51 protein-coding genes and 1 pseudogene (2 of these 52 only partly in view) are annotated in these 57,671 nt (G+C 47.5%); 24 read left to right on the top strand and 28 right to left on the bottom strand.

From position 1 onward, the window contains the following. Positions 1 to 1,560: the 5' portion of an ATP-binding protein gene (locus ACZ45G_RS25270; RefSeq protein WP_464173338.1), read on the bottom strand. The gene continues 171 nt to the left of window position 1, outside the view; the window shows 1,560 of its 1,731 coding nt (coding positions 1–1,560); its start codon is at positions 1,558 to 1,560; its stop codon lies beyond the left edge, outside the window. Between the two features lie 224 nt (positions 1,561 to 1,784). Here ACZ45G_RS25270 and ACZ45G_RS25265 point away from each other — a divergent pair, with 224 nt between their 5' ends. Next, the gene (locus ACZ45G_RS25265; RefSeq protein WP_464173337.1) at positions 1,785 to 1,937 is read left to right on the top strand and encodes a hypothetical protein; all 153 of its coding nucleotides are present in this window, start codon (positions 1,785 to 1,787) and stop codon (positions 1,935 to 1,937) included. An 11-nt stretch (positions 1,938 to 1,948) separates the two neighbouring features. Here ACZ45G_RS25265 and ACZ45G_RS25260 read toward each other — a convergent pair whose 3' ends face one another. From ACZ45G_RS25260 to ACZ45G_RS25245, 4 genes are all read right to left on the bottom strand, one after another. Continuing rightward, positions 1,949 to 2,836: a YitT family protein gene (locus tag ACZ45G_RS25260; protein ID WP_464173336.1), complete on the bottom strand. Its 888-nt coding sequence runs from the start codon at positions 2,834 to 2,836 to the stop codon at positions 1,949 to 1,951. A gap of 153 nt (positions 2,837 to 2,989) precedes the next feature. Then, positions 2,990 to 4,006 (bottom strand): glycosyltransferase family 4 protein, encoded by a 1,017-nt coding sequence (locus ACZ45G_RS25255; RefSeq protein ID WP_464173334.1) that lies wholly within the window; start codon positions 4,004 to 4,006, stop codon positions 2,990 to 2,992. Between the two features lies 1 nt (position 4,007). Beyond that, positions 4,008 to 4,937: a glycoside hydrolase family 130 protein gene (locus tag ACZ45G_RS25250; protein ID WP_464173333.1), complete on the bottom strand. Its 930-nt coding sequence runs from the start codon at positions 4,935 to 4,937 to the stop codon at positions 4,008 to 4,010. Positions 4,938 to 4,977: 40 nt separating this feature from the next. After that, complete coding sequence (locus tag ACZ45G_RS25245) at positions 4,978 to 7,209, bottom strand: glycosyltransferase (RefSeq protein ID WP_464173332.1); 2,232 nt, start codon at positions 7,207 to 7,209, stop codon at positions 4,978 to 4,980. A 578-nt stretch (positions 7,210 to 7,787) separates the two neighbouring features. Here ACZ45G_RS25245 and ACZ45G_RS25240 point away from each other — a divergent pair. The 3 genes from ACZ45G_RS25240 to ACZ45G_RS25230 all read left to right on the top strand — a co-directional run bounded on the left by ACZ45G_RS25240 (position 7,788) and on the right by ACZ45G_RS25230 (position 10,217). After that, positions 7,788 to 9,140 (top strand): phosphomannomutase/phosphoglucomutase, encoded by a 1,353-nt coding sequence (locus ACZ45G_RS25240; protein ID WP_464173330.1) that lies wholly within the window; start codon positions 7,788 to 7,790, stop codon positions 9,138 to 9,140. A 34-nt stretch (positions 9,141 to 9,174) separates the two neighbouring features. Beyond that, the gene (locus tag ACZ45G_RS25235; protein WP_464173329.1) at positions 9,175 to 9,474 is read left to right on the top strand and encodes an Hsp20/alpha crystallin family protein; all 300 of its coding nucleotides are present in this window, start codon (positions 9,175 to 9,177) and stop codon (positions 9,472 to 9,474) included. A 272-nt stretch (positions 9,475 to 9,746) separates the two neighbouring features. Beyond that, a complete protein-coding gene (locus tag ACZ45G_RS25230) occupies positions 9,747 to 10,217 on the top strand; it encodes an endonuclease/exonuclease/phosphatase family protein (RefSeq protein ID WP_464173328.1) in 471 nt (156 codons plus the stop codon). Between the two features lie 2 nt (positions 10,218 to 10,219). Here the strand turns inward: ACZ45G_RS25230 and ACZ45G_RS25225 are convergent, their stop codons facing one another. The 13 genes from ACZ45G_RS25225 to ACZ45G_RS25165 all read right to left on the bottom strand — a co-directional run bounded on the left by ACZ45G_RS25225 (position 10,220) and on the right by ACZ45G_RS25165 (position 23,939). Further along, the gene (locus tag ACZ45G_RS25225) at positions 10,220 to 10,423 is read right to left on the bottom strand and encodes a hypothetical protein (protein WP_464173327.1); all 204 of its coding nucleotides are present in this window, start codon (positions 10,421 to 10,423) and stop codon (positions 10,220 to 10,222) included. A 208-nt stretch (positions 10,424 to 10,631) separates the two neighbouring features. After that, positions 10,632 to 11,960, bottom strand: a complete 1,329-nt coding sequence (locus ACZ45G_RS25220; protein WP_464173326.1) for an MFS transporter — start codon at positions 11,958 to 11,960, stop codon at positions 10,632 to 10,634. A 143-nt stretch (positions 11,961 to 12,103) separates the two neighbouring features. After that, complete coding sequence (locus ACZ45G_RS25215) at positions 12,104 to 13,063, bottom strand: bile acid:sodium symporter (protein ID WP_464173325.1); 960 nt, start codon at positions 13,061 to 13,063, stop codon at positions 12,104 to 12,106. A 35-nt stretch (positions 13,064 to 13,098) separates the two neighbouring features. Further along, positions 13,099 to 14,511 carry a M20 family metallopeptidase gene (locus ACZ45G_RS25210; RefSeq protein ID WP_464173324.1) on the bottom strand — a complete coding sequence of 471 codons (1,413 nt, stop codon included), beginning with the start codon at positions 14,509 to 14,511 and terminating at the stop codon, positions 13,099 to 13,101. A gap of 36 nt (positions 14,512 to 14,547) precedes the next feature. Next, positions 14,548 to 15,510 carry an ABC transporter ATP-binding protein gene (locus tag ACZ45G_RS25205; RefSeq protein ID WP_464173323.1) on the bottom strand — a complete coding sequence of 321 codons (963 nt, stop codon included), beginning with the start codon at positions 15,508 to 15,510 and terminating at the stop codon, positions 14,548 to 14,550. Beyond that, positions 15,510 to 16,586 carry an ABC transporter ATP-binding protein gene (locus tag ACZ45G_RS25200; RefSeq protein ID WP_464173322.1) on the bottom strand — a complete coding sequence of 359 codons (1,077 nt, stop codon included), beginning with the start codon at positions 16,584 to 16,586 and terminating at the stop codon, positions 15,510 to 15,512. The genes ACZ45G_RS25205 and ACZ45G_RS25200 overlap by 1 nt, the downstream gene beginning before the upstream one ends. Further along, complete coding sequence (locus ACZ45G_RS25195; RefSeq protein ID WP_464173321.1) at positions 16,583 to 17,497, bottom strand: ABC transporter permease; 915 nt, start codon at positions 17,495 to 17,497, stop codon at positions 16,583 to 16,585. Before ACZ45G_RS25195 ends, ACZ45G_RS25200 begins: the two co-directional genes overlap by 4 nt. Before the next feature lie 3 nt (positions 17,498 to 17,500). Beyond that, the gene (locus ACZ45G_RS25190) at positions 17,501 to 18,418 is read right to left on the bottom strand and encodes an ABC transporter permease (RefSeq protein ID WP_464173320.1); all 918 of its coding nucleotides are present in this window, start codon (positions 18,416 to 18,418) and stop codon (positions 17,501 to 17,503) included. A 12-nt stretch (positions 18,419 to 18,430) separates the two neighbouring features. Then, positions 18,431 to 19,975, bottom strand: a complete 1,545-nt coding sequence (locus tag ACZ45G_RS25185) for an ABC transporter substrate-binding protein (protein WP_464173319.1) — start codon at positions 19,973 to 19,975, stop codon at positions 18,431 to 18,433. Positions 19,976 to 20,064: 89 nt separating this feature from the next. After that, positions 20,065 to 21,249 (bottom strand): M20 metallopeptidase family protein, encoded by a 1,185-nt coding sequence (locus tag ACZ45G_RS25180; RefSeq protein ID WP_464173318.1) that lies wholly within the window; start codon positions 21,247 to 21,249, stop codon positions 20,065 to 20,067. A 29-nt stretch (positions 21,250 to 21,278) separates the two neighbouring features. Beyond that, positions 21,279 to 22,088 carry an IclR family transcriptional regulator gene (locus ACZ45G_RS25175; protein WP_464173317.1) on the bottom strand — a complete coding sequence of 270 codons (810 nt, stop codon included), beginning with the start codon at positions 22,086 to 22,088 and terminating at the stop codon, positions 21,279 to 21,281. A gap of 194 nt (positions 22,089 to 22,282) precedes the next feature. After that, complete coding sequence (locus ACZ45G_RS25170; protein WP_464173316.1) at positions 22,283 to 23,137, bottom strand: universal stress protein; 855 nt, start codon at positions 23,135 to 23,137, stop codon at positions 22,283 to 22,285. Positions 23,138 to 23,423: 286 nt separating this feature from the next. Next, positions 23,424 to 23,939 (bottom strand): P-loop nucleotide/nucleoside kinase family protein, encoded by a 516-nt coding sequence (locus ACZ45G_RS25165; RefSeq protein ID WP_464173315.1) that lies wholly within the window; start codon positions 23,937 to 23,939, stop codon positions 23,424 to 23,426. A 470-nt stretch (positions 23,940 to 24,409) separates the two neighbouring features. Here ACZ45G_RS25165 and ACZ45G_RS25160 point away from each other — a divergent pair, with 470 nt between their 5' ends. Genes ACZ45G_RS25160 through ACZ45G_RS25150 form a run of 3 tightly spaced genes read left to right on the top strand, consistent with a single transcriptional unit; the run spans position 24,410 to position 26,617 of the window. Further along, on the top strand, positions 24,410 to 25,417 hold the full coding sequence (locus tag ACZ45G_RS25160) for a magnesium transporter CorA family protein (RefSeq protein WP_464173314.1): 1,008 nt from the start codon (positions 24,410 to 24,412) through the stop codon (positions 25,415 to 25,417). A gap of 48 nt (positions 25,418 to 25,465) precedes the next feature. After that, positions 25,466 to 25,630, top strand: coding sequence for a hypothetical protein (locus tag ACZ45G_RS25155; RefSeq protein ID WP_464173313.1), 165 nt, complete (start codon positions 25,466 to 25,468; stop codon positions 25,628 to 25,630). Between the two features lie 24 nt (positions 25,631 to 25,654). Beyond that, positions 25,655 to 26,617 carry an MBL fold metallo-hydrolase gene (locus tag ACZ45G_RS25150; protein ID WP_464173312.1) on the top strand — a complete coding sequence of 321 codons (963 nt, stop codon included), beginning with the start codon at positions 25,655 to 25,657 and terminating at the stop codon, positions 26,615 to 26,617. Here ACZ45G_RS25150 and ACZ45G_RS25145 read toward each other — a convergent pair whose 3' ends face one another. Next, complete coding sequence (locus ACZ45G_RS25145) at positions 26,618 to 26,809, bottom strand: hypothetical protein (RefSeq protein ID WP_464173311.1); 192 nt, start codon at positions 26,807 to 26,809, stop codon at positions 26,618 to 26,620. 144 nt (positions 26,810 to 26,953) lie between these two features. Here ACZ45G_RS25145 and ACZ45G_RS25140 point away from each other — a divergent pair, with 144 nt between their 5' ends. The 10 genes from ACZ45G_RS25140 to ACZ45G_RS25095 all read left to right on the top strand — a co-directional run bounded on the left by ACZ45G_RS25140 (position 26,954) and on the right by ACZ45G_RS25095 (position 38,162). Continuing rightward, positions 26,954 to 27,913: a LysR family transcriptional regulator gene (locus ACZ45G_RS25140; RefSeq protein WP_464173310.1), complete on the top strand. Its 960-nt coding sequence runs from the start codon at positions 26,954 to 26,956 to the stop codon at positions 27,911 to 27,913. 211 nt (positions 27,914 to 28,124) lie between these two features. Next, the gene (locus tag ACZ45G_RS25135; RefSeq protein WP_464173309.1) at positions 28,125 to 29,153 is read left to right on the top strand and encodes a hypothetical protein; all 1,029 of its coding nucleotides are present in this window, start codon (positions 28,125 to 28,127) and stop codon (positions 29,151 to 29,153) included. A gap of 229 nt (positions 29,154 to 29,382) precedes the next feature. After that, the gene (locus ACZ45G_RS25130) at positions 29,383 to 30,381 is read left to right on the top strand and encodes an ABC transporter ATP-binding protein (RefSeq protein ID WP_464173308.1); all 999 of its coding nucleotides are present in this window, start codon (positions 29,383 to 29,385) and stop codon (positions 30,379 to 30,381) included. Between the two features lie 19 nt (positions 30,382 to 30,400). Beyond that, entirely contained in the window at positions 30,401 to 31,372 is a 972-nt protein-coding gene (locus tag ACZ45G_RS25125; RefSeq protein WP_464173307.1) for an ABC transporter ATP-binding protein, read from the top strand. 56 nt (positions 31,373 to 31,428) lie between these two features. Continuing rightward, positions 31,429 to 32,949 (top strand): ABC transporter substrate-binding protein, encoded by a 1,521-nt coding sequence (locus ACZ45G_RS25120; protein WP_464173305.1) that lies wholly within the window; start codon positions 31,429 to 31,431, stop codon positions 32,947 to 32,949. A gap of 59 nt (positions 32,950 to 33,008) precedes the next feature. Beyond that, positions 33,009 to 33,974, top strand: coding sequence for an ABC transporter permease (locus ACZ45G_RS25115; RefSeq protein WP_464173304.1), 966 nt, complete (start codon positions 33,009 to 33,011; stop codon positions 33,972 to 33,974). Positions 33,975 to 33,984: 10 nt separating this feature from the next. Next, a complete protein-coding gene (locus tag ACZ45G_RS25110) occupies positions 33,985 to 34,869 on the top strand; it encodes an ABC transporter permease (RefSeq protein WP_464173302.1) in 885 nt (294 codons plus the stop codon). Between the two features lie 108 nt (positions 34,870 to 34,977). Continuing rightward, positions 34,978 to 36,111 (top strand): M20 family metallopeptidase, encoded by a 1,134-nt coding sequence (locus ACZ45G_RS25105; protein ID WP_464173301.1) that lies wholly within the window; start codon positions 34,978 to 34,980, stop codon positions 36,109 to 36,111. Positions 36,112 to 36,144: 33 nt separating this feature from the next. Continuing rightward, on the top strand, positions 36,145 to 37,317 hold the full coding sequence (gene iadA, locus ACZ45G_RS25100; protein ID WP_464173300.1) for a beta-aspartyl-peptidase: 1,173 nt from the start codon (positions 36,145 to 36,147) through the stop codon (positions 37,315 to 37,317). Further along, positions 37,317 to 38,162: an aminotransferase class IV gene (locus tag ACZ45G_RS25095; protein ID WP_464173298.1), complete on the top strand. Its 846-nt coding sequence runs from the start codon at positions 37,317 to 37,319 to the stop codon at positions 38,160 to 38,162. Before iadA ends, ACZ45G_RS25095 begins: the two co-directional genes overlap by 1 nt. Positions 38,163 to 38,347: 185 nt before the next feature. Here ACZ45G_RS25095 and cooS read toward each other — a convergent pair whose 3' ends face one another. Next, positions 38,348 to 40,354: an anaerobic carbon-monoxide dehydrogenase catalytic subunit gene (gene cooS, locus ACZ45G_RS25090; protein WP_464173297.1), complete on the bottom strand. Its 2,007-nt coding sequence runs from the start codon at positions 40,352 to 40,354 to the stop codon at positions 38,348 to 38,350. Between the two features lie 251 nt (positions 40,355 to 40,605). On the opposite strand from cooS, the gene ACZ45G_RS25085 reads away from it, so the two are divergent. Beyond that, on the top strand, positions 40,606 to 41,556 hold the full coding sequence (locus ACZ45G_RS25085; protein WP_464173295.1) for an AEC family transporter: 951 nt from the start codon (positions 40,606 to 40,608) through the stop codon (positions 41,554 to 41,556). A 273-nt stretch (positions 41,557 to 41,829) separates the two neighbouring features. Here the strand turns inward: ACZ45G_RS25085 and ACZ45G_RS25080 are convergent, their stop codons facing one another. From ACZ45G_RS25080 to ACZ45G_RS25060, 5 genes and pseudogenes are all read right to left on the bottom strand, one after another. Further along, positions 41,830 to 43,083, bottom strand: coding sequence for a DUF362 domain-containing protein (locus ACZ45G_RS25080; RefSeq protein WP_464173294.1), 1,254 nt, complete (start codon positions 43,081 to 43,083; stop codon positions 41,830 to 41,832). A gap of 512 nt (positions 43,084 to 43,595) precedes the next feature. Then, a complete protein-coding gene (locus ACZ45G_RS25075) occupies positions 43,596 to 45,134 on the bottom strand; it encodes a Fic family protein (protein ID WP_464173293.1) in 1,539 nt (512 codons plus the stop codon). 877 nt (positions 45,135 to 46,011) lie between these two features. After that, a pseudogene (locus ACZ45G_RS25070) lies at positions 46,012 to 46,518 on the bottom strand (alpha/beta-hydrolase N-terminal domain-containing protein). A 277-nt stretch (positions 46,519 to 46,795) separates the two neighbouring features. Next, a complete protein-coding gene (locus ACZ45G_RS25065; RefSeq protein ID WP_464180013.1) occupies positions 46,796 to 47,053 on the bottom strand; it encodes a PAS domain-containing protein in 258 nt (85 codons plus the stop codon). 86 nt (positions 47,054 to 47,139) lie between these two features. Continuing rightward, the gene (locus ACZ45G_RS25060) at positions 47,140 to 48,264 is read right to left on the bottom strand and encodes an aminotransferase class V-fold PLP-dependent enzyme (RefSeq protein WP_464173291.1); all 1,125 of its coding nucleotides are present in this window, start codon (positions 48,262 to 48,264) and stop codon (positions 47,140 to 47,142) included. Positions 48,265 to 48,355: 91 nt separating this feature from the next. Between ACZ45G_RS25060 and ACZ45G_RS25055 the strand changes: the two genes are divergently transcribed. After that, positions 48,356 to 48,766 (top strand): sodium-independent anion transporter, encoded by a 411-nt coding sequence (locus ACZ45G_RS25055; RefSeq protein WP_464173290.1) that lies wholly within the window; start codon positions 48,356 to 48,358, stop codon positions 48,764 to 48,766. Positions 48,767 to 48,915: 149 nt separating this feature from the next. Here the strand turns inward: ACZ45G_RS25055 and ACZ45G_RS25050 are convergent, their stop codons facing one another. The 3 genes from ACZ45G_RS25050 to ACZ45G_RS25040 form a co-directional block, all read right to left on the bottom strand. Beyond that, entirely contained in the window at positions 48,916 to 50,049 is a 1,134-nt protein-coding gene (locus ACZ45G_RS25050; RefSeq protein ID WP_464173289.1) for an ATP-binding protein, read from the bottom strand. A gap of 464 nt (positions 50,050 to 50,513) precedes the next feature. Continuing rightward, entirely contained in the window at positions 50,514 to 50,663 is a 150-nt protein-coding gene (locus tag ACZ45G_RS25045) for a hypothetical protein (RefSeq protein ID WP_464173288.1), read from the bottom strand. A gap of 38 nt (positions 50,664 to 50,701) precedes the next feature. Next, positions 50,702 to 51,880: an MFS transporter gene (locus tag ACZ45G_RS25040; protein WP_464173286.1), complete on the bottom strand. Its 1,179-nt coding sequence runs from the start codon at positions 51,878 to 51,880 to the stop codon at positions 50,702 to 50,704. 256 nt (positions 51,881 to 52,136) lie between these two features. Between ACZ45G_RS25040 and ACZ45G_RS25035 the strand changes: the two genes are divergently transcribed. The 5 genes in view from ACZ45G_RS25035 to ACZ45G_RS25015 are tightly spaced (at most 50 nt apart) and all read left to right on the top strand, a layout consistent with a single transcriptional unit that may run on beyond the window. Beyond that, a complete protein-coding gene (locus ACZ45G_RS25035) occupies positions 52,137 to 52,817 on the top strand; it encodes a TetR/AcrR family transcriptional regulator (protein WP_464173285.1) in 681 nt (226 codons plus the stop codon). A 33-nt stretch (positions 52,818 to 52,850) separates the two neighbouring features. Continuing rightward, positions 52,851 to 53,603 (top strand): SDR family oxidoreductase, encoded by a 753-nt coding sequence (locus ACZ45G_RS25030; RefSeq protein WP_464173284.1) that lies wholly within the window; start codon positions 52,851 to 52,853, stop codon positions 53,601 to 53,603. A 50-nt stretch (positions 53,604 to 53,653) separates the two neighbouring features. Beyond that, positions 53,654 to 55,465 carry an acyl-CoA dehydrogenase gene (locus ACZ45G_RS25025; protein WP_464173282.1) on the top strand — a complete coding sequence of 604 codons (1,812 nt, stop codon included), beginning with the start codon at positions 53,654 to 53,656 and terminating at the stop codon, positions 55,463 to 55,465. A gap of 46 nt (positions 55,466 to 55,511) precedes the next feature. Then, positions 55,512 to 56,417, top strand: coding sequence for a 3-hydroxyacyl-CoA dehydrogenase (locus ACZ45G_RS25020; RefSeq protein WP_464173281.1), 906 nt, complete (start codon positions 55,512 to 55,514; stop codon positions 56,415 to 56,417). Between the two features lie 22 nt (positions 56,418 to 56,439). Further along, positions 56,440 to 57,671: the 5' portion of an acyl-CoA dehydrogenase gene (locus tag ACZ45G_RS25015; RefSeq protein ID WP_464173279.1), read on the top strand. It continues 583 nt past the right edge of the window; 1,232 of the gene's 1,815 nt are visible here — the first part of the coding sequence; it begins with the start codon at positions 56,440 to 56,442; the stop codon falls past the right edge of the window.

Raw genomic sequence — 57,671 nt, 5'->3', positions numbered from 1 at the left:
GATCGGGGTTCCGGGCCGAATATTTAAAATTTGTGTCGCCAGTTCGATGCCCTTCATCCGCGGCATCGTTTGATCCGTGATGATCAGATCGAATCCCATGGGCTCCTGGCTGAAAATGTCCAGGGCCTCGATACCGGTAGTTGCCGTTTGGACCGCATATCCCAGCGATTTGAGCATTTTTGCTGCAGCATAGCGAAGCTCGGGATTATCGTCAACGAACAGAATACGTTCAATGCCCCCTTTCACGGCCCGGTTTAGCGGTACGGCGGCAATTGCATCCACTGGATCGATCCGGGGTAAGAACACGTGGAAAGCCGTCCCGCTGCCCGGTGTGCTGTCAACGGTGATAGCGCCCCCGTTGCAGTTGACAATACCGTAGACCACCGAAAGTCCCAGACCGGTCCCCCCGTTTTTTCTCCGGGTTGTAAAAAATGGGTCGAAAATCTGTTCCTGGACATCCGGTGTCATACCGTGGCCGCTATCTTTAACCGTTAGTTTTAAATAGGACCCGCCGGGAAGATTCATGGACTTGGCCGTCGTTTCGGTGTTAAGGGTTACACGTTCTATATCCACTGCCAATACCCCCACATGATCGCCGATGGCTTGGGCGGCATTGGTGCAAAGGTTCATAACGACCTGGTGAATCTGGGTGGGATCGGCCAGAACACTTGCCGTATCGATGGGCAAAGGCCGACGGATTTCGATGGTCGATGGCAAAGTGGTCCGGAGCAGGTTCAGACATTCCTTGACCAGGCTGTGGAACTGGACCGGTTGCCGATCCTGTTCGTCGATTCGACTGAAAGAAAGAATCTGTTTGACCAGCGCTTTTCCCCGCAGACCGGCTTTGAGGATGTGGTCGAGATCTTCATTCACAGGATGGTCGTTGGGGAGTTCGTCAAGGGCGATTTCACTACAGGTGATGATAGCTCCCAAGATGTTGTTGAAATCATGGGCGATTCCGCCGGCCAGTGTCCCGAGGGTCTCCATCTTCCGGGCCTGGCGCAGTGCCTTCTTAAGTTGTTTACGTTCGGTTCTCATCCTGAGGGTTCTAATTCCAAAGGCCAGATCATTGGTGAGCTCCTCAAGCAGCCGAAGCTCATCCTTGTCAAAGGCATCAGGCTCTGCGGAGAAGATGGAGAGTGCACCGAACGGCTTATCCTCATTTTTTAACGGCAGCGCAACAGCCGACGCATATCCATTTTTAAGCGCCGCTTCTCGCCAGAATTCGAAATCCGGGTTGGTGAGGATATTCTGAAAAACGCAGGGTGCGCCATTTCGGATGGCGCTGCCGGTTGGTCCGCGCCCCTGTTTGATGTCTGCCCAGGTAAGCTGAAGATCTTCCAGATAACCATCCTCGCGCCCCCAATGCGCCACCGGCCGTACTATTTTTTTGGGGTTATCTTCGGCAAAACTAACCCAGGCCAGACCGTATCCCCCAAAGTCGACCACGATTCGGCAAATATCCTTCATCAGTACCAGTTCATCCGTGGCACGGATTAAAGTGTGGCTGCATTTGCTGAGTGTCCTTAAAATACGGTTAATTTTGCGCAATGATTCCATTTAGATCTCCAGTACAGAGGTATTTAGATGAATAAGCCAGCAAACCATCAGGCGACTAAACGTTATCTCCATCTAAGTACCCGAGCATATATTTTTCAAGATAAAACTTAGATATATTAACGATATATCTTCATAAAAATACTGAAAAATATATGTGTAGGTACTTATACTCGTGCAGAGGTTGGTTGTCAAAAAATAAATTTTTCAATTGGATCTAAAGGTAGATGTCTCTTCCGATGTGGCAAATTTTTGATCTCAGCCTGACCCAGATCGGGCTTTTTATTACCTGCTTTGAGGGGCCCATGGCCCTGGCCCAGGTGCCAGCAGATTTTTTATCCGAGCGCCTTGGAGAACGGTTTTTCCTCATTAAAAGATGAAAAATACATATTTACCATTTGGGCTGATTTCCAATTTTATACCCCATCACCTCCAGCGTGTCGCTGACCACCACAAAGGCATTGGGATCTATCTGGCGGATGAGTCGTTTTATCCGGGACAGCTCTCGAAAATTAACAACGGTATATATGACCTTTTCATCCCGGCCCGAATAGGCACCCTCACCGCACAAAATTGTCACGCCTCGTTTGATATCTTCCAGAATTCTGTGGGATATCTCGTCTCCGAGGTTGGATACAATCATTACCGCCTTTCTTTGGCTCAAACCGGTGACTACCAGATTGAAGATGCGGGTGGCTACGTAAATATAAATCAAGGTGTAAAGCACTTTTTCCAGCGGGAAAAGAAAGGCGCCTGCCAGCAACACCATGCAGTTGAAAGCAAGGGTCGTGGTTCCTATACGCACGGAAAACCGCTTAAGCAGGGCAACCGATAAAATATCGGTCCCGCCTGCAGATCCCAGAGACTTCAAGATGACACCCCCCCCGACACCGGAAAGGATTCCTGCCAGCAACGCACTGGAAAGCATATCCTGAACCGGAAGCGATACATGGACCCACGCCAGAGATGCCGAAAAAATGGCCATACCTGCTAAGCTGTAAAAGAAAAAACGTTGTCCCACAAATTTCCAACCCAGAGCAAAAATAGGTATGTTCAAGAGAAAATAGAGTGTCGAAACCGGCAGGTATGGCAACAGGTAATGCAAGATGAGAATCAGGCCCGTAAGACCTGAACTAAGAAACCTATTGGGAATTAGAATTCCATTGGTAGTGATGGCACACAAAATACTACCCATAGTGAGTAGCAGCAGGTTCAACAGCACCTGTTCCGTGGTATTTAAAACGATCCCTTTCGGCAGGGTTTTCATTGCCGGTTTCATTTATTATTCCTTTATCATGCGTAGCGGCAATCAGTGACTTCACTTCTATGTTCTGAGTCAGGCCCTGGGCACCACTAATTGATCGTCTTTAAGGCTGAAACGGATTTACCTAACTTCAATCTTGATTTCTTTTGAACCACACCACCACAACGATCAAGGGACAGGATCTAGTATTTTCCGGTAAACCTCAATATAATCATCGACCATTTTTTCCTGACTGAATTTTTTCTCGGCCCACCGCCGGCAGGAGTTGCGGTCAATTTGCTTTACGTCTTTTAAGGCGCAAACGGCTTCATCCACATTGTCGACCAGAAACCCGGTCTTTTCGTGAACGATCAGCTCCGGCATGGCGCCTTTATTGAAGGCGACCACCGGTGTCCCGCACAGCATCGATTCGGCCACACTTAAACCAAAGGGTTCTGCGAAACTGATGGGATGCAGTAAGGCATATGCATTGCCGAGTAATGTATCTCTTCTTTCTGGGCCGGAGTTGCCTGCATAAACGATATCATCACCATTTATAAACGGTTCTACTTTTTCTTTATAATAGTTATGATCCTGGATAAAACCGGAAATAATCAGCTTCATCTTGATTCTTTTAGCAATCTGGATGGCTTCATGGGTTCCTTTATCCGGATGAATCCGGCCAAAATACAGTAAATAGTCACCCACTGATTCTTTTAATGTAAAATTATCCACATCAATACCGTTATACACCGTTGCGATATATTTCAATTCAGGACTGCGGTCGGCATTGCTGATGGAGACATAATGATTCCTTTTATTGTACTGTTTGAAAACCGGTATGATTTTGGGGGAAGAAAAACCGTGAATGGTGGTTACCATCGGCGTTTTGACCAGTCTTGAATAGGTCAGGGGGAGAAAATCATAGTTGTTATGGATGATGTCAAATTCAGCGGCGCGTTCCATCAGGTGGGCGATATGTAAACATTCCCATACCTTTGGATCAAGGGTTTTATCTTCTTCATAAGGCCGCTGGCAGGTATAGGAAAGTTTTCCCCGGGTAAGGGAATCACCCGTTGCAAAAAGTGTTACTTCACACCCGCGTTTGACAAGGCCTTCGGTGATATTGGATGCCACCTGCTCCCACGGCCCGTAATGCCGCGGCGGGGTTCTCCAGCAAATCGGGGCTAAAACTGCAATTTTCATTTTACACCGCCGCTCTTGGATGTTCCAAACAAAGGTCAACCAGGTCTTTTATGCTGGCGGTACCCACGCACATGACGGTATCGGCTGCTCCCCAGTAAATTTTCAGCATGCCGTCCGGTTCAGGCACCGCGCCGCAGGTAAAAACGACATTGGGCACATACCCGGTGCGTTCGTATTCTGCTTCCGGCTCTAAAATCCAGTCGTCACCGACGCCTCTGATTTTAGAAGGATCGGCCAGATCATGCAGGGCAACCCCCAGGCGGTAGACACTGCCAGCCATGGTTTGAAAAACCCCGTGGTAGATATTCAGCCAGCCTTGATCGGTTTTAATGGGAGGCGCGCCGGGTCCGATTTTCATCTCATCCCAGTGATAGGCAGCCGGTTTCATAACCAGCCTGGCATCTCCCCAATACTTTAGATCGGGAGAATAGGAGATCCAGATGGACCAGGGGCTGATCTCCGAATGCGGTCTGTCCATACGGACATACATGCCGTTGATTTTTTCAGGGAATATAACCAGGTTGCGATAATCCGCCTCGGTGATCAAGGCCACTCGTTCGATTGTTTTAAAGTCCCGTGTTCTGGCCAAGGCGATGCGCACGCCGTACCTTGAATACGCACTGTAGGTGATCAGATATTCATCGCCCATGCAGGTGATGCGGGGATCTTCGAGACCGTATTCTTCATATATCTGGAAAATTCCTTCTTTTGCCGGGGTCATAAACGGTTTGCCATTCACCTTAAACTTGAACCCGTCATCGCTTTCGGCCAGTCCCAGAATACTGCGACCGCTGGTTAAATGCGAGCGAAATATCATGATGTATCTGTCGTTAAACTTAGTCACCCCGGCGTTATGAACCGTTGCCACCGGGTAGGGCACGTCGTCTTTGGTTAAAATCGGATTTTTTTCATATCTGTGAATAATTGACATTTACCAACTCCTTATTTTGCTGATTTAAAGGCGGCATCTCTTAAGATGTTTGCCCCTCCTTTTCATGGGCCAGAAGAACGGTCAGATGGGAAATCAAATAGGCCAACACACTTTCCGCCCCCTGGTTCCGGTTGACACCGTGGCTTTCCAGACCGTCACAACAGCCCCTGGTTTCAAAATCATATAGAGGGATTCGCAGATCATTTTCACCTAAAAACCACATAAATGAAGCAAACATGCGCTCAAGATACCGTTTGTTTCCGGTCACGACATAGGCTTGATGGAACATCATCACAACGGCCATCGCATCAATGGGCTGCTGGGCATATTGGGGACATGGTGCGCCTTTTTGATACCAGCCGTCGTTTCCCACCGGTGAAAGACAACCGTTTCTAAAAATAATTTTTTCCAGAAAGTCCGCTGTCTGCTGGGCGACCTCTAAAAACTTTTTATCACCTCTTATTTCATAGGCATGCAAAAGGGCCAGGGGTATAATTCCGTTGTCATAGGTCAATTCCGGTTCAAACCACCGCCAGTCTTGACCGGTTTCATTATCGTACTGTGCAACGATTTTGTAGGCCATATCCTTAAGGGTATGGTTCATCCCCTCATCACCGGAATAACGGTGAAGATAATGACAGATTCCGATAATCGTATCGGCATTGCCGCGAATAGTCTGCAAATTTTGAAAATTTGAATATGCCTTGGCGAACAATTCTCTGGCCAATTGCAAAAAGGCGTCATGGGGGGAAAAACGAATAAGATATCCCAGTGCCCATATGGTCCTTCCGAAAGAATCCTCCGATCCGACCTCATCCATGAAGTTCCGATTGTAGCTTAAAAAATTTCGAAATGAGCCGTCCTCATTTTGCATATAATGAATAAAACTCAGATAAACGGGCAGCACTTCCAGGGCTGCCGGGTCTTTTTTCTGGCGATAGGCCATGGTCGTCATTAAAAGCGCCCGGGCAACATCATCCAGGCAGTATCCTTCTTTCCGATTTGGTACACTGTATTTTGCATGCTGGATAATACCGGTATCATCGGTGAGCTGCAGGACATGGGATAGACTAAAGACCGGCAGCACCAATGGATCAACGATGGGCGCTTCTTTGGCCACAACCGCCGGATAGGACCGCATTGCCTCGGAGATGAGTTGAAAATATTTTTCACCCATTGCGGACCAAAGTGTCCGGCGGCCATAGGCATAGGCCTTTTCCCTTAATTCAAGTAACGCCGGGGGATCGTCCAGCAACTCGTTGAGGATGTTGGCCAGTGCATTTGAATCGTGAAAATCAAACATTCTTCCCCGGCCGTCCGCCAAAAGCTCCTGGGCATGCCAATAGGGGGTTGAAATCACAGCCGCCCCCGCCCCGACCGCATAAGCCAGGGTTCCGCTGGTAATCTGGGCTTCATTCAGGTAAGGGGTAATGTAAATATCGATGGCGGATAAATATTCAAACAACTCCTGTGGACTGACAAAACGGTTATAAAAATATACATTGTCACTGAGGTTGTTTTGCTTTACCAGGCGCCTTAAATAATTTCGGTATTCCTCGTCGGAAGCGCGTAACACCGCCGGATGCGTTTTTCCTAAAATAATATAAATAATTTCCGGATGTTTTTTAACGACTTGCGGCAAGGCCTGAATAACGGTTTCGATGCCTTTATTCCGGCTTAATAAACCAAAGGTTAATAAAGCTTTTTTGTTTTCCAGTTTAAATTTCTTTTTGTAACGTTGCCCCTGGATAAAATTAAAATCAGGCACCCCGTGTTCAATCAGCATGACTTTATCACGCGGTACATCGTAAATTTCGATTAAAAATTCAACGGCCCGTCGGCTCATCACGACCACTTTTGCGGCTTTTTGCCCGATTTCGTGAATAACGGCCCTTTCATCATAGGAAGGCTTTTGAAGCACCGTATGCAGGGTTACAATCAGCGGTATTTCCAAGCGATGCATCAACGGAAGAATATAAATGCCGCTGTCTCCACCGAAGATGCCGAATTCATGTTCTATTACGCAGACATCGGCCTCACTGTAATTGATAAATTTGATCGCCTTTAAATAATCCCGTTGATGGTTCTGCCGGATAACGTATTTTACTTTTTCCGGGTAAGAATAGCTCTGGCCCGGATCGTTCATGGCCACAACGTAGCCCTCGACGTTGCCGGTCTTTTCCACCGCATCGATAAGATTCTTCGTAAAAGTGGCTATTCCACATTCCCGTGGCGGGTAATTTCCGATGCATGCAACGGTTATTTTTTTCATTTTAATCCTTTTAATTCTTATGCCGACGGATCGGCGGTGGTTTCATCATATAAAATGACAGGCAGCACAATGAGCTGGACTATTATCTTTCCCCCGTCATTTCCAGACGGGGCTGTTCTTGTTTTCGTTCACGTGGCCTTCCCATGGTCCGTTGCGGCCGGTAAACAGCCGTTGTTGCTCCTTGCTTAAGCATAGAGTGTGCCAAAAAATTATAATATTCATATTTTATATTGTTTTAACAGGTTGCTTCACAGATCATCAAAAAAAAGAAACGGGACCCCCTGGGATCTTTCCTGCGCAGCAGGAATTATTATTGTCTGACAGGAAATTTACGTATCCTAATCCTAACCTTACTCTAAATATCAGTAGTGTCCGATTTCATCTAAGCACCGTTGTTGCCAAATTATAGTTACAGGAACATATGCTTGGCATTAAGCTTGCTTATTGATGTTTATAATATTTGCAAAATAAGTATTTTTCATATCTATTTATCGGTACGTTTATTCATGAAGAAGCTTTTTTTGTTTAAAAAAGGATTTACTATTTTTTTAAATGGAACGTGCCAGGAAGGTGTACATATGAATTCAGAGATGTTCAGGGAGTATGATATCAGGGGGATTGCCGGTCTTGACATGACCGAAGCAGAAGTTTTGCGCATCGGCAAAGGGGTGGGGACATTTTTGCGGCAAAACGGCTGCAGCACCGTTGCTGTGGGGCGTGACTGCCGGGTGACATCCGACCGGTATGCAGAGAAAATAATCCAGGGCCTGCAGTCCACAGGGTGCTCTGTGACCGATATTGGCGTATGCCCGACGCCGGTGTTGTATTTTTCGATCCAGCATCTTAAAAAAGAGGGTGGCGTCATGATTACGGCCAGTCACAATCCGCCGGAATACAACGGGTTTAAAATTTGTCTGGGTACCGATTCGGTTTACGGCCAGGATATCCAGAAAATTCTTGCCATCATCAAAGCCGGACAATTTCTGGAAGGGACGGGAGCGCTGGACGCTGAAGATGTGCTGACACCCTACAAAGCGTATGTGGAAAACAATATCCAGCTGAAGCGACCCCTGCGGGTCGGGGTGGACGCCGGCAACGGTACGGCCGGGCCGGTGGCCGTACCGATCATTAAACAGCTGGGGTGCCAGGTGTATGACCTGTACTGTGACATGGATGGCACCTTCCCGAACCATGATGCAGACCCCACTGTCCTGGAAAATATGCAGGATCTCATCGAACTGGTACGCAGGGAAGGTCTGGATGTGGGCATCGGTTATGACGGTGACGGAGACCGCATCGGCGTGGTCGATGAAAAGGGTGGCATTGTTTACGGGGACCGGCTAATGATTCTGTTTGCCCGGGAAATTCTATCCAGAAAGCCCGGAGCCACGTTCGTATCCGAAGTCAAATGCTCCAAGACCCTGTATGATGACATCGAAAAAAACGGCGGACGGGCCATCATGTGGAAAACCGGACATTCGCTGATCAAAAAGAAGATGAAGATCGAGAAGGCGGAGCTGGCCGGGGAGATGAGCGGACACATGTTTTTTGCCGATCGGTATCTGGGGTATGATGATGCCACCTATGCCACCGGCCGCCTGTTGGAGATTCTGGCTGCTGGTGAAAAATCCCTGTCGCAGCTTCTGGCGGATATCCCTGAGACCTTCACAACGCCGGAAATCCGGGTGGAATGCCCGGATGACCGTAAATTCAAGCTGGTTGAACAGGTGACCGCCTATTTCCGCAAGCGGTACCCGGTCATTGATATCGACGGGGTTCGTGTTTTGTTTACTGACGGCTGGGGCCTGGTGCGGGCCTCCAATACCCAGCCCGCCCTTGTGCTGCGTTTCGAAGCCATGTCCCGTGAGCGGCTTAAAGAGATTCAGGATCTGGTGGAATCGACCCTGGCAGACATCCGCCAATCACTGTGAATAAGACCACCCAGCAGAGCAAATAGACGGTTTCATGCAAATTCGCAAAGCTCAGAATAAAGATATGGGACAAAGTGAAAAAATAGGTGCGTATTCCATTGCGGTTAATATTGATAATGGCATGCTATTTCTTTCAGGTGTGAGAAAATTGGAAACCAAAGGAACAGCCACCTGGGAAGAGTTTGGGAATGTTAAATACGTGAGAAGTCTTTCTGTACCACCGACCATTGATATTGGTAAGGTAAAAGCTGAACTGAAAGACGGGTTCCTGCGGCTTCATCTACCAAAGTCAGAGTCAGCCAAACCCAAGAGGATAGAGATAAAAACTGCTTAATCGGATTATAAAAGAATTTATATTCCACAGGAGACCAGGACCTCATTTGGAACTGTCACCTTAATCGACAGGCTGTTACGGAATGTTTAGTTCTGTAACAGCCTGTCGTCTATTAATAGATAAATTATTACATGGTCCATGGGGTGCGCCTGAGTTTGTTGTGGCACTGCTAGGTACCCCCAAATTATTTTAAAAAAATGAGGGGAAAATATGATCATTAAATAATATATCTTACTGGATTTATATGATTAAATTTTTATATATTAATCGGCATGCTTTATGTTTTTCATCTCTATAGATATCTTGGCCGGTCTGAAGTCAGGTTTTCCAGGCGGGTAGACCGAAAACCGACAAAGCGGCCGACACTTCGCATCATGACTTACAACATCCACAGTTGTATCGGAATGGATGGCAAGATTTCGCCCCAAAGGATTGCGCGGGTCATCGCCCAACATGCCCCGGACATCGTTGCGCTTCAGGAGCTGGACGTGGGCCGAACCTGGACCAATGGTGCCGACCAGGCGCATCTTATCGCCCAATTCCTTGATATGAAAGTCCATTTTCTTTCCACGATGCATCTGGAAAAGGGACAATACGGCAACGCCATCCTGACCCGTTATCCCATGCGACTGATCAGGGCCGAAGAGTTGCCAGGATTGCCCGGCAAGCCGCATCTGGAAGCCCGGGGCGCGATCTGGGTCACTATCGAGGTGAACGGAACCGTCTCCCTGACGCCCAGTTGATGCTAAACAGACATCACCCGAAAAAGACCCTCTTCGGGCGTTATCCCCTGGCCCGCATCGACCACGTTTTTGTGGATCCCGGCGTTGATGTGGCAGGCATTGAAGTCCCGAGCACGGAACTGACGCGAGTCGCTTCCGACCATCTGCCACTGATCGTGGATGTTTATATTCCTCATCAGTGATTTGATTCGTCCTTTTGCCATCATCACCAAAAAACTGGCATCCCTGGCTATTAAAGATTCGGCCTTGAGGGGATCCCTTTCTTGACAGGCTCAATATTGATTTTTTTGCAGCAGTGAACAATGTGTTTGACCAAACTTCTAAACCGCTTGAGCTTTGACTGAACCGGCCCTATATTTAGATTGTTCCGCCTTCTTTTCTCTGCCAACCAGGTATCGACTATGGACAGGAAAGTCAATCGGAGAAACCCTGATTTGTTTCTGTTGTCAACGTGTAGAGGGCACCGATTATGGTCAGGCAGACTGCGCAGAAGATAAAGGCGCTTTTAAAGGCAGATACGCCCAGGGAGGAACCGGGATAGAGAAATTTCATCAACGCTCCCATTCCTTGTAGAAAGACGGCAACGCCGGCCATGGTAAAAAAATTGATGGCCGCCATGGCCATGCCAGCATGTTCATGGGGAACCAGTTCTTTAATATGGGCGTACATGAGCTGACCTGAGCCGCTGAACAGGCCAAAACCGAAAAAAACAAGGGCCAAAGGAATGGCACCGGCTCCCTCGGGGAAAAAGGCCAGAAGCCATAAAATACCCGTCATACCGCAGATGCCGGGTATGATGATTCGTTTTCGGGAATTGAAAACCCTGTCGGACAGATGACCGCTCACAGGACACCCGATGATTAATCCGATGCTCATGAATAAAATAATATTTCCGGTTGTGACACTTGATAAACCGGCCACTTGAGTCAGATAAGGGCCTGCCCATAATGCTTGAACAGCGGCATAAATACCGTAGCGGCAGAAGGTTGAAAACGAAATGATCCAGAAATCTTTCCGGGCAAACAGTGTCCGGGCAACTTTAAAAGTTTCTTTTATACCTGGCCGGGGGGGGCTCTGCCGGGTCTGCTCCGTTTGGACGAAGGGTTGGTCGCTCACCAGAAAAAAGAATAGAAGGATGACCAAAAAGCTGACCCCGCCCATGGTCATAAAACTGTAACGCCATCCCATTGCCTGAACCATGAGAACCAGGGGGGTGGCAGCTGCGATGTTGCCGGCGGTGCCAAGGGAAACAATCAGGGCGGAAAGGGTTGCAAAGAGTTTGGGGTCAAACCAGAGGGTGATCAGCTTTAGCCCGCCCATGAAATTGCAGGCCATTCCGATGCCCAGCAGCATTCTGCCAAGGGTAAGGGAATAATAGGAATCCCCCATGGAAAAAATCAGGGCGCCAATGACGGAAACCAGGGTGAGTACAGACATGGTGATTCTCGGCCCGATACTGTCAAGAAAAATCCCTACGGGTATCTGCATCAGGGCAAAGGCATAGAAAAAAGAGGCTGATACCGTGCTCAGTTCCCAGGCATCCAGATTCAAATCCTGGATTAGATCCGGGGCAATCACTGCCACGGATGACCGGTAAAATTGTGACAGCATGAACAGGGTCCCGGCAAAAAAAAATACCAGCCACCGGCGGACCCGAAACTGGCGGGAAGATTTATTTCTCCTAGGTTTCCATCGGCTCAATTGAGTTATCTTGTTTGTCAAACCTTCCATTATGGCAATCATAATATGCCTGCCAAAAAGAGTCCACCTTTCTTTGCCGGGAAATCAGGGTGAGACCGGATAGGTGGTTTGTGGAGGCTTATTGTATGGAGGATCAGAGGATGCTTAAGAAAATTATCGGATCACCAGATTTTATGCCGTTTGAATCAGTTTTTCCTTCCGATCCGGGTGGCAAGGTAGCCGTCGATCATAAGATGTAGAATGTGGTGCAGCACACAGACCAGCAACGCTGTGCCATATTCTGGAAAACAGGTGATCTGGATCATGACGGCCAGGGGCAGGGTTTTCTGGGATCCCATGAAAAGAACGGCTTCCCGTCTTCCCCTGCCGATATTCAAAAAGCGGGAAAGCCCGAAAGAGACGCCCAGAAGGATCAGGTGGAACCCTGCCACCAGGGGAAGAATCTCCCAAAAGGTGGCGCTTTTGGCAACCAACACCTGCCTGGCCCCTGACAGGGACATGTACACCACACAGATCACAATGAGCTGGTTAATGATTCCCAGTTGTTTTTTTTGAGCCAGGGTGATGGGAAGTACGGTTTTTTTCAGGAAAAGTCCGGCTGCCAGGGGGAGCAGAACGAGAAGGATCAGCTTGATAAAAATGGCGCGCTGGTCAATGAACAGGTCTGTTGTATGTGTGAGGGACAAAAGGAGAAGGGGCAGAATAATTGGAATGGAAACAATGGACATGCAATTGGATAAAATGGTCACAAACAGGGCGTGGGCCATGTTGCCGCCTGCCTTGCCGGTCATGACCACACCGCTGGACAGGGTGGTGGGCATGGCTGCCACAATAAACAGTCCGATAACCACGCCGGTTTCCAGGGGGATAAAACTGAGCAGATATGCCGTCACCGGCGCGGCAAAGACAATCACCGCAAGGGCAGTGGTTGTGGCTTTCACATCCTTTATCCCCGCTTTGATCTGGTCTGTTTCGATGATAAAGCCGGAAAACAAAAAGATGAAAAAGATCATAAAAGATGATCCGTTATGATTCTTTAGAAAGATGCCGGCCCGGGCAAGGGTGGCTGTTTTATCCAGGATGACCAGAAGAAAGATCAGAACAATTCCCGTGAGAAACCATTGGCGTCGTATTCGTTCAATCAAAATAACCTGCGTATCCTTAATGGTGGTTCTTAAATTTAGTTTCGATCAAAAATGGTGTGTCCTTGTTCCGACAGGTCCCAGAACAATCCGGTCATCAGCTGCAGCCCTTCCCGTATGATTTTTTCTGAAACATGTTCATTGGGGGCATGCTGGTTGCATCCGCCGTAGGAATGAGGAACCCAGATGGTGGGCATGCCAAGGATATGGCTGAAGGCATCGTTGGGCAGTGTCCCACCGAGGTTGGGGAGAAAGGCAACGGTTTTGTCGGTCAGGGTGGTTTCAAATGAATTTCTGGTAAATTGAACCCAGGGGTTGTCCGGGTCCATGCGGGTTGCAAGGCCGTAATTATTGGGCGCTTCCTCAATGTCGATCATGGAAAACCCGTTGGCATCCAGGTGACGCCGGATGGCCGGAGCAAAGGTGGTTGGGTCCATATCCGCCACAAACCGGATGTGACATCTGGCCCATGCTTTAGGGGGGATGGCATTGACCGGTTGGTCAGGATTTCCGCACTCAAAGGCAAGGACATCCAAGGTATTCCAGCCATACACTTTTTCAGCCAGGCTCAATCCGGGCTCTCCCCAGGAAGGGTCTATGGCAGGCCCCCCTTTTCCCGTGATTTCCAGTTGATCAATGGCTTTTTTTATGGAAGGGGGGACGGGGTCGGGCCGCAGTTCATTCACCAGAATTTTCCCCCTGGCATCCACCATGCTGGCAATGGCATGGGCGAGGATGATGCCTGGGTTGGCCAGAAGCCCGCCCCAGTTGCCTGAATGGTGACCGCCTTCCCTTAACTTGAGGCTCAGGTCAAAGTTAAACACCGCCCTGGACCCCCCGAAAATGGTGGGGGTATCCGGGTCCAGGCGGGGACCGTCCGATGCAATGAGAACATCTGCCTGGAGCGCTGCTTTTTCCTGTTCACAAACAAGGTGCAGCCCGGGAGATCCGGCTTCCTCACCGCATTCAATTAGTACGATCACATTGAAGCCCAATGATCCCCTGGTTTTGATTACGCAGTCAAGGGCTGCCAGATTGACCGCATGCTGGCCTTTGTTGTCGGCGGCTCCCCTGCCATACCAGATGCCGGCGGCTTTGTCCTTTGTCAGCACCAGCGGAGAGAGCCCCGAGGCCCAGTCTGCTTCCATGGCCGGAACGGTATCGCCATGGCCGTAGATCAGAACCGTTGGGAACTGTTCATCTTCGATTCTTCGGGCAATTAAAAAGGGGGCACAGGGATCTGTAGGGTTCTCAACCGTTCGGCAATTAAAATCCATGGTCCCAAGATAGGGGATCATAAGTTGTTCAAGATAAGCCATCATCTGGGGCTTTCTGTCATTTTCCCGGCTTCCGGTATCAAGGGCCACCCAACGGGCAAGCATCCTAAAGAAGGTATCGGTATCAAAAATTTTTTTGGCGCTGTTGATGGCCATTTCGCGGTTCATATTCATCTGGACTCCTTGTTTGTAAATTGCGGTTTTTTGGGCCTAAAAATTATCCGGATAATGGCATTCAACCAGTTTTCCTGATTTAACCATGGGTTCCGGTGCCACCACGGCACATTTGGCCTGTTTTTTGACACACCGGGGATGGAAGGCACATCCCGAAGGCGGATCAATGGGGTTGGGGTATTCGATACCCAGGTGAATTTCCGGCAGCCCCATGTTTGGATCCGGTGTCAGCACCGATGCCAGAAGGGCCTGGGTATAGGGGTGGCTGGGGTTGTCAAACAACTCCCGGGCCTTTCCTCGCTCAACAATTCTGCCCAGATACATGACCGCCACATGGGTGGCAATGTGTTCCACCACGGCCAGATCATGGCTGATAAACAGGTAGGTCAGGTTTAATCGGTTTCTTAAGTCCATGAGCATGTTAAGAATCTGGGCCTGGACTGACACATCCAGGGCCGAGGTGGGTTCATCACACAGCACAATTTCAGGCCGCATGATAAGTGCCCGGGCGACAGCCACCCGCTGGCGCTGGCCCCCGGATAATTGGTTGGGGTAATTGTGCTTGAGCCGGGTGGCCAGCCCCACAATTTCCATGATCTCATCCACTTTTTTCTCCAGATCTGCCGTCCCTTTGGACAGCCCCTGGGCTCTCAGGGGCAACGAGATGATCGTGGAGATGGATTTTCTGGGGTTCAGTGAGGAATAGGGATCCTGAAATACCGGCTGGATAATTTTGGCAATCTGCTTGTGGCCCATGGCATCGATGTTTTTCCCGCCAATGTACAGCTGTCCGCCGGTCTTTCGTTCAAGGCCCAGGATCATTTTGGCAATGGTGGTTTTCCCGCAGCCCGATTCCCCTACAAGCCCGAGGATGGATCCTTTGGGAATGGACAGACTGACCCCGTTGACGGCTTTGAGGGCTTTTTTGCCGCGGAACATCCCGGCATTGATCTGGTAGGTTTTGGTGATATCTTTTGTTTCTAACGCGTGGTCTGCCATCAGATCTCTCCCGTGTTTGCTGCCGGGGTATCCGGGGTGTGGATTGAAGCCGGCTGGCCTGTGGTTTTGGGGTCATTGGGTTCATTGTGCGGCTTGGCGGTCAAATCACCCGGTGGCCTTGTGCATCGAAAGGCACGGGTGGCAGAAATCTGGGTCAGATCCAGACCCCTGTCGGCACATTCCGGCGCAGACAGTGAGCACCGGTTGCGAAAGGCACAGCCCCACAGTTCCCCGATGGGCGTGGGGACGATGCCGGGTATGGAGCCCAGGGGTTGGCCCGGTTCTGTTTTGCCCGGAACCGGTATGCAGTCCATGAGTCCCCGGGTATAGGGGTGGATGGGATGATCGAAGATTTCTTTGATGGTACCGGTTTCCACCACCTGTCCGCAATACATGACCGCCACATCATCGGCAATTCTGGCCACCACCCCCAGATCGTGGGTGATCAGGATCATGCCCATGTTGAACTCTCGTTGAATGGAGGCCAAAAGTCCCAGAATCTGTGCCTGGATGGTCACATCCAGGGCCGTGGTGGGTTCATCTGCAATGATTAAAGAGGGCCCGCACATGAGGCCCATGGCAATCATGATCCGTTGCCTGAGGCCGCCGGACAATTGGTGGGGATATTGTTTCAACCGGGAGGAAGCCGCTGTTATTCCCACTTTTTCAAGGAGGAACACCGCCCGGTCCCTGGCCTTTTTGCCCGAAACGTTCTGATGTTCCATCAGGGTTTCGGTGAGCTGGTTGCCGATGGTGTAGCAGGGATCCAGGGAGGTCATGGGTTCCTGGAAAATCATGGCCATTTTGGCGCCCCTGAACCGGGACATTTTACTTTCATTGAGCCGGAGCAGATCCTGGCCTTCAAATTCCAGTATATCTGCCCGATAGCTGGCCGAGGGCGGCAGCAGGTTCATTATGGCCAGGGCGGTCATGGATTTGCCGCACCCGGATTCTCCCACCAGACTCAGGGTTTTTCCCTTTTGTACGCTGAAACTGACATCCCTGACCGCATGGAGGGTGCCGGCGGGAAGGCGAAGATCCACATTTAAATTTTTTACTTCCAGCAGCGGTTTCATGAGCGTCCCTCCGGGGAGGTGACATCCCGCAGTCCATCTCCAAACAGGTTCATTCCCAGTACCAGAAAGAAAAGCGCCACCCCGGGTATGGTAACCAGATAGGGGTCAAAGAGCATGGCATCCTTTCCTTCCGCGATCATCAGTCCCCATGAAGGGGTGGGGGGCTGAACCCCCATCCCCAGAAAAGAGAGGGCGGCTTCCAGCAGAATGGCCCGTCCGATTTCAAGGGTGGACACAATGACAATGGAATTTAATAAATTGGGCATGATTTCCCGGGTCATGATCCAGGCGACAGAACAGCCGGCTGCCTTGGCTGCCTGGACATAATCCATGGACCGTATCTGCTGGGTGGTGGCCCGTAAAATAACGGCAAACCGATCCCAGATCAAACAGCCCAGGACCAGAATCACCACCTGCATGGATCCGCCGATGAGGGCTACCACGGCAACGGCCACCAACACTGCGGGCAGGGCCAGGCGGATGGTGATGATAAAACTGACAATATAATCGGCCATTCCTCCGAAATATCCGGCAATGAGTCCCAATGAGATACCAATGACCGCTGCAATGGCGGTACAGGAAAATCCAATGAGCAGGGAAATTCTGGATCCATAGACCAGACGTGACAGGTAATCTCGGCCCATGTTGTCCGTGCCCAGGGGATGATCCCAGTTCCCCTGTTCACTCCAGATCGGCGGGATCATCCGGTTGGAAAGATCCTGGTGGTAGGGGTCGTGTCCTGCGATATAGGGGGCAAAAACCGCCACCAGGAATACGGTCAATACCATTATGCCGCCAATGATAAATCCTTTGTGGGTGGTCATGCGCTGGCGCATGATCTGGCCGGGTGTGGGAAAGACCACATCCAGGCCAAGTCCTGCATCAAATTCTTGTTGTTGTGTGGGTGTCATCTATCAATTACTCCTGATTCTGGGATCCAGGAATGCATTGAGAAGATCCCCCATAAAGGTCAGAAAAATATAAATGGTGGAAAGAAACAAAACAATGGCCTGGACCACGGGCAGATCTGACCGTGAGATGGAAACCCATGCCAGATTGCCCAGGCCGTTGAGGGCAAAGATGGATTCGATCACAATGGACCCGCCCAGCATAAACCCTAGCTGGACAGCAGCAACCGCCACCACCGGAATGATGGCGTTTCTCAGGGTATGTTTAAACAGGATCTTCGGCCATCTCAGCCCTTTTGCCCTGGCGGTTCTGATGTGATCGCTGGCCAATACCTCCATCATGCCCGAGCGCACCAGGCGCATGATGGCAGGGGTTGCATAGTACCCCAGTGCAATGGTGGGCATGACAAAATGCTGCCAGGTATCGCTGCCGGATATGGGCAGCCATCGAAGCTTCACCCCGAAAAAAATGATCAAAATCAGGCCGAACCAGAAAGAGGGCATGGCCTGTCCCATGACGGAAATCGACAGGGCCACCCGGTCAATCCAGGTATTGGGCCGGATGGCCGCCAGCATTCCCAGGGGAATTGACAGGAGCATGGCAAAGGATAGGGCGCTGATGCCCAGGATCATGGTTACTCCCATGCGCTCCTTGAGCATCAGTGACACGGGTTGGTTCAGGTAGGGCGAGTTCCCGAAGTCTCCGCGAATCGCCCTGCCTGCCCATTCAAAATATTGAACGATCAGGGGCCGGTCAAATCCGTATTGTGCCCTGACAAATTCAATTTCTTCACTGCTGGCACCTTCTCCTGCCAGGGAAATGGCCGGGTCGCCCGAGACCCGCAGCAACATAAAACTGATCAACGATACGGCTATCAGGACAACAAATGCCAGTCCCAGGCGTTTTAAGGTATATATCAGCATAGGTTTATTCCATTATTTCCATGTGGCCTGGAAAAATCTCGGCACAGCATCTGGATAGGGGGTAAAATTAAGGTCCTTGGAGTAGCAGTTGTTCGAGACATAGGTGAACATGGGAGCCCAATATGCCTGGTCAGCAATTCGTTTTAAGGCCTTGGAGTAAAGTTCTTTCCGCTTGGGGGTATCAATGGAGGTATCTGCTTCCAGCAGCCAGTCTTTTACCTTTGGGTCCATGGCCAGGTCATCTGCTTCAAACTCAAAGAAATGACTGGTAATGGCAGACACATCATTGATGGAATAGGAGCCCCAGGTGAGAAACTGCATCTGGGCTTTACCGGCCCGGGCTTTTTCCCTGAGGGCGGAATATTTCATGATCATCAGTTTTGCTTTGATGCCCACAGCGGCTAGATCACCGATCATGGCTTCTGCAAAGGAGCGGTTCCGATATCCGTAGAGGGTGGTTTCAAACCCGTTGGGGTAGCCGGCTTCTGCCAATAATTGTTTGGCCTTCACCGGGTTGTATTCATATTGGGCAACATCCTGTTCACATCCGAACTGGGAGGGGAAACAAGCGGAGTAGATAGAACGGGACTGGCCGCCGATAAGGTTTTTGGCAATCGAATCTCGGTTGATGGCATGGTTAATGGCTTGTCTGACGCCAAGCTTGGCATAGGGATTGTCCATGCCGTGCTCCTTGCCGGAACGGTTGACGGCATCAAACTGCAGATATCCGATGCGCATGGTTTCTGCCGGGGTAACGGTGAGGTTTGACATTTTGGCCAGTTTTTCCGCCTGGTCCGGTGGAACCAGATAGATCCAGTCCAGGGAGCCTGTCATGAGTTCGGCCATCTGGGTATTGATTTCCGGAAGGGTTCTCCAGATAATCTTGCCAATGGTGGGCTGGCCCTTGGGGCTGTCCTTAAAATAGTCGTTGTTTTTTTCCATGACCACTTTTTTGCCCGGGATCACTTCAGTGATCTTGTAGGGGCCGGTGCCGATGGGAGCCACGCCAAATCCGTTAACGCCCACTTTTGAATAATAGGCTTTGGGATAAATGGGGTTGGCACCGGATAAAAATTCAAAGGCGGCGGGAAAGGGTTTTTTCAGCATGATTTTTACCGTGTAGGTCCCTGTTTTTTCCACATGGTCGATCCAGTCGGAATAGCGCTGGGTTTTGACTTTGTTGTCCGGGTTGGCTGCAAAATTAAGGGTATAGGCCACATCATCGGCGGTCAATTCCTGACCGTTGTGAAATTTTACCCCTTGTCTAAGAACAATTTCCATTTCAGTGTCAGAGTTCCATTTAAAGGACTTGGCTAAAAGTCCCTTGTATTCATAGGTGACAGGGTCCCGATACAACAGGTTGTCATAGGCATGCCGGGAGATGACAATACCTTCCCGGGCCGTGTTGAAATACCGGTCCAGGGTTTCCAGTTCTTTGCTGAAGGCGATGTTCAGGGTGTCATCTTTTTTGCCGGCAAAGGCCTGGGGCAAAAAGCAGGACAGGCAGATGAGCATGAACAATGGGATGGACAAAAACCGAATGTAATTTTTTTTCATTTTACATGAACTCCTAAAAAGGGGTTGTTTAAAATAGCCCTTGTAACTTGTGGCTTCGCCGGTTTACAAGGGCCTCTCCTATTGTTTCTTCAGGCGGTGAAAAAATTTTTTACCGTTTGAAATAGTATATCCGTTCCAATTCTCAAAACATCCTCATCGATATCAAAATAAGGAGAATGCAGGGGATGGGCAATGCTGTCTTGGCCGGCACATCCAAACCGCATCATGGCTGCAGGACAGCGTTGGGCAAAAAAATAAAAATCATCGCTTCCCATGATAAAGGGGAGCACCGTGATATTTTCTTCGCCCAATACTTGCTCAGAAGCATTGTAGAGGGACCTGCAGACCGATTTGTCGTTGCGGCCTAAAGGGGCGCCGGGTTTAAAGTTCAGATCACAGGTGACATTAAATATGGTTTCAATCCCTTGGGCCAGTTGTTCCATGGCCGTCAAAAGGGTGGTTCTCACCCCTTCATCATGGGTCCGGACAGACCCCTGTAAGATGGCCTGTTCCGGAATCACATTTCCTGCATTGCCTGCATGGAAGGAACCGATACTGACGATAGCTGATTGGGCCGGGCTGATATGTCGCGGGATAAGCGCTTCCAGGCTATTGGCAAACATGCCCCCGGCCGTAATGGGGTTGTGTCCCTTGTGGGGGCGGGCCCCGTGGGATCCTTTTCCGGTTATCACTAATTTAAATGGATCAGAGGCGGCATGTCCGATTTCAGTAAACACCCCCACACTTCCCACGGGGAAATTGGGGTCCAGGTGGCCTGCAATGAGCTGATCCACTCGAGGGGTTTCAAGGGCACCTCTTTTGATCATGGCCTTTGCTCCCCCCAGCCGTTCTTCTGCAGGCTGGAAGATGAATTTGACAGACCCGTGGATTTTTTTGAGCAGACCCGTGTCAACGATCTGTCTGGCAACCCCCAGAGCAATGGCGGTGTTGGCATCATGACCGCATGCATGCATCACGCCCGCATTGACTGATTTGTAGGGGGTGTCCACCATTTCCTGAAGGGGCAGGGCATCAATATCGGCTCTTATTGCGATGGTCTTTGGGCTTTTTCCCGGTTCCAGGCCTTCACCCTGGAATACACCGATTGCCCCGGGATAATCATCAAATGTTGTTATTTTGGCATTGAGGGATTCTAAAATTTCACAAATTTTCCGGGTGGTTCGGATCTCCTGGCCGGAGAGTTCCGGGTGTTGATGAAAATCTCTCCGAATATCTTTAATCCATTGGTTTATTTGAGTATTGTCTGGTGTCATGGGATCTTGTTTTTCCTGTTGGATACGGTTTAGTTTGGCAGGGGACCTACTGCTGCAATTTCAGATCGGATCAAATGGGCTATCGCCTGGCATCTTTCTTTCGTCATTCGGCTGGTAATCCCTGCCATGCTGATGGCTGCGATAACGTCGCCCTTTGTATTGAAAACAGGTGCCCCAACACCAATGGAATCAGGGGTCACCCTTTGAACACTGATGGAATATTTTTGCTGCCGGGTTCGCTTTATCCAGGCCCTGACCTCTTTGGGGCGGATGCCATAGTCTCTAAAATATCGGGGGGCATTGGCTTCAATGATCTCTTCCCGCAGCTGCTCCGGCTGAAAAGACAGCAGGGCCTGCCCTGCTGCGCCAACACCCAGCACCCGTCGTTCACCAATCTCAAAACCCAATACCTGGACGCGGGATTTCCCCATAACCCGGTCGATGCATACGCCGTCATAACCGGAACGGGTGAGCAGATAACTTGTATCATCGGTCTGTTCGCTGATTCGTTCTAATGTGGTATGGAAGCGATCCCGGATGGAGAAATGTTGGGTAACCGTCCCCAGGGAATACAATTCAGCCCCCAGGTGGTAAACTTTGCCCAGGTCATCAACGGTTAAGAATGCTTCTTCCAGGAGAACAGCCATAATGCGGTGAACCGTTGGGGCCGGTAAATCAACATCCTTTGCAATGACAGACAATCGGGCCCCGGTTTCGTTAAATTTGGAAACAGATCTTAAAATTGCAATGGTGCGCCGTATGCTTTGGGCACCTTTCTGGTGTGGTTTGATTTCGTTTGGCTGCTGCCTGCTGCCATTGTCTTTTATTGTGTTTCCCATTCGTTTGTTCGATACCGCCAGATTTTTAAAATGTAGTTCGTTATTTAATTCCATATAGTGGAATAAAATATTCTACTATATGGAATTAAATTAGCGGGATCATTTGCGCTTGTCAAGTTTTTTTTGCCTAATCCTGATATTTGAATGAAATGCGCATATTGGTTCTGAATTGAGCTGGCTTGCCGTTTTCAATCTTAATACAGCAATTCCCACCAATGCTTAATAAGATACCTGTACCATCTATATTTAAAATATAGCATTTTTTTATAAAAAACCATTGGTTCAAGAGCCTTTCCACGCTGCAGTTGACGAAAAATAGCTTTGAATACCGGAGCTATGTATTCTTTGGGGTTAATTATATCGTTTATTTCTCTCATCAACAGCAACGCATCCGGATCAGTGATGACAATGACCGGACAGTTTGACCGAAAGCCTGTTCGTTCAACCACACTGCCGGTATACCATTTCCCATCCGTTTTTTTTGTATGAGATCCCATGACAATCAGGTCGGCTTTATTTTTTTCGGCACATTTTATGATTTCCTGATGGGGCAGCGCTCCGCCCCAGATATTATACGCATGGGGTACACCATTTAAAAAATTACCGCAGAATTTTTCGAGCCGCATCACAACCCCTTCCACGGTGCTTCCGATTTTTCCCGCGACCCGGATAACCCCTTTTTCCGTAGCCCGTCGGGAATGCGGTCCCAAAACAATCATTCCTGCATTCATGTGCCTTGAGCAGCGAATGATTTCTTCCCAGGGCAGCCCGGGCATCACACTGATTGCATCGTTTTCAGATAATTTCAGAATTCCGGCATAGACATTTTCAATTTCTTTTTGAACCTCTTTTCCATAATCCTCACTGGCAACGATCTCTTTTCCGGTTTTAAAATGTTTTACAAGAAACCGGTTATCCACATGGGCAGATTCCAGCACATGAAGTACATGGAGGTTTGCCTGGTATTTTTGGGCAACCTTTACCGCCGCCGTCACCACCGGATCGGAAACACTGACAAGGTCTGTTGCCGCTAAAATATTTTTAAACATTTTTTTCTCCTTATTATGATAATTAACCCTGTTTTTTTCAAGGGTCTACGCGGTTCAGGAACAAGGCATCATAGCCTAAGATATATTCTTATACTTCAATGGATGAACAACGCAGTTCCTGATCTGCTCCGGTTTGTGAAAAATTCGTGTTAAGAATCTGCTGCATGCATTCATCCAAAGAATTTTGGGTATAAACGATGATATGATGCTCATCGTTTACTTCATCCAGCGGCTCAAATTGTTTTTGAAAAGACGCATAAATAGAAATCCGGGCATCAGAAATCGATTACTTGTTTTTTCGCAACCGCAACCGTTTTTTCAACAGATTTTCCGGAACAACACATTCGACAAACATGATGTTTGCGTCCATATCTCTTGCCAGACGGATGGCCTCATTGCGATGATGCGCTTCCTTAAATGTAGCGTCTAAAATAACGGATCCTCTTTTTTCAATCTTTTTTTGGACCAAAAGCAACAGCCTGCCGTACGTAAGGGATGTTCTCCCTTTTGAATAAATCCCTTTTTCAAACTTTGTATGTGAAAGATCACGGGATCCTGACCCCATCATTTGTTTGCGAATCACGTCTGAATTAAAAGCCCTGATCCCCAATATGCCGGCAAGTTCTTTAGAAACCGTGCTCTTGCCTGACGCCGGCATTCCACAAACCACCCAAAGTGTCGGCCGGGTAAAACAAATCGCATACTTGTAAGCAAGATTTAAATATTTTTTGTGCAAACATGGACGTTTGTCTGAAATTCTCCTCGCATTTGGTTCGAATGATTTCCCATGTTCCAAAATCATCTATCTGCTTTTCGGAAATGGCATTGTCATAAAATCTGGCCAATATTTTCGCCAAAGCCTCGACGTCGTTTTTATGGATTTGATTTGTACGCAATCACTGTATCATGGAACAAAGCTGCCTGCTATGAATACACATGGAAATGTGCGTTTCCCGCTGTTCGATATCGCCTGCCGCGTGCGGATAAAAATCCGATTGCGCCATCTGACTAAAAAGTGCTGCCTGATGATGGGATTTCATATCAAAATCGATTTACGAGTTATTTGCATATTCCCTTATTTTACTCCCCCCCCCCATAAACCTTCACGATGCCAGCCTGGCAGACAATTCTCGAATCCGGATGGAGTAAATTATGGCAGAAAAAAAAAGTTTTCAAAACCCGGTTATAAAATTTGATATGATAAAAAAAGTATATTAATATGGTCTGGATTCTACCCAGCGATGGATCCTTACACACAGTGGGGGAGTCGGGATGGCAGGCGCAGGGTCAATTGGTAATGAAGAGGAAAGAAACATGGAAGTAAAAGTTTTCTGTTTAACTGATAAAAAATATTTGGAAACCGCTACCGTCGAGGCATTTTTTGCTTCACTCACAGAGAATCAGTCACTGTACTGGGTCGACATCGTCCAGCCCGATTTACCTCATCTGGAAGAGTTTATGTTACCCTTGGGGCTTCATCCGCTGATCATGGAAGAATACAAGGATCCCGCTGCCGGTTCCCATATCGCGCCATATGCGCAAGCCCTGTTTATCAAATTGCCGATCCAGCTTGGCTGGGGCAATATCAACAGATACCACCTTTCGATCATCTGCCTGCCCCGGGCCATCATCACCATCCACGAATCACCCGTTTCTATGTTGGAAAATATCGCCAGGGAATTTTCCGCTGCCATTCGTTTCCATTCCATGAGCACGTCTGCCATTCTGTATCAGATATTGGATCGTCTGATCGATGAAAACATGGCTTTTGTATTGGAGGCCCGCCGCCAAATTGAATCTCTGGATGAAGCCTTTGATCAGGAAGCGGATACGGTGCCGATCGATCAGATTCTGGCGCTCAAACCCCATGTTGCTCGTCTTTCCATCACGTTAGAGGATCAGCGCCACTGTGTTGCGGCACTGCAAACCGTTGAATCCGAGGCTTTTGACATAACGGATTTCCGTGAATATTTCCGGGATTCTCTGGCGCATTTAGAGTATGCCCTACGCTCTGCTGGCCGGCAGCAAACGCACCTGGCCGAACTTCATCAGCATTACCTGATCTCGTTACAAGAAAAGACCAATGGACGTATCAGGCTCCTTACTATTCTAACGGCAGTTTTCATGCCGCTGACTTTGATCACCGGCATTTATGGTATGAATTTCAGGTATATGCCGGAAATTGCATGGCATTTTGGGTACCCCCTTGTGATCGTCGTAATGCTTTTGCTGGCCGGTGGGTTACTCTGGATGTTCTATCGGAAAGGATGGCTCAAATGAATATTAAAAGAGACATTAGCCGAACAAGGTGCCTAATGGAAAAAACCATTGAAGCAAACACGACTGAGTATTGATGCTTTTATCCTGGGAATCGTGGGGGCGCTCAGTGCCCAGGTATTTATGTTTTTGCTGCGCATCTGTGAAGGGCATGGTTGGCCGAGCATCAGGCTCATGGTCTATATATTTTTGACAACAGGTCTTGCAGATAATTAATAATTTCGAAACGGAGAAACCCAAATGGAAAATGAAACCATAAGCTTACGCAGTGTCGATCGGGTTGAAATTGTCATTCTTGCCGATAATTTTTCCGATGTTCTTCTGCCTGGGGGACCTTGTATCCTCCGTCCCCCCATAGCAAAAAACGGGGTGATTCCAACCGACACCCTGCTGGCTGAGCATGGTCTTTGTCTAATGATAACAACGCATGTGAATGGAGAAAGCCATACCATTCTTCTGGATGCAGGATACTCTAATGTTGCGGTGCTGCATAATTTAAATTTTCTTGATTTGACACTTGACGGTCTTGAAGCCGTTGTTCTCAGTCACGGTCATATGGATCACACCGGATCATTAAAAGAGGTACTGGAACTGGCGGGTGCCGGAACAAAACTCATTGTTCATCCCGATGCTTTTTTGAGCCGGTCACTCAATCTGCCGACCGGTGAAGTCATCTTGTTCCCTGAGTTTCCCCCACGCAACAAATTGTCTGGATGGGGTGCCGATATAATGGAAAACAGTGCGCCTTTGCTGATCGGGGATGATACCATTCTTGTCACCGGTGAGGTGGCCCGGACGACATCATTTGAAAAAGGCATGCCCGGCACAAAAATTAAGCATGACAGCGAATTTGAGTCAGATACCTTTGCCGATGATCAGTCTCTTGTTATTAATCTGGCCGATAAAGGGCTCGTCATTATTTCAGGATGTGCGCATGCCGGTATTATAAATTCCATAGAATATGCAAAAGATTTGACCGGGCAGGAAAAAATTCATGCGGTTATCGGAGGGTTTCACTTAAGCGGAGCTGCCATGGCTCCCAATGTCGACCCCACGATAGAAAAACTCAAGCAGGTCGGGATGGAAGTGCTCTGTCCCATGCACTGTACCGGATTTGATGTGATATCACGGTTGTCAAAAGAACTGCCGGATAATTTTATTCAAAGCAGTGTTGGCAGCAAAATCCTTTTGAATGGAGTTTGATTAAAGCAAAGACAGCAGGTACATGAAAATCATGCAATTCATGACCCAGAATAATGCCTTTGCAGACCCAATCCCGAGCGTGTTAGGTTCTATCTCAAAATAGATGAGCCCGTTCTGGATGGGGGTTGCAGAATCTTCAGGTGAAAAAAAATATTTAATAACGTTCATGATTTTGTTAAATTGAGTGTTCATTTGGGTTCTCTCCTGTTTAAAATTTGAAGCTGCCCTGTGACTTATAAAAAACAGTCGGGTCAGGGTCGCTTTCTATTGATAATATACGGCAGTCCTGGTATTAAGTAAAATTATAACAATTTACTCTTAGGTTAAGTTTTACTAATGCTTCCAGATTTTAACAGACTTAAAGTGTTTTATTATGTTTTTTTGTACAGGAGTGTGGCGGTTGCATCGGCTGAATTGAACATTACGGCCTCGGCGGTCAGTCAGTCTTTAAATAAGCTTGAGCGTGAATTAACGGTTCTGCTGTTTACCCGGCTTCATAAAAAGCTTGTTCCAACTTTTGCCGGGGATCAGTTGTTTGAAATTGTTTCGCCGTTTATCAGAGATCTTGAAGCCGGTATCCGGCAAATCCGGCAGGCCAAACAGATTCCGTCCGGTATGATCAGGGTCGGTTCTCCCATTGAATTCGGAATATCTTATTTTCCAAAGATTTTTGCCGCTTTCAGAAAAAAATACCCGGAAGTTGTTTTTACCATGACCCTGGGTGATCCAGCCCATATTTTTCCGAAAATCAAGTCTGGTGAGCTTGATTTTGGACTGGTGGATATTTTTGTTACCCAAGAGCAGGTGTTTGAAGATTTCGGTATCTACAGTATCGAACCATTGATAGATGAAGAAGTTATCATGGCCTGTTCCAGACAATATTATGAAAAGGAGATCAAAGGGGATCATTCCTTTAAAAACCTGGCATCCAAAGAGTATATCTCATACGAGAAATCTTCCCTGACCCTTAGAAACTGGTTCAAATACCATTTTAATAAATTTTCAATCGGATTAAATCGAGTGCTGACAGTGGACAGTCATCAGGCGGTTATCTCCGGGATAAAAAATCAGATGGGGATGGGGGTGATTGCATCCCACATCGTCAGAAAAGAGATTAAGAAAGGGCAGATTATTCCCATAACAACAGTCAAAAAAAATGTAATCAATAAGATATCACTGGTCCAGCTTCAGGATAAGGTGCCAACCCTTACCGAAAAAACTATGGTAAATTTTTTAAAGGCTGACATTTTTTCATCCGTTCATTCAAAGAAATTTCTCACTGTTACTTCAGATTAATCTGGATTGATTTCTGGAACTGACAGGTGTAAAGGGATAATCTATGATGTCCGGGCCGCATCCTTCTTAGAAGATTCTTGTAACACCTTGCTTTTTGGTTAACTTTTTATTAAACATCATTTTAGTATTTAATATAAACCACGTTATTGTTTCAGAAAATTTTGATTGAATCTGAAACTCAGAAACTGGCATAAAGGATCCACTGATACCCATGCGTAACTTTTCAGATACGCTCCCCCGAATTATTGAAAAAAGCGATCTTAATATCAACCGGATAAGTCAGATTTCAGGTATATCCAATACCTATCTGATCAAACTTTTAAAAAACAAGATCAACCACCCCGGCAAGGACAAAATTGCCTCTGTTCTTCTGGCGCTTAACTACAGGATAGCAGAAATTAACCCGGTTCTTGCCGAATATGATTATATGCCCCTGAACTCCCATGATATTCCCGAGATTCTGAAAAATAACCGGAAAAGAAAATTTGAAGGCCGGATTGTCCCCCAATTTGATTATATTTATTTTGAAATGGCCATGGCTGCCCTTGAAGCCATGGGGGGAACCAAAATCATGGTTAAAAATCGGCCCAGCGGTATTTTTTTACCCATGGAATTGTACATGATGAAGGAATTTCCCGCAGAATCAGATGACGAGGCAGCCAGATTTTTCATGACATTTACCCATGATATCGTCATGGAAAGAAAATCGCTTTACCTGGAAAATTGTACCCGAGGGTTTCAATATGAGACCTATATGTGCAAGGACTGTCTTGAGGAATGCCTTGAAAAAAACATCGGACCGGATTCCGTGAACACCTCTCCTGTCAAGGTGGATCTTTTTACGCGCTATTTTGCCAATGCCGTGTCGGCTTCACTGAAATTCCCGGACCAGCAACTTCACCGGGTGATTAAGCGGTGTGCCCGTTTCGAGTTTATCATCCAGGATGCCCATGGAAAAAATCCCAAGGTCAGTTTCACCTCGGATAGGAAACACTCCTATAGCCGGAATTGGGAGCAGCTCAACATGGAGGGATTTCTCTCCAATGCCCCGGGAATCACAGACCTGTTTTTCAATGAAGTGGAACAATGCCGGAATGCCGTGACAAAAACGAAAAATATCAATACCCCGGAAGGATTCCATGCCTATATCCGTTCATTGTTTGACGCCCATGATCTGGGCCGGCAGTTTGACCAGGCATTGGCCGGACTCATGGAATATAAGGGGCTAAAGCTGTATTAACCGGACCAGCGCCCGGCCCGGTTTCTCATCATAGAAACGGTTTAATGTTTTTTTAAACCATTCGTTTTTTTTTATTGACCCGTTTGATATTTGTATGCTACCTGGATAACAAGGATTCCTTCTCGTGTTAAAACATCCCAGGGGGATTTGATGGTATATTTCGGTGGTGATGATATAAAAAACATCAAACCATTCGAATTTAAATTTTAATATAAACAGGGGGGAATCATTGGGCGAAATACCAAATGAATGTATCCTTTCCATCAGGAATTTGAAAACCCATTTCTTTTCCCGTGAGGGTGTGGCAAAGGCGGTTGACGGTGTTTCATTTGACCTTTTCCCCGGTGAAATTCTGGGCATCGTGGGGGAATCGGGCTGCGGAAAAAGCGTTACCGCCCAATCGATCATGCAATTGGTGCCAGAACCTCCCGGCAAAATTGTGGGCGGTGAAATCCTTTTTCACAACAAGGATTTGCTGACCCTTCCTGCCCAAGAAATTCGCAGAATCAGGGGCGCTCGAATTGCCATGATTTTCCAGGAGCCCATGACCTCTCTGAATCCCGTTTTTACCATTGGGAACCAGATCTCGGAAATGTTTCGGCTCCACAAGGGGTTTGGAAAAAAGCAGGCCCTGGCGGCAGCAATCGAGATGCTGGAAAGGGTACAGATTCCTTCTCCGGACAAACGGGTCCATGAATATCCCCACCAGCTTTCCGGGGGAATGCGCCAGCGGGCAATGATTGCAATGGCAATGTCCTGTGATCCTGAGATTCTCATTGCCGATGAACCCACAACGGCCCTGGATGTGACGGTCCAGGCACAGATCCTTGATCTCATGCTCCAATTGAAACAAAATTTTTCAACGGCCATTCAGCTGATTACCCATGATCTGGGCGTAATCGCAGAAATGGCCGACCGGGTGGTGGTCATGTATGCCGGCCAGGTGGTGGAGCAGGCACCAACCATTGAATTGTTCAAACACACCCTTCATCCCTATACCGTGGGACTGCTCAAGTCAATTCCCGTTCTGGGAAGCAGAGCCGCCGGCAATGCAGGGGAACTGACCGAAATAAAAGGCATGATTCCAAGCCTTTACAATCTTCCCCACGGATGCAAGTTCAGCAACCGCTGCCCAGATCGAATGGATATTTGTGAACGAGAAGAACCCAGGCTTACGGGATCTGGTGAGAATCACCAAGTCAGATGCTGGCTTCATACCAGGACATAACCCCAGGGAAAAACCACTATTGAAACCATTGCTTAAAATTGATAATTTGAAAGTTCACTTTCCCATTAAAAAGGGGATTTTATCCAGAACCGTTGGGCATGTCCATGCGGTTGACGGTATCAGTTTTGAACTTATGCCGGGTGAAACATTGGGGATTGTAGGTGAATCCGGGTGCGGCAAAACCACGGTCGGAATGGCAGCCATGCACCTGACCCCGCCTACCCAGGGCAAGGTATTCTGGAAAGGGACAGATATAGGGGCCATGAGCCCGGGTAGGCTTCGTTCCCTGCGGGGCGAAATGCAGCTGATCTTCCAGGACCCTTATTCTTCATTGAATCCCAGGATGACCGTTGGTCAGATCCTGTCGGACCCCATGGATATTCACAACCGCTATACCGGGTCCAGAAGAAAGGAACGGTTGGATTTTTTAATGGAAACCGTCGGACTTTCCCCCGGACTGACCCATCGGTATCCCCATGAATTTTCCGGGGGTCAGCGCCAGCGTATCGGCATTGCCAGGGCCTTGGCCCTGGATCCCTCTCTTATCATCGGAGATGAGCCGGTTTCTGCCCTGGATGTTTCCATCCAGGCCCAGATCATTAATCTGCTGGTAAAACTGAAACGAAAGTTTAACCTTTCCTTGATCATTATTTCCCATGACCTGGCCGTTGTGGAGCATATCTGTGACCGCATCCTGGTGATGTATCTTGGCAAAATCGTTGAAACTGCCGATTATGTATCCCTTTACAAAAACCCGAAACACCCCTATACCAAAACCCTCTTATCGGCCATCCCGGTGCCGGATCCCCTGCGCAAAAGAAACAGAATCATTCTGGAAGGGGATGTGCCAAGCCCCATCAACCCGCCGGGAGGATGCAGGTTCCATACCCGGTGTCCAGATCGAATGGACATTTGTGAACAACAAGAACCGACACTGAAGGAATTCGGCGCCAATCATACGGCCGCCTGTCACCTATATGAGACTGTTTGATGAACAGATTCATGAACAGATTCATGATACATTTATTTTTTAAAGGAGAAAAAAACATGAAATTAAAGTCGTTCGTTATGTTTCTGCTGCTGGCCTTTTTGATATTGCCAACCCTGGCCATGGCAAAGGCGGATCTTGTGATCGCGGTGGATACCCCTCCAAAAAGTATGAACCCCCACAGTTACAATTCAGATGCCAACCTGTCCTATATGTCTAATTTTTTTGACGGATTGTTACAGAGAAATCCCCTTGACGGGAAATTGGTTCCCGCCCTTGCCACGGAATGGAAACGCCTGGATGGGCTGACCTGGAAGTTCAAACTTCGCAAAGGGGTTAAATATCACAACGGCAATGCCTTTAATGCCCAGGACGTTAAATATACCTTTGAAAGAATGAAGGATCCTAAATTTTCAAAATTTGTCAACCTTGCCAATTCCATTGCATCTATCGAGACCCCGGATGATTACACCATCGTCTTTAAAACCATAAAACCTGTGCCTTGGTTTGCAGAGACTATGCACCAGACCTTTATTGTGGATAAGGAATCCACCATGACAAGGGATTCCGGAGACTACAACACCCGGGCCATGGGAACCGGTGCCTATAAATTTGTTGAATGGGTCAAAGGTTCCTATGTAAAAATGGAAGCAAACCCGGATTACTGGGAAGGGGTTCCGGACTATAAAACAGTTGAAATTAAACCCATCACAGAAGGTTCCACACGGTTTGCCGCCATTGCCGCCCGCCAGGTGGATCTGCTCAGTGGTGTTCCCGTACCCATGATTGACATGATCAAAAAAAACCCGGCCATTGAAATTGTTTCCAGACCTGCCCGTAGATGCATTTACATGGATCTGGGAAATAAAAAAGGCAGTCCCTATGCGGATATCCGAGTCCGTCAGGCCATTGCCATGGCCATCAATGAAGATGAAATCATCAATACCATCATGCGCGGCCAGGCAACCGCCGCAGCCCAGGTACCGGACATTGCCACCATCGGATATGATGCTTCCTTGACAAGACTGCCCTATAACCCTGAACGAGCCAAAGCGCTCTTAAAGGAAGCCGGCTATGCAAATGGGTTTGATATCACCATTGCAGGTCCCAATGACCGGTATATTAATGACAAACAGATCTGTGAAGCAGTTGCCAAATACCTTTCCAAAATCGGCCTTAATGTGACCCTGGATGTAAAACCCAAGTCCATTTTCTTTGATGAACTTTCTTCCAACAAACATGCCTTTTACCTGATTGGATGGTTTGACGGCTCCTATGACTTTGGCCGTTCCGCTCAGATGCTCCTCCACACAGTGGATGCCGACAAGGGCATGGGCACCTACAATGGCGCCATGTACTCCAATGCAGCATTGGATGAGCAGATCATCGGGTCAGCTTCCATCCTGGACCGTTCAGAACGGGAAGCAGCCCTCCAGGCGGTCAATAAAAAGTCAGTCCAAGAGGTTGCCTGGATTCCCCTGCATTACCAGCAGGATGTTTATGCGATTTTAAAAACATCCAAGGTAAAATTCACCCCCCGCCCGGATCGGTGGATTGTGGCAAAGGAAATTAAAAAATAACCGTTTAAGCATCAGGGGCTGTTTGTCCATGGGGACACAGCCCCTGAACTGGAATAAAATTGGCAAGATATATCTTTCAAAGAATACTACAGGGCATCATGGTTCTGCTGGCAGTCTCATTTATCTGCTTTCTGGTTTTCCGGTTTACAGGGGACCCGGTGCTGATGCTGGCCGGCAAATACGCCACCCAGCAGGAACGCGAAAAGGTCAGAATTGTTTATGGTCTGGACAGGCCCTTTTATGTGCAGTATGTAAATTTTCTGGGCAATGCCCTTGAGGGAGATTTCGGCAAGTCCTATATTTCTCAGGTGGATGCTCTTGACACCATTATAGAGCGGTTTCCCGCCACCTTTGAACTGGCGCTCACCGCCATATTGATCTCACTTTCGGCAGGTGTTGCGCTAGGCGTTCTGGTCTCGATCAAGCCCAACGGGGTTTTGTCTCGACTCGTCATGGCCGGTTCCCTTGGCGGGATATCCATTCCCACCTTTCTCATGGGTATTTTATGGGTCATGCTTTTTGCCGTCTATCTGGAATGGCTGCCGCCCTTTGGCCGAGGGGACACGGTCCAAATTGGTCCCTGGCGGTCCAGCTTTTTCACCCTGGACGGGTGGAAACATATTATCATGCCGGCGCTGACCCTTTCCGGATACCAGCTGGCGGTCATCTTAAGGCTCACAAGGGCCGGCATGCGGGAGGTCCTTTCCGAAGAATATATCAAGACGGCCTGGTCAAAAGGACTTTCCCCGTTTAAGGTCATTGTCAAACATGCCTTGAGAAATGTGCTCATTCCCGTTGTCACCATTGCAGGCTTAAGCTTTGGAGAACTCATTGCATTTTCCATTGTAACCGAGTCTATTTTCCAATGGCCGGGCATGGGCAACCTGCTTCTGGTCTCTATTTTTGAAACGGACCATCCGGTGATCGTCACCTATATTATGCTGGCGGCATTCATCATTTTGTTCATCAACATACTGGTGGACCTGCTCTATGCATGGCTCAACCCAAAAATTCAATATGACTAGGGGTATCCTGATGCATCTATTTAAAAATTCAAACCTTATGAACAGCTTTATCCGGGATCCGTCTGCCGTCATTGGCGCTGTGCTCATGATTCTGTTCCTTTTTTGTGCCGTGTTTGCCCCCATGCTGGCCCCCATGGATCCCTATGATTTAAAAAACATAGATCTTAGCAACTTTTTATTTTCCCCGGCATGGATGGACGCAGGAAATTTACACTTCCCCCTGGGCACCGATGACCAGGGCCGGGGTATTTTATCCAACATTCTCTATGGGCTAAGAACCTCTCTTCTGGTGGGGTTTTCCGCAGTGGCCGTTTCCAGCACCATCGGGATTGTCATGGGAATGCTTGCCGGCTACTATGGCGGAATTCTGGATGCCCTGGTCATGCGCGTCGCCGATACGGTATTTTCCTTTTCCACCACCCTTCTGGCCATATTGCTGCTGGGGGTGTTTGAAAGCCGGAATATCTGGACTGTGGTCTTTGCCATCTGCATTGCCGGGTGGGTGAAATATGCCCGCACCATCCGGGGCAGTGTTCTGGAAGTCAAGGAAAACGCCTATATCACGGCTGCAAAAGCATCCGGTGCAAAGGATTTCAGGATTTTGTTCAAACATATTCTGCCCAATGCCATGCCCCCCATCATGGTTCTCATGGCAGTGGACTTGGCTGTTGTCATCATGCTGGAAGCCACCTTGAGTTTTTTGGGCGTTGGCGTGCCCATTACCGAGCCCTCCCTGGGCATGATGATTGCCATCGGCAAAAATTATATCTATGCCGGTATGTGGTGGATGGTGGCTTTTCCAGGCCTAACACTGATTCTGCTGGTGGTGGCCATCAATTTGTTTTCCGACTGGTTTCGGGATGAAATGAATCCCAGGCTGGCCCGACGGAACTAAGTTTATAGTATAGGAATTTGCATTTAACTGTTAGCTATTAAAGCTTTAGCTAATATCTAACAGCTCGCGTGATAGCACGCTAAATTTTATAACAGGATGTGATAGAATATGTTTAGCCATACAGATAAATTTTTAAAAGATTTTCAAACCATCGTCAATATTGATTCAAGCTCGGACCACCTGCCGGGCATCGAACAGGTGGCCCGTTTCTTCCAGAAACGGTTTTCAGACATTGGCTTTACGGCCAAGATTCTTTTCCAGGGAGATGCCAAAGTCCCCTGTCTTCAAGCGGTTTTTGGGCCCGGCAATGGTGATAATCCGAAATATGACCTCATGTTTCTGGGCCATATGGATACGGTGTTTCCCTTTGGCGAGGTCGAAAAACGCCAGTTTTCCATCCAGGGCGACAAGGCCCTGGGACCAGGGGTCTGTGACATGAAGGGGGGCCTTTTGGTTGTGCTCCATGTTTTGGAAACCCTTAAAAAAGAGGGGGCTCTGGACAAGATGTCCATCTGTGTCGCCTTTAACGGGGATGAGGAAACCGGTTCCAAAACTTCAAAAGAGTGGATCCAGTCTGTTGCAGAAAAAAGCCGCCGTGTCTTTGTTTTTGAGCCCTGCCGTCCGGGTTATAAAATGGTATCCCAGAGAAAAGGCGGGGGCTGGTTCCAAGTAAGTGTCACGGGCAAAGAAGCCCATGCAGGTGCGGACCCGGAAAAGGGCATCAATGCGGTGGTGGAATTGGCGCACCAGATCATTGCCATTGACGCGCTCAATGATTCTGCTACGGGAACATCTGCCCAGGTCACTGTTGTGACTGGGGGAGACAAGGTTAACATTATTCCCAATAAGGCCGTGGCATCCGTTGATGTCCGCATTGAAAAGCTGGAAGAAAAACAGCGGGTGGAAACGTTTTTTAACACCCTTTGTGAACGAAGGGTATTGCCGGGGTCCAAAATTTGTGTTCAAGGCAAAATTGACCGGCCTCCCCTGGAAATTACACCCCAAAGCCGGGCTCTCTTGGATATCATTTTTCTGGAAGGCAAAAAAATGGGGATCGATGTTAGTTCCATCGCCACGGGGGGATGTTCAGATGGAAATTTTACGGCAGCCCTTGGAACCCCCACTATTGATGGAATGGGGCTTGTGGGGGCCAATTCCCACCGCCAGGACGAGTATGTGGAATTGGCCAGCATTCCCATCATGGTAAATCTTATATCAAATGTGTGCAAAGCTCTGATCTAAATAGGGGTTTGCGTTTCGGGGAGGCGCGCTTTGATGATATTAATTTGTAACGGGACGGTTTTTGGGCCAAAGGATCTTGGGCGAGCCGATGTGTTGATCGGGGGCAGCCATATCCTGGCCATTGAAAAAAAAATTGATCCCAATATGTTGCCAGGAGATGTAAGGGTGGTTGATGCCTTGGGCATGGCTGTGGTACCCGGTTTTATTGACGGGCATCAGCATTTTACCGGTGGCGGTGGGGAAGGCGGATTTCAGACAAGAACGCCCGAGATGCAGCTTTCCATGAACATTGCCAACGGGGTCACCACGGCGGTGGGCCTGTTGGGAACAGATTGCCTGACACGGAGTGTGGAAAATCTTTATGCCAAAACCCAGGCATTTAACGTAGAAGGGATCACAGCCTTCATGCTCACGGGGTCCTATTGGCTGCCATCTCCCACCATTTGCGGTTCTGTGGGAAGGGACATGGCATATCTCTCCCCTGTTATCGGGGTCAAACTTGCCATGGCTGATCACAGGGGGCCGCATTTTGATGAAAAAGACCTGGCAACCCTTGCCTCGGAGGTGAGGACGGCCGCGTTGATTGCCGCCAAGCCCGGAATCATAACCGTTCATATCGGAATGGATTCAGATGGGATGGACAAGATATTCGAGGTGGTGGAAAAATATGGCATTCGGGCGGATATGTTTATTCCCACCCATGTTAACCGGAAAAATCCCCGCCTCCGGGATCAGGCGCTGGGATTGGCAGCAAAAGGGGCTGTTATTGATGCCACCTGCACCAACATTTTGCCCGAGAAAAATGGCCAGAGTACTTCGGCTGCTGACTTTGCTTGTCTTGCCGATGAAAATGAGTTGTTTGATCAGATCAGCTTCAGCTCCGATGCCGGCGGGTCACTTCCCAAATGGAATGCGGACAGAAGTGAGCTTTTGGGCATGGGTATCGGAACCCCTCAATCCCTGCTCTTTGAGTTGAAACAGCTTGTACAGGTCAGGGGAATGGCCCTTGCCAAGGCCCTAAGACCTATGACAATTACCCCGGCCAGGAGCTACGGCCTGACGGGCAAAAAAGGAGAAATCTGTGTTGGTGCCCATGCCGATATTCTGGTGCTGGATGCGGATACCCTTGAGATCCGGGATGTCATGGCAAAGGGGCAGATCATGATGAGAAAAAAAATATTAGAGAAAAAAGGATATTATGAATAATGGTTGTTTATTTTAATGATCGCTTCATGGAAAAAGAAGCGGTGCATATTTCCCCGGATGACCGGGGATTTTTATTTGCCGACAGTCTCTACGAAGTCATCAGAAGCTATAAGGGATCTTTTTTCCGGGCCAAAGAACATCTGAACCGTCTTGGCTATGGCGCCACCCATTTGAAGCTGGGAAGAACTGATTTTTCAGCGTTGGAAGAAATTGCCAGGGAACTTGTTGAAAGAAACAACCTTGAAACGGAAGATGCCGTTGTTTATTTCCAGGTAACCAGAGGGGTTGCCAAACGGTCCCATGCCTTTCCCCTTCCCGCCCCTTGTCCCACCATCTATGCCAGTGTTTCAAAATTTGACCCGGGTCCGGCAGACAAGGACCGGGAGAACGGAATTCATGTTATCACCATTGCCGACACCAGAGGGGCAAGGTGCGACATGAAAACCACCGCCCTGACCCCCAATATTCTTGCCAACCAGGCAGCCGTTGAAACCGGGGCCAAGGAAGCCATTTTCGTCAGGGACGGGGTGATGCTTGAAGGCAGCCATTCCAATTTCATGGCTGTGTTTGACAATGTGCTTGTCACGGCCCCCTTGTCCAATTATATTCTGGGGGGTATCACCCGGCAATTTGTCATGGAATTATGTGCAAAAGAAAACATCAGGCAGGAAGAACGGCCCATCTTTGAACAAGATATCCACCTTGCCACGGAGATGATGATTGTGGGCACCACCACAGAGGTTACCCCAATTGTCAGGATGAACAACACCGTTTTCAGAGGGGGTAAACCGGGACCTGTCGCTAGGGCACTTCAGCGAGCTTTCCGCCATGAGGTCCTGGGTTAGGAAAGCCCATGCTAAGGCGAGGGCAGTTTAGACAGCAATTCTAAATTTGGCATTTTTTCATCCGTTCATTCAAAGAAATTTCTCACTGTTACTTCAGATTAATCTGGATTGATTTCTGGAACTGACAGGGGGCAGCCTGTTCGGTTGCCCCCTGTCAGTTCCAATGCGTTATAAATTAATTATTTTTACAAAGCCTGGCGTGCGGCAAAATCCATCATAACCCTGTCCCTTGCTTTGTCAATACCCAGGGCTTTACGTTTTTTGTCGATATGGGCGATCATGAGATGGGCATGCTTGATGGGATCTGGTTCCGTACCCCACATACCGCCATAAAGTTCTTCAAACTCTTTACAGATATAATCACTGAACACGGGAGCACCTGTTATGGGCAGATTGCTGAAAACCGTATATACACCGGATGCGACAAAATAATGGCCGATACTGATTGCCTTTTCACTCATCCATTCCGGCGCACTTCCCGCTACAGGAAGATCACTAATATCATTTCCAAGCCCGCCTGCTTTAACCACTTCTGTTGCCGCCAGAAGAATCCGGCTGTTGTCAACACAGGAACCCAGATGAAGAATGGGCGGAATCCCGACGGTTTCGCAAACCTCGGACAGCCCGGCTCCAGCATAAACGGCTGCAGCCTCAGGTACTAGCAGGCCTTCTGTAGCACATGCGATTGCAGTACATCCGGTTGTAAGAACAAGCACATCATTTTTGATCAGCTCTTTACATATGGCAATATGATCACGGTTATGTTTTGTTCTTGCATTGTTACAACCAACAACACCTGCGAGACCCCGGATGCGTCCATTTATGATGTTATCATTTAAAGTATAGTAATCGCCTCGGAAAGATCCTCCAAGATGATATTGAATTGATTCAACACCAAAGCCTGCCACGACAGGTTGTTTGTATTGTGGAATCATCACTTCCGCAGCACGATTTTGAAAGTTGTCGATGGCTATTTTAAGAATCCGCTCGGCATCTTCCACTGCATGGTGTTCGTCAAACTCAATATGCATAACATTCTCGCCTTCATGCTGGGCGATTTTGTGGGTGGTAATAACTTTTGTATGGAAGCATCTTGCCACATTTCCAATGCTCTGCATGATGCACTGGATATCCACTACCATGGCATCACAGGCACCGGTTATAATAGCAAGCTCCTGTTGTAAGAAATTCCCGCAAAGAGGTACGCCATGGCGCTGGAGAATTTCATTGGCTGTACAGCAGATACCTGAAAGCTGGATACCGGCAGCACCCTTTGATTTGGCATAGTCAATTATATCTTCTCTCTGGGACACAGCCACGAGAATCTCTGCCATGACGGGTTCATGTCCGTGGATAATCACATTTACATGATCTTCTTTCATGACGCCCAGGTTGGCTTCTGATTGGAGGGGATAAGGTGTTCCAAAAAGAATGTCCTGGAGATCTGTTGCCAGCATGGAACCGCCCCATCCATCTGCTATGGCGGCTCTTGTGCCCTGTTTCATGAGATTTTTGTAATGCATGTCAACGCCCATGTGGGTACGGTGCATGATTTCAACAATTTCCCTGTCAATGTTTCTTGGAAGCACACCCATTTTTTTCCAGAGTTCATAACGCGCCTTGGGTGCTTTTTTGAGGGAGAGGAGTTCTCCTTCTGGTTTACCCCATTCGGCTATTGCAATTTCTGCTGTCTCAAGGGTGATTTCATCAATGTCTCTGTCAAGCTCTTCTCCGTCCACTTCAACGGTGGTGGCAACACCCAGATATTTGGCAACTTCAAGAAGTTTGTCGAAGTCTTTAACCTGATAGGCGTCGGTTTCTTTTTTCGCCACAGCCAGAAATACCTCGGCAACACCTCTTCCATGATCGGAATGGGCGGCTGCGCCACCGGCTATCATTCGGATAAAGTTTCTTGCTGCGATAGTATTTGCTGTCGCACCGCAAAGACCTTGTCTGGTGTCTTCTCCTTCAATCCCTGCCTTGGGAAGCGGCAGACGGCAAGGACCCATGGAACAGTTTTTACAACATGTGCCCTGTACACCTATGGCACATTGTTTCATCGTAAGGGCTCTGTCAAAAATTGTTTCAACTCCAAGAACATGTGAACGTGCGATCATTTCCTGGGATGCTACATCAATGGAAGATGCAATGGGATCAGCCAGTTTTACCGTTTTTTTCTTTTCTTCTGCCATTGGAGTGTTCTCCTTTTCCTTAATTTTATTTTTAGGGATGGATCCTTTGAATACTCAACTCTTTATTGATAGAGAAACTTCCAGAGGGTTTTATTCCATATTGTTTTTCAGCAGCAGGGAACCATGTGTTTGACCCAACGTCTGAACCGCTTGAACTGTGACTGAACCGTCCATATATTGTGCTGTTCTTTACGGGTTAAATCATGGTATAATTACAATTTATTCTTATAAAATTTTAGAGTTGTAACTATATGTTTATTCAGACGTGTATAACCGTTTTCAGTGCAATTTTTCAATTGTTTCTTATTTGTCTGGCGGCCGGTATTCTGGTCAGAAGAAAAGTTGTATCAACCCATCAGGTGCAGGCCTTATCCTCCGTGACGGTGAATGTTTTTCTTCCCTGCCTGGTCATGGCAAAAACGCTGATTCAATTTCATCCCGACTCTTTTTCAACCTGGTGGATACTCCCCCCTGCAGGTATATTAATTATGGGTATCGGTCTTTTTTTCAGCGGTTTTCTTTTCAAAATGAGAAGGGAAAAAAGACCATTGATGTCCCTTGCAAGTATGCAGAATGCCATCTTCATTGTTTTACCGATTGGTCAGGTTCTTTTTGTGGATGAATTTGATCAGTTTGCCCTGTATTGTTTTTTGCTGATACTGGGAACGATCCCCTTGATGTGGAGTTTGGGAAAGGTCATGATTTCAGGGGAAAAAGAAAACCGGATACAGTTTAAAGATTTTATTACGCCGCCGTTTATAGCCATGCTGGCTGCCATTCTCCTGATCTTCACAAATCTTTCGTCATTTGTTCCTGGTTCCGTGATTGCGGCCATGGATCTTCTAGGCCAGGCCACTGTTCCTGTGGCCGTTTTTATTTTAGGGGCCACCATTGGGTCGCTGTCCTTTAAAAATTTTCCTTCGATAAAGGATATCATCATTGTAACTGTCGTAAAATATGGTTTGGTTCCTGTAACAGTGTCTGCCATCCTTTATTATGGAAATTTCTATGTTTCCATGCCGCTGTTGTGCAGTATGCTGGTGATTCAGGCGGCAGCACCTCCGGCCACCAATTTGATTCTAATTGTAAAGCACTATGGTGGTGACACCGAGTCCATCAGCAGCATGATGGTGATACAGTATCTAATCTGCCTTGTTGCCATGCCTTTATGGATTGCTGCCTGGCAGATGGTTACAGGATAATCTCCTAACTTCAAAATAATAATGGATTCCTTTTCCTCCAAATAACATAACCGATGAGTTTCAGCGAGTCTGCGTTAATGGATTTGGCCGGTCACGATTTACCCATCTGGCAGCGGGCAGGGGCCATTATTGGGCTGCCCCATCCAAACTTCAGGGATTATTTGACCCAGGCGGCGCAAGCCCAGGGAATTTGGAGACAGAGCAATAAAAAATAATGTCAGTTGTTTCCTCTGCTGCAGCGCATAAAGGTCCAATAGTCCTGCTATTGGACCTTTACATCTTGTCTTGTCGATACCGAACCATCGTAAGAAGCGTATTTAATATTTTTTCGGATACCGTGTTTTGAACATTTTCAAGATGAATATCAGGAATACCGCCAAAAATTTTGTACGCATGGTTCAATACCCTGTCATCCCAGATGTGGTTTAGATCATTTTTCGAAAGGCTTTCTGACATCAGACTGTTTGTCAAAGTGCCAAGCCATTTAACCACGATGTTGTTGCCCACTTTTGCAACCGCCGCGCTTGTGTCCATGAACCGGCCCTGTTCTTTTTCTGGCAGCAGGGTTCTGTTATGTAAAAGCCAGGCCAGGGAGACCATATCATGGGCAACAATAGATTCTGATGCGATCACCAACCCCACGGGTGGGGTATGAACATATCCCTTATCAGGTCCGAAATTAGCCAGGAGTTTATCCCCTGTGGAAATGACCAGCCGCTGTTTGTCTAAAAGCGTTTTTGTCCTGTTCCCTTCGGCGGTTCTTTCTTGAAGGGATTTCCCATGATAATGATATTCAAGCCTGGTATCTGTTCTCCAATAGCCGACAACCGCTTTGAGCCCCAGAGAGCTACCTGTTAAAACATGCCGGGAACACCGTGGCATTAACACAATATGATCCACTTCGTTTAATATAGCCGGCATCATGAGACCCGTGTTCCAGAATTCATTTGTATCGGTATGATCCTGGTAAAAGGAATCCCATCCGCCCTCTTCAAAAGGGGCAAGCTCGCCGCCAGCCGCTTCAATTGCCTGCACCATCCCTGATTTTTTCATCAGATCCCGTGTGCTGCCAGTGGTCTTGTCCTTAAAAAATTGGAGGTGCTGGATTCCCGACATATCCCCCACAATAACCCTTCCTGCCCCTTTCTTTTTGAGAAGTTTTATCATTGCCGAAACGGCAAGCGGACTGCTTGTGGCCGGATAGGAAAAACCCGAATTGTTAACAGTTTTAATAAAAACTGTCTGCCCATTTTTCAACCAGCTAAAATCGGTTGCTGCTTGTGCCGCTTCGATCACGGCCGTTTCCATGCCATGGCCTTGAGGTGACAGAACAAAAACGTTGGTTTTTTGGGGCTGGACAATAATGTCACCCCTGGCAGCAGATTCTGACAATATCTTTGACGGTGAAACTTTTTGATTAAAAAGATCGTCTTTAAACAGATTAAAACCACCCAAGACAGCAAGCCCACCTGCCGCCAACCCTGACAGCTTAAGAAACCCTCTTCGCTTTATCTTTTTTTCTTTCATTGTACCCTGCTCCATATTTTTCTAACGCGGTGCGGATCATTTGATTAACCAAGATTTATGTCTCAAGAAACTTTGAACATCTGCGGCTTGTCGCCGGGTAATGTCTATCTTTAATTTCAAGAATATCCCGACTGGATACATATTTCAGCTTTTGGAATCTATTTCATACTTCTATTAACAAAAAGCGTCTTCCTATCTATTAAACAATTTCCAGGTCTTAAACCCGAGTATGAGCCAGGCAAGTAGTTAAGAAGCGTAATTGTAATCCTGGCTTCCCAAATGCTGTGGCATGACAAAATGTGGTTATACCATAATATTTGTAATGCAAATTTTATAAAATTAAATTATGAATATTGGAGCAACCTTTTCCCACACCCTAAAAAAGAACGTTTCAAAATCACCGGTTTACCACGTATGCATTTTGATTGTTGAAATTCAGTATTATATCCCTGGTTTTTCAATATTTATTCAAGAGCCTGGCATTAATGGGTTCTTGTCATGATCTGGTCAGTTTAATTGAAAGTCTCTGCGTATTTTTTTTCAATCACCTGAATTTCATCATCAGTCAACTTTTCGAATTCACTTTTTCTTGAACGTTTTGATAGCTTTCCACTGTTTTGAAAAAGAAATCGTATAAGCAAATCAACAAGCTTATTGGGCATATCGATATAGTTTTTGATGAATTCATTTAGAATATCATATTTTTTAAGGTATACAACTTCTTCAGGAAGCGTTTTATTTACTGTTTCTTCAACGCATTCAAAGAAAAATTCGGCCAGCCTGGTTGCATCAAAATAACGATATAAATCAATAGTCTCGTTTAGAATCTCAACATTGTTTTTTTCTGTTGGTCGCCATTCAATGAAATCAAGCCTTGGCTTTGAGAAATGATCCAATACTTTCCTGTACTCCTCTATCCGAGCCAAAATAACAGCAGATACCGGGAATATTAATCCTTTTGGAACAAAATCTTTTTCAGATAGGACATGGTGGAACAAATAACGGTGAATCCTGCCGTTTCCATCTTCAAACGGGTGAATAAAAACAAAGCCAAAAGCAAGGATAGTCGCTAATAAAACAGCATCAAAATTATCCTTGCAAAGAAGCTCATATGTATCGATAAGGCCTGATAACAAGGTATTTAAATCATCTGCGCAAGCAGAAATATGATCGGGCATGGGCATGCCTGTGGTGCGATCATGTTCCCCGACAAAACCGTCTTCCTTTCGTAATCCAGGTGTTATAAATCGAGTATCCTCGATGACAATCTGTTGCAAATATTCCAGCTCTGAAACGCTTATTTTGCGTTTTCCTGCTTCACCTATAGTCCTACCCCATCGTTCTATCCGGTTGTGCGGAGGGTTTTCCCCTTCGATTGTGTATGAAGCTTTTGAATCTTTGAGCAAAAGAAAAGCAGCAGCTCGGCTTAAAAGATCGGGGTGAGTCTGGCCGATATTTTTGATAGCTGTTTCTGACAGCTTCTTGCCAATAAACTTTTCAAGTTTCTTTGTTTTTCGGATCAATGGGCTAAAGTTCCGCGTTCCCGGCAAGTTATTGCGAACCCGATGTCGCTTGGATGGATACGACTTCCCTTCATATTGTAGCTTGCTATCGATGAGTGGAACAAAATTACCCCTCGTTGCATCTTCAATATCCAGTTGCTCACCACGCAACCACTCCCATAAAAACCACAACCGTCGGCTATACCGCCCTGTAGGCTGTGAAATAATAATTTCCTGGATTTCTTCGGGTTCAATGCTTTGAAATAAAGCATTGAGAACAGCCAGATCAACACCCTCATATTTAAGTGCAAAGATCAAATGTCCATTAAGTGTGTCCTTTGGCTTATGACGCGGCGTAAAAAGATGCCATCGCCCATAATCATATTTTTTGTGTTTCATACCTATGGCACATAGATGATCAGGAGTCGGAACTTTTAAATCATGTGCTGAAATCAATGCTGAATATCCAGCTAAAATGCTTCCCTTTTCCAATGTCGGAAAATCGCGAAAAAAAGTTATTTGTTGTGAATTTCGATTATAATGAGCCATTTTTTGAATTCTCTTTTTGTTTATTGAATTATAATGGCATGAAAAATGATTAATGTCTATGAATCTTGATTATTGACAGGTGTTTTTGTGAAAAACGGTTTAAAATAACGTACTTCTTTAAAAAAAGGGAGAAATTTACTTTACCAGGTCTGCCTCAGTTAATCTGTTGATCGAGACTGCATCACTCAAACTGAAAAAATGCCAATTGAGCGAAGGTTGAACTGCCCGCTGGCAAGGCTTCAACGGTAATATATTATCGGGCAATTGTCCAGCCCGCGCCCGGCGTCCTGATTAACAACCTAAATCTGCGGCACTGCCCGCAGCATTTGACTTGTGTGTGCCGGGCACGGCACATGTTCTTAAGGGTGAGCCTATGATTTCGGTATACAGAAGCCAAGGCAAGTCCCAAACCCAGCCTGGTGGAGGTGGGTCGAAGACGCGAAGCCACGGTATAGCGGTATGGCAACTAAGGCGTGTCCGTAAACCCGGCACTCACGTACCGAAAGACATGTGTTTACCCCGGGAGATCTCCCATGTGCCAAAAGGCTGAGGGCAGGGCAACCTGCTCTGACCGCATGGGAGAAGTCAGCAGAGGGCATATTAGCCGGTGGAAATGAGCCGTGAAACCCACGGAGGACTCACCCTGGTGAAGGCCCGAAGGTGATAGTTGCTATGCCGAATAAATATTTCCTTGATCGGGGGTTGTTCCTTCCCGGGAATTAACCTGCCTGATCAGCCGAACCGCCTTGGTTCGTGATCCGTATGCCGGGTGGTGTGGGAGGGCTCCTCAGTGATGGGGAGTCCTATCCCGATTTGGAATCCAATTTGAAATGGTCATCCTCACACTTTTGGGAAGGATCAGAGGATATTCCACCCGTTAACTCAAAGGCCTTAAATTTTCAGCGTCCTTGAAAATACACCTTAAGCCTTTTGGTCTGCGCATCGCTCCAGTGCACAGCGTCACCACTATCACAACAACAATGACCGCACTGATCACATTGGTAATACGTGGCGGGATGATTCGTTTCAGCCGTCCTGCAATAAAGAAAAACAGATATTTAATGCACCGTGCAAGCAAAAGCAGCACCAGTGCCAGCACAATGGCAATCAGTGCCATGCTGATGATCCGTCCATCTTCTTGTTCAGGTAACTCCATGACAAGGTGTAAGTCGTTTTGCTATTTATCAGACAAAAATAACGATACGGAGAGTATCACCATCACAGCAGTTGTCGAAATGTAATGAAACACACGACGCGGACGGCTGGCCAGCGCTGGCAGTTGCATATAGTGCCAGAGTGCTACACAAGCGACCCCCAAGCTGTATCCAAAGATCATTGCAAACCCCGAAAGCAGGCCTTGCAGAACAAACGGTCTTGGAATCATCGACGGTGTAAGGGAAAGGCTGAAAAATAAACTTGCTGCGATTACACCGATATAAGATGGTGCTTGCAAAAATGTGGCAATAAAAGGTCGCATATGTTGAAACTGGGCTCTTTGAACTATTATTTTATCGAATTCTTGCTTCAATTTTTTATTTATAAGTATTTGACCGAGTCCGGATATCATTCAAAAAAAAGGATATCTGGCAATCCCCGTCACTATTTGTTTTTTTAACCGGATATCAGCCATATCCGGCAGGTTCTCAACGGACCCATTGTCTCTAAGCTCTTTTCCCCTGGCCCTGGATCCACATCCAGTCATCGGTTTTGGTTCTGAACCTGAATTCTGCTGAATAGTCTCGTGATGCATCGCTGAGGCAGAATTTGATCCTGGCCTCGGCCTGGTTTAAATCATCCGGGTGGACCCGTTTTTTCCAGTTCTCGTAAGTGTGGGCAAATTCATTGGGGGCATAGTCTGCTATTTTAAAAAAATTCTCGTCGAAAAAAACATCCTGGGTTTGGAGGTCCCAGTCCCAGATACCGCTGTCCGTGCCAGTGATTCGGGTAAAGCCTTAACAGTATTCCCCGGCCTGTAAAGAAATTTTATGCCGGGAAACGGCTGTGCTCAGCAAAGTGCCTTAAAAAGTTTTTCCACATGGTTGGGTGTTGTGTATAAATGGGGGGCAATCCGGATGGACTGTCCCCGGATACTGACAAAGATTTTTTCCTGTGCAAGCCGGGCCGGCAGGTCCTTTGAAATGCCATGGGGGGTGGTGATGCCAATTAAATGGGGGGATCGAAAGGATTCATCCGGTACTTTAAACCCCACTTCTCTGGCCTGATCTGCGATGTGGGTTGTAATGGCTTTAAGGGACATTTCAATTTCGACGACCTGCCATTCAAGAATCTGGGTGAGTGCGGCCTGGGCAACCGGGGCGAGAAAAAAATTACTGGCGCCGCCAACATCAAATCTTCGAGCGCCGGGCTGGTATTCATCTTGATAATCCACAAGTCGGGAAAAGTCTTCTGAGCCGGCTCTATTCAGCCAGTTTTCTTCCAATGGGATGCCGGAGTGCCATTTGGGATCAACATAGCAAAATCCAAGTCCGTAGGCACCTAAAAGCCATTTGTGGGAATCCGATATGAGAAAATCCGGCTGAACTTCTTTAACCGAAAACTGCATGGCGCCCAGGGATTGTGTCGCATCAATCACCAGGGCCGACCCCACTTTTTGGCATTGGGATTTGATGCGTGCCAGATCCAGCAGGGTTCCATCTGTCCAGTGACTATTGGGAACCGCAACAATGGCGGTCTCACTGTTGATCATATCGATCACAGCAGATGTCCAGTTGCCGTCCTCGGGCCTTGAAACCGTCAGAATCTTCCCGTTTTTTTCATCTGTCAACCGCTTCCAGCTGTAGATATTGGAAGGAAATTGATCTTCAATGACGACAATATTCTGGCCGGAAGAAAAGGGCAGGTTCTTTGCTGCCAGGGCAATGCCATATGAAACAGCCGGGATGATTGCCACATTCTCCGGTGAGCCGCCCACTAATTTTGAAAAAAGATCTCTCAAGGGTTCAATGGATGAGAAAAAATGGGCTGGTGTAATGTTCCATGGCTGGCTTTTTGTCTGGACCGCTTTTTCGCCTGCCACCCTGGCCGTTTTCAGCAAAGGGGATGTATAGGCACAATTAAGGTAGGTGACATCCTTTGGAATATCAAATAAATGGGCTTGATTGGGTATCATGACATACTCCCTTTACGGTTAAGGTTTAATCTATCCCCTATCCTGATTAGCCCAGGTGCAGTGGGATCTTGTATTCGGGTATTCCTTGACCATGGTGTCAGTTTTTATCATTTCCGTTATTTCTCTGCTTTTATATACCAGCGGCCTTGAGCTGGTATCCAAAAAAGATATTGACCAGAGCAATGTTGAAAGATCCGCCCCCCACCGCTGGATTCTGGACAAAAAAGGGAACCAGACCCTGATTCTCCAGCTCCATGGGTTTATCTTTTTTGGTACGGCCAACCAGTTGAGAACCCGGATTGTTAAAAAAGCAACGGCCCAGACAGTATCCCCCCTGAAATATATTGTCCTGGACTTTCACAAGGTCAACGAATTTGACTCTTCCGCATTAAACAGCTTTGAAAGATTGGAGGGGTTGGTTCTAAGATGGCCCGCTATACGGAAATTTTTATTGTATCACCTTTATGTGCCTGTGATTATAGCATTCAGTTTCCGTTCCTGAATTGACCGACACAAAGTGGGCGACATTAAAACCAACCCCGACAAAATTGAACAATCGTCAAACAGTCAGACCGCTCTTAATTAGACTGTTGCCGCTATTAATCATACGCTTGGCGACCCTTGAAGCCCATTGTTAGATTCAAGATTAAATTAAGGCAGGCATAAATCAGCGAGCCATTTGTGGGCAGTTCTTATTTCAACACCATTTGGGAAAGTCTTTTCTTTTCTCAATTCTTTTGTAACCTGCATCATTTTGATCTGTGGGAAAAATTTTTTAAAAATTTCAAAATTCGGACTCAATGTGTCATCTTTCCATTTCACTTCCACCATTAGTGAAGGACTGTCATTTGCTGTAACGCAAAAATCTATTTCTTTTCCATCTTTGTTTCTTAGATAGTAAATTTTTTTTTCTTCCCCAAAACAATCTTCCCGAAAATGAATTTCTTTTTGGATAGCACAGGCAATCGTATTTTCTAATTTTATGCCTGGATCCCCTATAACCTGGCCTGTATCATAAAAATAGAACTTAGGTGCTTTTTGAATTGCTCTGGCAATATTTTTATGAAAAGGAGGTACTTTAAAAATTACATACATATTTTCAAGTATCGTAAGCCATCTTTTAACCGTTTTATCTGAACATTGAAGATCTCGTGCTATAGAACTATAAGAGACAGGACTTCCGACCCTTTTTTTTAATAATTGGATAAGTGTTTCAATTTGAATGATTTGTTGGACATTCTCAAGATCAATAAGGTCTTGCTTTAAAATAATATCAAGGTGTGATTTTTTCCAACGATTATAGAATCGATTCGTTCCGTTAAGAAATGGTTCGGGAAATCCGCCAACTTCTAATAGTTTATCCAGTTCTACTTCAAGATTCTCAGGATTTTTAAAGGTTTTAATTTCTTTTAAATCCAATGGATGCAGTCTGAATTGGAAAAATCTTCCTGCTAAGGAATCACCAACTTTTCTATAGGTATCCAGTTTAGCGCTTCCCGTGACAAGGAGTGAAGGTGGAATGCCTTCAGTGTCATAAACTCCTTTTAACCATGACTTCCAGTTTTTTAACTTATGAAGTTCATCAAAAATAACAAGATCTTTTGATCGATCCCAAGACTTTTCCTGCAAACTCAACCTGTCTTCAATATTGTCAAAGTTGAAATAATCATAATTACTTTTCAACATTTTAGACAGCGTCGTTTTTCCGGTCTGTCGTGGGCCGGTTAGAAGAATTATTTTTGTTGCTAAGTCTTCTTGAATATATTTTGTTATGTAGCGTTTCATAACGTCTATTCTGGCACATATTCCGAAATAGTCAAGTGTTTTTCGGAATGAGGTTCGATTAAGTCAGAACTATATTTGGAAAATATTGGCTTAATTAGCTCTCCAGTTTTTTGGGTGTGGTTTGCCAATATTAGATCATGCTACAATATCAGTGTATTGAGTGTTTTTAAAATTGATTGTCAATACCAAATGAACCTGATATTTAATTGTGCTTCTTGCTGAAAATTAAATAAGGAGCACAAAATGTATCGGGCGTTAATCCGGCTGATGACTTTTCAGTTCACAATAATTCAGATCCTATTCAAATCAAAAAATGACCTTGTTTTGGAAACTATTGAACTGCGGCAGCAGTTGGCTACTTACCAGACAAAGAACGAAGACCTTAAGGCCGTATTCCTTTTTTCCAGTTCTCGTAAGTGTGGGTAAATTCATTGGGGGCATCGTTTGCTATTTTAAAATAATTTTCATCGAAAAAAACATCCTGGGTTTGGAGGTCCCAGTCCCATTTTTTTGTATTGGGATTTGAGGCGTGCCAGATCCAGCAGGGTTCCATCTGTCCAGTGACTATTGGGAACCGCAACGATGGCGGTCTCACTGTTGATCATATCGATCACAGCAGATGTCCAGTTGCTATCCTCGGGCCTTGAAACCGTTAGAATGCTCCCGTTTTTTCCATATTTATAAGGGGGGCATTTTTTCGGATCAGGATGGCACCGCCTAGCAGCAGGCCTGCTGCGATATATAATGCAAGATTAAAGCTTTGGTAAGCATCAAAGACAAAGCCTGCTAAAATGGGGGACAATGCGGCGGGGATATTGCTCGTAAACAGCCACCCATAAACCTGTCCCACATTTTTTGCTCCCCAGCACCGTGTTACGGAAGAAACAAATATCACGAGCACGCCACCGTAGTTAAACCCGGTTATAAAGGCCACGGCCCAGAAACCTGAAATGGAGGTTAACAAAAAGGGGGCCATCAAGAGAATGGCGGCCTGGCAGATCAGGTTTGCAAAAATAGCCGATGATGACGGGATTCGATCGAAGAGGGCGCCCCATAAGATCCGGCCGGCTGCATTGGCAACGGCAAAAAGCGAAACCGCTGTTATTCCGATTTGCGCTGTGTTTTCAAGGCCCTGGTAAAGTTCTTTTAAATTTGCATTCACAGCAAACCCTGCTGCCAGGCCGATGAGCATGGTCAGATAGAGAATACGAAAATTAACATGGCCTAATACGGTTTTTGGATTTAATGCCGTTGGTGTTTCGGTTGGCGTTTTTTCAGCCGGAACCTTCATGGTTGACCCGGCCATGAAGACAAGGATCATGAATGCCACTCCAAAGGTGAAAAATGTTTCAAAAGGCGTAAACCCGGCGGTGTTTATCAACTTTCCTCCGATCTGACTCACCATGGCAGCTCCTCCGCCAAACCCTGCCACTGCAATCCCTGTCACCATGCCCTTGTTTTCAGGAAACCAGCGAACACAGACGGCGATGGGCACAATATAGGCCATGCCGGCGCCAATGCCGCTCAACCCCCCGATCCCAAGAATGGTATATATAAAACTGTGGTGCCCGAAACTTGCAAGGATCCACCCCCCGCCAAACAGGATGCCGCCGATCATGGCGCTTCTTCTGGTACCAATTTTAGGAAGAAAATTTCCGGCAATCATCATGGTGAAGGGAAATACAAAATAAAAAATGGTGAAGGGCAGTTGAACAGGACCTTGTGCGAGATCGGTCAGTTCTTTTAAGGGGTGGACATAAACACTCCAGGAATAGGTTGCGCCCAGACACATCTGCATAACAAGAGCCGATAAAAGGATAAGGTATTTCATGGCAGCCTCCCTGTGAATGTTATTTGTTTAACCCTGGAGCTCATACTATTCCTCCTTCTGGTTGTCAAAATTTTTTTAATTCTGGAGCCAAAATTATACACGCTTAAAAAGCGAACAATCGTTCTTCTTTTGCCTTGACTTCGCTGAAATTTCCTGTCTAATATAGTGTCTGTTTCACCTCTTTATTCAAAGGAAAAGGTGTTGGTTTATAAATTTGGCAAGCACTCGTGCCCCAGTCAGGACCCGAAAGGATCGAATGGATTACAAGGATTTTAAAAAGCAATATGCCGCAACGGCCACCGATATTTCCCGGGACGTTTTTTTCAAGAATCAGGGGGTCATGCGCATTAAAAAAGAGAAAACCGCTGTGACCAACCTGAGCAAGATTTTTGAGGCTGTTTTCAGTATTACCTATAATAAAGGATACCAGGCCATGAGTATGCGGGATTTAAGTCTCAAGACCGGTATGAGCCTGGGCGCCCTCTATGCCTATTTTCCCGGGAAGGATGAACTTCTGGCCATCATGCAGACCCAGGCCCAGGCAATGGTCAAGGGGATCTTGGACGAGTTTTCCAATGCCCATAAAAATCCGCTTGAAAAATTGCGGGCCGTGATCAAGGCCCATATTTTCCTGTCGGAACTGTTTCGGCCCTGGTTTTATTTTACCTTTATGGAGGCCAGAAACCTTACGCATAAAGGGTTTGAAGCGGTCAAATCTATTGAAGAGCATACCCAGAAAATTATCAGCGATATTTTGATTGAAGGAGAGGAAACAGGTGTGTTCAAGTCGGGGAAACATGACCTCACGGCTTGTATGATCAAGGCCATGCAGCAGGAATGGTATTTAAAACGGTGGAAGTACACCAAACAAAAAATATCCGTGGACCAGTTTACGGATCATTTACTGGACATGGTGGAGGGGTTTTGCCGGATATAATCTATAACCCAGGGAAAGTGAAGGAGAATGCAGATGAAAGATTTTGATTTGAGCGATAGAGTGGCAGTTGTTACCGGCGCCAGCCGGGGGATCGGTCTGGCCGTGGCCCAGAAACTGGCTGCCTGCGGGGCCCATTGCATCCTGGTCAGCCGGAAGGCAGAAAGTCTGGAGGCGGCTGCGGCCGGCATCAACAAGGCCGGGGGCAAGGCAACAGCCATGGCCTGCCACACAGGACACCCGGATCAGATCCAGGCCATGTATGAAAAAATTGAAGCGGATTTCGGAAGGCTGGATATCCTGGTGAACAATGCTGCCACCAATCCCCATTTTGGAGAAATGATCACGGCGGATGCAGGGATCTGGGACAAGACCCTGGATGTGAATGTCAAAGGTCCTTTTTTCATGATTAAATATGCCGTCCCATTGATGAAGGACAAGGGGGCCATTGTGAATGTGTCCTCGGTCAATGCGGTCCGACCCGGGATGTTTCAGGGGGTATATTCCGCCACCAAGGCAGCGCTTTTAAACATGACCCAGACCCTGGCCCGGGAGTTGGCCCCCAAGGGGATACGGGTAAATTCACTTTTGCCAGGGCTTACGGACACCAAATTTGCATCGGCCATTATTTCTTCCGATGAAATTTGCAATCATGCGTTAGCCCAGATTCCCCTGGGCCGGTATGCCAAACCCGAAGAAATGGCCGGAGCTGTCTTGTATCTGGTGTCCGATGCTGCCTCATTTACCACTGGTACCAGCTTGATTTGCGACGGGGGGATGCTGGCCTGAGCATTTGAAAAAGAAGTTTAACGGTAAAAATTTTACAAAGGGAAACACCCATGGCCCAATTAATTGCCGATCAACGAGAGATTGACTTTATTTTGTATGAGCTGCTCCGGGCAGACGAGCTGGTCAAGGCGGATCAATTTTCAGATTTTTCAAAAAAGAGCTTTGACATGATTATTGCCGAAACCCGGCGCCTGGCCCAAAAAGAGCTATTGCCCACCCTGGTCGATGGAGATCGTGAAGGGGTGAAGTTTGACAAGGGCCAGGTAAAAGTGGCGGATTCCTTTCACCGGGCAAGGTCTTTGATACTCGAGGCGGAACTGACAGCGCTTCCCGAAGACCCCCAGTGGGGAGGTCAGGGCCTGCCCTATCTCATTTCCATGGCAGCCCTGGAGTATATGATTGCGGCAAATTATGCCCTGAGCGGGTATGTTCACATGGGACACGGCACGGGAAAAATGATTGAGCTCTATGGGACAGATCTGCTCAAAGAGTTGTTCCTGGAAAATTTGTATACGGCAAAATGGGGTGGCACCATGCTGCTCACCGAGGCCGATGCCGGTTCTGATGTGGGGGCCCTGACCACCAGCGCCAAAAAACTTCCCGATGGCACCTGGTCCATTACCGGCAATAAAATTTTTATCACGGCCGGGGAACATGATATGACGGAAAATATCATCCACCCGGTCCTTGCCCGCATTGAAGGCGCCCCTGCAGGCAGCGCCGGTATCTCCATTTTCATCGTGCCTAAAATCTGGGTCAATGAAGATAAGAGCCTGGGAGACCCAAATGATGTGGTCTGCGTGGGGACCGAAGAAAAAATGGGGCTCCACGGCTCTGCTACCTGTTCAATGTCCCTGGGCTCCAAGGAGCAATGCCGGGGATTTCTTTTGGGAGAGGAGAACAAGGGCCTTAAAATCATGTTTCACATGATGAATGAGGCCCGGCTGAATGTAGGGTTCCAGGGCAGCAGCACCGCATCGCTTGCCTACCTTTATGCCCTGGATTATGCCCGAAAACGGGTCCAGGGAAAGAATCTTGTGGATCTTCGGAAACCCGATGCCCCTTCTGTTCCCATTATCCAGCACCCGGATGTAAGAAGAATGCTTACCTGGATGAAGGTCCATGTGGATGGAATGAGAAGCCTTGTCTATTACGTGGGGTCCCTGTTCGATCGAAAAGAGTTGGCGAAAGCCCCGGAAGAAAAAGAAACAATCGATCAGATGATTGGACTGTTAACGCCGGTGATCAAGGCCTATTGCGCCCAGCGGGGGTTTGAGGTCTGTGTTCAGGCCGTCCATGTTTTTGGCGGGTATGGATATACCAGCGAATATCCGGTGGAACAATTGGTTCGGGATGTCAAAATCGCCTCCATATATGAAGGGACCGACGGGATCCAGGCCATGGATCTTCTTGGCCGGAAACTGGGCATGAAAAAAGGAAAGGTGTTTATGGACCTTCTGGGCGAGATGGGCAAAACCATCACTGCTGCAAAAAAAATCGACAGCCTGGCCCCTCTGGCCGACAAACTGGAAAAGAGTGTCAACATTTTTGGTGAGACCGCTCTGGGTCTTGGGACCGCAGCCATGTCAGAGAAATTTGCCGCAGCCTTTGCCCATGCCCACCCGTTTTTGGAAATTACCGGGGATGTGACCTTAGGGTGGATGCATCTGTGGCGGGCCATAACCGCAAATAGTTCTCTTAAGACCGCAAAAAAGGAAAAAGACAAGAACTTTTACCAGGGAATTATCACCTCGGCAAGGTTTTACATTGAAACCGTGCTGCCGGTAACCCATGGGCGGATGCGTTCTGTCCAGGGGCTTTCAACGGCTGCAGTTGATATGGAAGATGCGAGCTTTGGATAAGATAAAAAATATTAATATTTAACATAAGATGGAGACCAGATAGAAGATGGAAAAGAAAATTGAGAAGGTGTTGATTCTGGGGGCCGGAACCATGGGGCTTCAGATTGGCCTGCAATGCGCAGCATGGGGGTTTGACGTGACTGTCTTTGATGCCTTTGAGAAGTCCCTTGAACAGGCGAAGAAGCGGGTGAACAAATTGGCGGATTCCCTGGCAGGCCACCGGCGGGTGAGCCCGGAAAAGGCGGCGGCTGCACTGGATCGTATCCGGTTCACATCGGATCCACAATCAGCTGGCAAAGATGCTGACCTGATCAATGAGTCCGTGCCCGAAGATCCAAAGATCAAACAGGCGGTATTTGCTCAATTCAACGAGATCTGTCCTGATCACACGATTTTTACCACCAATTCGTCCACTCTGGTTCCTTCCATGATCGCTTCTGCCACGGGCAGGCCGGATCGGTTTGCCGCCCTGCATTTCCATGATCTTTTGCTCACCAATGTGGTGGATATCATGCCCCATCCCGGCACGTCTAAGCAGACCCTGGCAGATATCCGGGAATTTTGCACGGCCATAGACCAGTTCCCCATTGAATTGAAAAAAGAGCAGCACGGGTATGTATTTAACACCATGTTGTCCGAGCTGATGGCATCGGCCCTGAGCCTTGCTGCCAAAGAGGTGGCATCGGTTGAAGACATTGACCGGGCCTGGATGGGCATCATGAAAACCGGTGTGGGCCCTTTTGGTATCATGGATTCCGTCGGCCTTGAAACCGTTTACAAGGTCACCGACTATTGGGCCGGGGTTAAAAATGACCCCCAGGCAAAGGCCAATGCGGCTTTCCTCAAAGGGTTTGTGGACAAAGGAAACCTGGGGGTCAAGACAGGAGAGGGTTTTTACCAGTATCCCAAGGCGTCATTTCTGGGACCTGATTTTCTTAAGGGCATCCGATAACCAAATATTCAAGGAAATCATCATGGCAGACAAATTTATGAGCATGAAAAACCTGACCTTTACCCTGCACTCCCGGGGAGGGAAATATCGGTCCATTACCCCTGATTATTTAAATGACCATACCCCGAAAACCATTGATATGGTTTTCAAGGCGGCCTTTGATCTGGGAAAAAAGGTGTTGCACCCCATGTTTGAAGAGATGGACCGAAACCCGCCGCAGCTTACCGACGGCAGTGTCCGTGTCCATGAAGGGGTCCGGCCCATGCTGGAAACCCTGGGAGAGGATGGCTGGATAGCGGCTCTTTTTCCTGAACGCTGGGAGGGGGAGAACATGCCTTCCTCCCTGCTCCTTTGCATTAATTTTATTTTTGCCACGGCCAATTATTCGGCTTCGGTCTATGCAGGGCTTACCATGGGCGCTGCAAAACTGATTTTGAGTTATGGATCAGAGCATCTTCAAAACACCTATCTGCCCCCCATGCTGGCCGGTAAATGGCAGGGTACCATGGCCCTGACCGAACCTGAAGCCGGCACTTCCCTGGGAGACCTTGTTACCGAAGCCATTCCCCTGGAATCCGGAAAATCGGAATCTGATCAATACAACATTATCGGGGAAAAAATATTTATCTCCGCCGGAGACCACGATGGAGTGGACAATGTGATCCATCTCATGCTGGCCCGGATAAAAGGTGCGCCTGCCGGGGTAAAAGGGATCTCTTTGTTTGTGGTGCCCAAATTCAGGCCCGATGACCAAGGGAACCTGGTAGAAAATGATGTGACGGTCACCCAGGTGTTTCATAAACTGGGGTACCGGGGCGCTCCTATAACAGGGCTTCGTCTGGGAGAAAAGGAAAATTGCATCGGGTATCTGGTGGGCGAGAAGCATCGGGGCTTGTTGTATATGTTCCAGATGATGAACAATGCCAGGCTGGAAGTGGGCATGGGGGCGACCTCAATTGCCACGGCAGCCTATCACAGCGCTTTGACCTATTGCCGGGCCAGGTGCCAGGGCAGAAAAATCACTGCTGCCAAGGATTCCATGCCCGTTCCCATTATAGAGCATGCGGATGTACGCCGCATGCTGCTGTTTCAGCGGGCGGTGGCAGAAGGGTCCCTGTCCCTGATTCTTCAATGCGGCATGTACGAGGACATCCTTGCCAGGGACCCCTCCCAAAAGGACTGTCACCTGCTGTTGGAGTTGCTCACACCTGTGGCCAAAACCTATCCGTCTGAAATGGGAATTTTGTCGACCAG

The organism is Desulfoconvexum algidum (genome assembly GCF_055382125.1).
This window is presented reverse-complemented; position numbering and strand designations above follow the sequence as displayed.

Excerpts from the sequence above, each read along its gene's own strand:
- ACZ45G_RS25190 (WP_464173320.1), bottom strand. The coding sequence starts at position 18,418 with ATGCTGATATATACCTTAAAACGCCTGGGACTGGCATTTGTTGTCCTG.
- ACZ45G_RS25200 (WP_464173322.1), bottom strand. The coding sequence starts at position 16,586 with ATGAAACCGCTGCTGGAAGTAAAAAATTTAAATGTGGATCTTCGCCTT.
- ACZ45G_RS25060 (WP_464173291.1), bottom strand. The coding sequence starts at position 48,264 with ATGATACCCAATCAAGCCCATTTATTTGATATTCCAAAGGATGTCACC.
- ACZ45G_RS25110 (WP_464173302.1), top strand. The coding sequence starts at position 33,985 with ATGCATCTATTTAAAAATTCAAACCTTATGAACAGCTTTATCCGGGAT.
- ACZ45G_RS25120 (WP_464173305.1), top strand. The coding sequence starts at position 31,429 with ATGAAATTAAAGTCGTTCGTTATGTTTCTGCTGCTGGCCTTTTTGATA.
- ACZ45G_RS25040 (WP_464173286.1), bottom strand. The coding sequence starts at position 51,880 with ATGAAATACCTTATCCTTTTATCGGCTCTTGTTATGCAGATGTGTCTG.
- ACZ45G_RS25205 (WP_464173323.1), bottom strand. The coding sequence starts at position 15,510 with ATGGCAGACCACGCGTTAGAAACAAAAGATATCACCAAAACCTACCAG.
- ACZ45G_RS25095 (WP_464173298.1), top strand. The coding sequence starts at position 37,317 with ATGGTTGTTTATTTTAATGATCGCTTCATGGAAAAAGAAGCGGTGCAT.
- ACZ45G_RS25170 (WP_464173316.1), bottom strand. The coding sequence starts at position 23,137 with ATGTTTAAAAATATTTTAGCGGCAACAGACCTTGTCAGTGTTTCCGAT.
- ACZ45G_RS25055 (WP_464173290.1), top strand. The coding sequence starts at position 48,356 with ATGGTGTCAGTTTTTATCATTTCCGTTATTTCTCTGCTTTTATATACC.
- ACZ45G_RS25260 (WP_464173336.1), bottom strand. The coding sequence starts at position 2,836 with ATGAAACCGGCAATGAAAACCCTGCCGAAAGGGATCGTTTTAAATACC.
- ACZ45G_RS25075 (WP_464173293.1), bottom strand. The coding sequence starts at position 45,134 with ATGGCTCATTATAATCGAAATTCACAACAAATAACTTTTTTTCGCGAT.
- ACZ45G_RS25225 (WP_464173327.1), bottom strand. The coding sequence starts at position 10,423 with ATGATGGCAAAAGGACGAATCAAATCACTGATGAGGAATATAAACATC.
- ACZ45G_RS25030 (WP_464173284.1), top strand. The coding sequence starts at position 52,851 with ATGAAAGATTTTGATTTGAGCGATAGAGTGGCAGTTGTTACCGGCGCC.
- ACZ45G_RS25265 (WP_464173337.1), top strand. The coding sequence starts at position 1,785 with ATGTCTCTTCCGATGTGGCAAATTTTTGATCTCAGCCTGACCCAGATC.
- ACZ45G_RS25085 (WP_464173295.1), top strand. The coding sequence starts at position 40,606 with ATGTTTATTCAGACGTGTATAACCGTTTTCAGTGCAATTTTTCAATTG.
- cooS (WP_464173297.1), bottom strand. The coding sequence starts at position 40,354 with ATGGCAGAAGAAAAGAAAAAAACGGTAAAACTGGCTGATCCCATTGCA.
- ACZ45G_RS25080 (WP_464173294.1), bottom strand. The coding sequence starts at position 43,083 with ATGAAAGAAAAAAAGATAAAGCGAAGAGGGTTTCTTAAGCTGTCAGGG.
- ACZ45G_RS25220 (WP_464173326.1), bottom strand. The coding sequence starts at position 11,960 with ATGATTGCCATAATGGAAGGTTTGACAAACAAGATAACTCAATTGAGC.
- ACZ45G_RS25050 (WP_464173289.1), bottom strand. The coding sequence starts at position 50,049 with ATGAAACGCTACATAACAAAATATATTCAAGAAGACTTAGCAACAAAA.
- ACZ45G_RS25135 (WP_464173309.1), top strand. The coding sequence starts at position 28,125 with ATGCGTAACTTTTCAGATACGCTCCCCCGAATTATTGAAAAAAGCGAT.
- ACZ45G_RS25240 (WP_464173330.1), top strand. The coding sequence starts at position 7,788 with ATGAATTCAGAGATGTTCAGGGAGTATGATATCAGGGGGATTGCCGGT.
- ACZ45G_RS25235 (WP_464173329.1), top strand. The coding sequence starts at position 9,175 with ATGCAAATTCGCAAAGCTCAGAATAAAGATATGGGACAAAGTGAAAAA.
- ACZ45G_RS25250 (WP_464173333.1), bottom strand. The coding sequence starts at position 4,937 with ATGTCAATTATTCACAGATATGAAAAAAATCCGATTTTAACCAAAGAC.
- ACZ45G_RS25175 (WP_464173317.1), bottom strand. The coding sequence starts at position 22,088 with ATGGGAAACACAATAAAAGACAATGGCAGCAGGCAGCAGCCAAACGAA.
- ACZ45G_RS25255 (WP_464173334.1), bottom strand. The coding sequence starts at position 4,006 with ATGAAAATTGCAGTTTTAGCCCCGATTTGCTGGAGAACCCCGCCGCGG.
- ACZ45G_RS25165 (WP_464173315.1), bottom strand. The coding sequence starts at position 23,939 with ATGATTTTGGAACATGGGAAATCATTCGAACCAAATGCGAGGAGAATT.
- ACZ45G_RS25145 (WP_464173311.1), bottom strand. The coding sequence starts at position 26,809 with ATGAACACTCAATTTAACAAAATCATGAACGTTATTAAATATTTTTTT.
- ACZ45G_RS25025 (WP_464173282.1), top strand. The coding sequence starts at position 53,654 with ATGGCCCAATTAATTGCCGATCAACGAGAGATTGACTTTATTTTGTAT.
- ACZ45G_RS25185 (WP_464173319.1), bottom strand. The coding sequence starts at position 19,975 with ATGAAAAAAAATTACATTCGGTTTTTGTCCATCCCATTGTTCATGCTC.
- ACZ45G_RS25140 (WP_464173310.1), top strand. The coding sequence starts at position 26,954 with ATGCTTCCAGATTTTAACAGACTTAAAGTGTTTTATTATGTTTTTTTG.
- iadA (WP_464173300.1), top strand. The coding sequence starts at position 36,145 with ATGATATTAATTTGTAACGGGACGGTTTTTGGGCCAAAGGATCTTGGG.
- ACZ45G_RS25035 (WP_464173285.1), top strand. The coding sequence starts at position 52,137 with ATGGATTACAAGGATTTTAAAAAGCAATATGCCGCAACGGCCACCGAT.
- ACZ45G_RS25230 (WP_464173328.1), top strand. The coding sequence starts at position 9,747 with ATGCTTTATGTTTTTCATCTCTATAGATATCTTGGCCGGTCTGAAGTC.
- ACZ45G_RS25105 (WP_464173301.1), top strand. The coding sequence starts at position 34,978 with ATGTTTAGCCATACAGATAAATTTTTAAAAGATTTTCAAACCATCGTC.
- ACZ45G_RS25245 (WP_464173332.1), bottom strand. The coding sequence starts at position 7,209 with ATGAAAAAAATAACCGTTGCATGCATCGGAAATTACCCGCCACGGGAA.
- ACZ45G_RS25160 (WP_464173314.1), top strand. The coding sequence starts at position 24,410 with ATGGCAGGCGCAGGGTCAATTGGTAATGAAGAGGAAAGAAACATGGAA.
- ACZ45G_RS25020 (WP_464173281.1), top strand. The coding sequence starts at position 55,512 with ATGGAAAAGAAAATTGAGAAGGTGTTGATTCTGGGGGCCGGAACCATG.
- ACZ45G_RS25195 (WP_464173321.1), bottom strand. The coding sequence starts at position 17,497 with ATGACACCCACACAACAACAAGAATTTGATGCAGGACTTGGCCTGGAT.
- ACZ45G_RS25150 (WP_464173312.1), top strand. The coding sequence starts at position 25,655 with ATGGAAAATGAAACCATAAGCTTACGCAGTGTCGATCGGGTTGAAATT.
- ACZ45G_RS25210 (WP_464173324.1), bottom strand. The coding sequence starts at position 14,511 with ATGAATATGAACCGCGAAATGGCCATCAACAGCGCCAAAAAAATTTTT.
- ACZ45G_RS25180 (WP_464173318.1), bottom strand. The coding sequence starts at position 21,249 with ATGACACCAGACAATACTCAAATAAACCAATGGATTAAAGATATTCGG.